General features: G+C 64.3%; 48 protein-coding genes (2 of these 48 only partly in view). 15 read left to right on the top strand and 33 right to left on the bottom strand.

The features are described from left to right. Nucleotides 1-813: the 5' portion of a cytochrome P450 gene (locus J6497_RS05390; RefSeq protein WP_225703182.1), read on the bottom strand. It extends 417 nt beyond the left edge of the window; 813 of the gene's 1,230 nt are visible here — the first part of the coding sequence; it begins with the start codon at nucleotides 811-813; the stop codon falls past the left edge of the window. Nucleotides 814-951: 138 nt separating this feature from the next. Between J6497_RS05390 and J6497_RS05385 the strand changes: the two genes are divergently transcribed. Further along, on the top strand, nucleotides 952-1,584 hold the full coding sequence (locus J6497_RS05385; protein ID WP_225703181.1) for a TetR family transcriptional regulator: 633 nt from the start codon (nucleotides 952-954) through the stop codon (nucleotides 1,582-1,584). A 74-nt stretch (nucleotides 1,585-1,658) separates the two neighbouring features. Here J6497_RS05385 and J6497_RS05380 read toward each other — a convergent pair whose 3' ends face one another. From J6497_RS05380 to J6497_RS05360, 5 genes are read right to left on the bottom strand one after another with little or no spacing between them, the layout of a single operon-like run. After that, nucleotides 1,659-2,957 carry an MFS transporter gene (locus J6497_RS05380; RefSeq protein ID WP_225703180.1) on the bottom strand — a complete coding sequence of 433 codons (1,299 nt, stop codon included), beginning with the start codon at nucleotides 2,955-2,957 and terminating at the stop codon, nucleotides 1,659-1,661. Beyond that, nucleotides 2,957-3,706 (bottom strand): ABC transporter ATP-binding protein, encoded by a 750-nt coding sequence (locus J6497_RS05375; protein ID WP_225703179.1) that lies wholly within the window; start codon nucleotides 3,704-3,706, stop codon nucleotides 2,957-2,959. The genes J6497_RS05380 and J6497_RS05375 overlap by 1 nt, the downstream gene beginning before the upstream one ends. Continuing rightward, a complete protein-coding gene (locus J6497_RS05370) occupies nucleotides 3,687-5,486 on the bottom strand; it encodes a branched-chain amino acid ABC transporter ATP-binding protein/permease (protein WP_225703178.1) in 1,800 nt (599 codons plus the stop codon). The genes J6497_RS05375 and J6497_RS05370 overlap by 20 nt, the downstream gene beginning before the upstream one ends. Beyond that, complete coding sequence (locus J6497_RS05365) at nucleotides 5,486-6,343, bottom strand: branched-chain amino acid ABC transporter permease (protein WP_225703177.1); 858 nt, start codon at nucleotides 6,341-6,343, stop codon at nucleotides 5,486-5,488. Before J6497_RS05365 ends, J6497_RS05370 begins: the two co-directional genes overlap by 1 nt. Nucleotides 6,344-6,366: 23 nt before the next feature. Further along, the gene (locus J6497_RS05360) at nucleotides 6,367-7,563 is read right to left on the bottom strand and encodes an ABC transporter substrate-binding protein (protein WP_225703176.1); all 1,197 of its coding nucleotides are present in this window, start codon (nucleotides 7,561-7,563) and stop codon (nucleotides 6,367-6,369) included. A 298-nt stretch (nucleotides 7,564-7,861) separates the two neighbouring features. Between J6497_RS05360 and J6497_RS05355 the strand changes: the two genes are divergently transcribed. Next, nucleotides 7,862-8,593 (top strand): cytochrome c biogenesis CcdA family protein, encoded by a 732-nt coding sequence (locus J6497_RS05355; protein WP_225703175.1) that lies wholly within the window; start codon nucleotides 7,862-7,864, stop codon nucleotides 8,591-8,593. A gap of 9 nt (nucleotides 8,594-8,602) precedes the next feature. Here J6497_RS05355 and J6497_RS05350 read toward each other — a convergent pair whose 3' ends face one another. Beyond that, a complete protein-coding gene (locus J6497_RS05350; RefSeq protein ID WP_225703174.1) occupies nucleotides 8,603-10,021 on the bottom strand; it encodes an FAD-binding oxidoreductase in 1,419 nt (472 codons plus the stop codon). 83 nt (nucleotides 10,022-10,104) lie between these two features. Here J6497_RS05350 and J6497_RS05345 point away from each other — a divergent pair, with 83 nt between their 5' ends. Next, entirely contained in the window at nucleotides 10,105-10,620 is a 516-nt protein-coding gene (locus J6497_RS05345; RefSeq protein ID WP_225703173.1) for a thioesterase family protein, read from the top strand. Nucleotides 10,621-10,629: 9 nt separating this feature from the next. Here the strand turns inward: J6497_RS05345 and J6497_RS05340 are convergent, their stop codons facing one another. Continuing rightward, nucleotides 10,630-10,803: a DUF1328 domain-containing protein gene (locus J6497_RS05340; protein WP_225703235.1), complete on the bottom strand. Its 174-nt coding sequence runs from the start codon at nucleotides 10,801-10,803 to the stop codon at nucleotides 10,630-10,632. A 281-nt stretch (nucleotides 10,804-11,084) separates the two neighbouring features. Here J6497_RS05340 and J6497_RS05335 point away from each other — a divergent pair, with 281 nt between their 5' ends. The 5 genes from J6497_RS05335 (at nucleotide 11,085) to J6497_RS05315 (ending at nucleotide 16,169) form a co-directional block, all read left to right on the top strand. Then, entirely contained in the window at nucleotides 11,085-13,625 is a 2,541-nt protein-coding gene (locus J6497_RS05335) for an ATP-dependent helicase (RefSeq protein ID WP_225703172.1), read from the top strand. A gap of 75 nt (nucleotides 13,626-13,700) precedes the next feature. Then, complete coding sequence (locus J6497_RS05330; protein WP_225703171.1) at nucleotides 13,701-13,895, top strand: type II toxin-antitoxin system HicA family toxin; 195 nt, start codon at nucleotides 13,701-13,703, stop codon at nucleotides 13,893-13,895. An 8-nt stretch (nucleotides 13,896-13,903) separates the two neighbouring features. Next, nucleotides 13,904-14,194, top strand: a complete 291-nt coding sequence (locus tag J6497_RS05325; protein ID WP_225703170.1) for a type II toxin-antitoxin system HicB family antitoxin — start codon at nucleotides 13,904-13,906, stop codon at nucleotides 14,192-14,194. A 130-nt stretch (nucleotides 14,195-14,324) separates the two neighbouring features. Continuing rightward, nucleotides 14,325-15,248: an ABC transporter ATP-binding protein gene (locus J6497_RS05320; RefSeq protein WP_225703169.1), complete on the top strand. Its 924-nt coding sequence runs from the start codon at nucleotides 14,325-14,327 to the stop codon at nucleotides 15,246-15,248. 159 nt (nucleotides 15,249-15,407) lie between these two features. After that, the gene (locus J6497_RS05315; protein WP_225703168.1) at nucleotides 15,408-16,169 is read left to right on the top strand and encodes an ABC transporter permease; all 762 of its coding nucleotides are present in this window, start codon (nucleotides 15,408-15,410) and stop codon (nucleotides 16,167-16,169) included. Nucleotides 16,170-16,279: 110 nt separating this feature from the next. On the opposite strand, the gene J6497_RS05310 is transcribed toward J6497_RS05315, so the two are convergent. Then, nucleotides 16,280-16,612, bottom strand: coding sequence for a hypothetical protein (locus tag J6497_RS05310; protein ID WP_225703167.1), 333 nt, complete (start codon nucleotides 16,610-16,612; stop codon nucleotides 16,280-16,282). Nucleotides 16,613-16,899: 287 nt separating this feature from the next. Here J6497_RS05310 and J6497_RS05305 point away from each other — a divergent pair, with 287 nt between their 5' ends. The 3 genes from J6497_RS05305 (at nucleotide 16,900) to J6497_RS05295 (ending at nucleotide 19,933) form a co-directional block, all read left to right on the top strand. Further along, nucleotides 16,900-17,670: a L,D-transpeptidase gene (locus J6497_RS05305; RefSeq protein WP_225703166.1), complete on the top strand. Its 771-nt coding sequence runs from the start codon at nucleotides 16,900-16,902 to the stop codon at nucleotides 17,668-17,670. Between the two features lie 255 nt (nucleotides 17,671-17,925). Further along, on the top strand, nucleotides 17,926-18,180 hold the full coding sequence (locus J6497_RS05300; RefSeq protein WP_225703165.1) for an acyl carrier protein: 255 nt from the start codon (nucleotides 17,926-17,928) through the stop codon (nucleotides 18,178-18,180). Between the two features lie 31 nt (nucleotides 18,181-18,211). After that, nucleotides 18,212-19,933, top strand: a complete 1,722-nt coding sequence (locus J6497_RS05295) for a fatty acyl-AMP ligase (protein WP_225703234.1) — start codon at nucleotides 18,212-18,214, stop codon at nucleotides 19,931-19,933. On the opposite strand, the gene J6497_RS05290 is transcribed toward J6497_RS05295, so the two are convergent. From J6497_RS05290 to J6497_RS05275, 4 genes are all read right to left on the bottom strand, one after another. Then, the gene (locus tag J6497_RS05290; RefSeq protein ID WP_225703164.1) at nucleotides 19,934-20,944 is read right to left on the bottom strand and encodes a hypothetical protein; all 1,011 of its coding nucleotides are present in this window, start codon (nucleotides 20,942-20,944) and stop codon (nucleotides 19,934-19,936) included. Then, nucleotides 20,919-22,301 carry an MBOAT family O-acyltransferase gene (locus J6497_RS05285; protein ID WP_225703163.1) on the bottom strand — a complete coding sequence of 461 codons (1,383 nt, stop codon included), beginning with the start codon at nucleotides 22,299-22,301 and terminating at the stop codon, nucleotides 20,919-20,921. The genes J6497_RS05290 and J6497_RS05285 overlap by 26 nt, the downstream gene beginning before the upstream one ends. Nucleotides 22,302-22,362: 61 nt before the next feature. Further along, a complete protein-coding gene (locus J6497_RS05280) occupies nucleotides 22,363-23,268 on the bottom strand; it encodes an acyl-CoA desaturase (protein WP_225703162.1) in 906 nt (301 codons plus the stop codon). Between the two features lie 171 nt (nucleotides 23,269-23,439). Then, the gene (locus tag J6497_RS05275) at nucleotides 23,440-25,701 is read right to left on the bottom strand and encodes a spermidine synthase (protein WP_225703161.1); all 2,262 of its coding nucleotides are present in this window, start codon (nucleotides 25,699-25,701) and stop codon (nucleotides 23,440-23,442) included. A gap of 1,087 nt (nucleotides 25,702-26,788) precedes the next feature. Here J6497_RS05275 and J6497_RS05270 point away from each other — a divergent pair. Further along, nucleotides 26,789-28,414 carry a phytoene desaturase family protein gene (locus tag J6497_RS05270; protein ID WP_283844390.1) on the top strand — a complete coding sequence of 542 codons (1,626 nt, stop codon included), beginning with the start codon at nucleotides 26,789-26,791 and terminating at the stop codon, nucleotides 28,412-28,414. A 55-nt stretch (nucleotides 28,415-28,469) separates the two neighbouring features. On the opposite strand, the gene J6497_RS05265 is transcribed toward J6497_RS05270, so the two are convergent. Beyond that, the gene (locus J6497_RS05265) at nucleotides 28,470-28,733 is read right to left on the bottom strand and encodes a hypothetical protein (protein ID WP_225703159.1); all 264 of its coding nucleotides are present in this window, start codon (nucleotides 28,731-28,733) and stop codon (nucleotides 28,470-28,472) included. A 384-nt stretch (nucleotides 28,734-29,117) separates the two neighbouring features. Further along, nucleotides 29,118-29,423 (bottom strand): H-NS histone family protein, encoded by a 306-nt coding sequence (locus tag J6497_RS05260; protein WP_312010221.1) that lies wholly within the window; start codon nucleotides 29,421-29,423, stop codon nucleotides 29,118-29,120. Between the two features lie 584 nt (nucleotides 29,424-30,007). Between J6497_RS05260 and J6497_RS05255 the strand changes: the two genes are divergently transcribed. Further along, entirely contained in the window at nucleotides 30,008-30,895 is an 888-nt protein-coding gene (locus J6497_RS05255; protein ID WP_225703157.1) for a 50S ribosomal protein L11 methyltransferase, read from the top strand. An 18-nt stretch (nucleotides 30,896-30,913) separates the two neighbouring features. On the opposite strand, the gene J6497_RS05250 is transcribed toward J6497_RS05255, so the two are convergent. Further along, a complete protein-coding gene (locus J6497_RS05250) occupies nucleotides 30,914-31,096 on the bottom strand; it encodes a hypothetical protein (RefSeq protein WP_225703156.1) in 183 nt (60 codons plus the stop codon). A 194-nt stretch (nucleotides 31,097-31,290) separates the two neighbouring features. Here J6497_RS05250 and J6497_RS05245 point away from each other — a divergent pair, with 194 nt between their 5' ends. Both J6497_RS05245 and J6497_RS05240 read left to right on the top strand, forming a co-directional pair. Then, entirely contained in the window at nucleotides 31,291-33,120 is a 1,830-nt protein-coding gene (locus J6497_RS05245) for an aminopeptidase P family protein (RefSeq protein WP_225703155.1), read from the top strand. 293 nt (nucleotides 33,121-33,413) lie between these two features. Next, nucleotides 33,414-34,691 (top strand): multidrug effflux MFS transporter, encoded by a 1,278-nt coding sequence (locus J6497_RS05240; RefSeq protein WP_225703154.1) that lies wholly within the window; start codon nucleotides 33,414-33,416, stop codon nucleotides 34,689-34,691. A gap of 8 nt (nucleotides 34,692-34,699) precedes the next feature. Here the strand turns inward: J6497_RS05240 and ligA are convergent, their stop codons facing one another. From ligA to J6497_RS05155, 17 genes are all read right to left on the bottom strand, one after another. Continuing rightward, a complete protein-coding gene (gene ligA, locus J6497_RS05235; protein WP_225703153.1) occupies nucleotides 34,700-36,850 on the bottom strand; it encodes an NAD-dependent DNA ligase LigA in 2,151 nt (716 codons plus the stop codon). A gap of 9 nt (nucleotides 36,851-36,859) precedes the next feature. Then, the gene (gene recN / locus J6497_RS05230; protein ID WP_225703152.1) at nucleotides 36,860-38,533 is read right to left on the bottom strand and encodes a DNA repair protein RecN; all 1,674 of its coding nucleotides are present in this window, start codon (nucleotides 38,531-38,533) and stop codon (nucleotides 36,860-36,862) included. A gap of 13 nt (nucleotides 38,534-38,546) precedes the next feature. Next, entirely contained in the window at nucleotides 38,547-39,368 is an 822-nt protein-coding gene (locus J6497_RS05225; RefSeq protein ID WP_225703233.1) for an outer membrane protein assembly factor BamD, read from the bottom strand. Between the two features lie 310 nt (nucleotides 39,369-39,678). After that, nucleotides 39,679-40,638, bottom strand: coding sequence for a UDP-3-O-acyl-N-acetylglucosamine deacetylase (lpxC, locus tag J6497_RS05220; protein WP_225703151.1), 960 nt, complete (start codon nucleotides 40,636-40,638; stop codon nucleotides 39,679-39,681). Nucleotides 40,639-40,987: 349 nt separating this feature from the next. Then, nucleotides 40,988-42,784, bottom strand: coding sequence for a cell division protein FtsZ (gene ftsZ, locus J6497_RS05215; RefSeq protein WP_225703150.1), 1,797 nt, complete (start codon nucleotides 42,782-42,784; stop codon nucleotides 40,988-40,990). A 90-nt stretch (nucleotides 42,785-42,874) separates the two neighbouring features. After that, nucleotides 42,875-44,194 (bottom strand): cell division protein FtsA, encoded by a 1,320-nt coding sequence (ftsA, locus tag J6497_RS05210; RefSeq protein ID WP_225703149.1) that lies wholly within the window; start codon nucleotides 44,192-44,194, stop codon nucleotides 42,875-42,877. Continuing rightward, complete coding sequence (locus tag J6497_RS05205; RefSeq protein ID WP_225703148.1) at nucleotides 44,191-45,192, bottom strand: cell division protein FtsQ/DivIB; 1,002 nt, start codon at nucleotides 45,190-45,192, stop codon at nucleotides 44,191-44,193. Before J6497_RS05205 ends, ftsA begins: the two co-directional genes overlap by 4 nt. 343 nt (nucleotides 45,193-45,535) lie before the next feature. Continuing rightward, nucleotides 45,536-46,522, bottom strand: a complete 987-nt coding sequence (locus J6497_RS05200; protein WP_225703147.1) for a D-alanine--D-alanine ligase family protein — start codon at nucleotides 46,520-46,522, stop codon at nucleotides 45,536-45,538. After that, a complete protein-coding gene (gene murB / locus J6497_RS05195) occupies nucleotides 46,522-47,406 on the bottom strand; it encodes a UDP-N-acetylmuramate dehydrogenase (protein WP_225703232.1) in 885 nt (294 codons plus the stop codon). Before murB ends, J6497_RS05200 begins: the two co-directional genes overlap by 1 nt. Before the next feature lie 43 nt (nucleotides 47,407-47,449). Next, nucleotides 47,450-48,853 (bottom strand): UDP-N-acetylmuramate--L-alanine ligase, encoded by a 1,404-nt coding sequence (gene murC / locus J6497_RS05190; protein WP_225703146.1) that lies wholly within the window; start codon nucleotides 48,851-48,853, stop codon nucleotides 47,450-47,452. A gap of 131 nt (nucleotides 48,854-48,984) precedes the next feature. Beyond that, nucleotides 48,985-50,085, bottom strand: a complete 1,101-nt coding sequence (gene murG, locus J6497_RS05185; RefSeq protein WP_225703145.1) for an undecaprenyldiphospho-muramoylpentapeptide beta-N-acetylglucosaminyltransferase — start codon at nucleotides 50,083-50,085, stop codon at nucleotides 48,985-48,987. 25 nt (nucleotides 50,086-50,110) lie between these two features. Then, on the bottom strand, nucleotides 50,111-51,262 hold the full coding sequence (ftsW, locus tag J6497_RS05180; RefSeq protein WP_225703144.1) for a putative lipid II flippase FtsW: 1,152 nt from the start codon (nucleotides 51,260-51,262) through the stop codon (nucleotides 50,111-50,113). A gap of 86 nt (nucleotides 51,263-51,348) precedes the next feature. Continuing rightward, nucleotides 51,349-52,749, bottom strand: a complete 1,401-nt coding sequence (gene murD, locus J6497_RS05175) for a UDP-N-acetylmuramoyl-L-alanine--D-glutamate ligase (RefSeq protein WP_225703143.1) — start codon at nucleotides 52,747-52,749, stop codon at nucleotides 51,349-51,351. Then, nucleotides 52,746-53,852: a phospho-N-acetylmuramoyl-pentapeptide-transferase gene (gene mraY / locus J6497_RS05170; RefSeq protein ID WP_225703142.1), complete on the bottom strand. Its 1,107-nt coding sequence runs from the start codon at nucleotides 53,850-53,852 to the stop codon at nucleotides 52,746-52,748. Before mraY ends, murD begins: the two co-directional genes overlap by 4 nt. 9 nt (nucleotides 53,853-53,861) lie before the next feature. Then, a complete protein-coding gene (locus tag J6497_RS05165) occupies nucleotides 53,862-55,295 on the bottom strand; it encodes a UDP-N-acetylmuramoylalanyl-D-glutamyl-2,6-diaminopimelate--D-alanyl-D-alanine ligase (RefSeq protein WP_225703141.1) in 1,434 nt (477 codons plus the stop codon). After that, a complete protein-coding gene (locus J6497_RS05160; protein ID WP_225703140.1) occupies nucleotides 55,292-56,746 on the bottom strand; it encodes a UDP-N-acetylmuramoyl-L-alanyl-D-glutamate--2,6-diaminopimelate ligase in 1,455 nt (484 codons plus the stop codon). Before J6497_RS05160 ends, J6497_RS05165 begins: the two co-directional genes overlap by 4 nt. 141 nt (nucleotides 56,747-56,887) lie before the next feature. Further along, nucleotides 56,888-57,671 carry the end of a peptidoglycan D,D-transpeptidase FtsI family protein gene (locus tag J6497_RS05155; protein ID WP_225703139.1) on the bottom strand. 962 nt of this gene lie beyond the right edge of the window, so only the last 784 of its 1,746 coding nucleotides appear in the window; its start codon lies beyond the right edge, outside the window; the stop codon is at nucleotides 56,888-56,890.

The raw sequence follows: 57,671 nt of genomic DNA, 5'->3' as shown, positions 1-57,671 counted from the left end.
GAGCTGGTCGGGGTTGCGGTGGAGCGCCAACAGGCCGTTGCCGATCAGGTTGACCGTCGTCTCGTGACCGGCCCCGAACAGAAGGATGATGTTGGCGGTCAGCTCCTCGTTGCTGAGCTTATGGCCGTCCTCCTCTGCCTGCACGAGCTGCGTCGTCAGGTCATCGCCGGGTTGCCTCCGCCGCAGCTCGAACAGCTGCTGGAAGTACATCTCCGACATCCTGGTTCTGGCGTTGCTCTGGTTGATCTCCTCCGGCGATAGCGGCACCGGTTCGAGGATACGGCCGCTCTCGCGCGAGCCGGTATGAAAGGTCTCGCGATGTTCCTCGGGGATCCCGAGCATGTCGCAGATCACCGTCACCGGCAGACGGAACGCAAAGTCCTCGATCAGATCCATCTTCCCCTGAGGGATGATGCGGTCGAGCGTCTCGTCAACGATCTCTTGAATCCGCGGCCGCATATCCTCGATCCGCCGCGCCGTGAACGCCTTCACCACCAGGCCTCGCAGACGGGTGTGGTCGGGTGGATCCTGCTGCAGCATCATTTGGCTCATGCTGCGGAAGATCGGGTCCTCCATGCTATTGGGCCCGTATCGGCGGACGGTGCGGCCGGCATAGTCCTTGCCGAAACGTTTGTCGCGCAGCACGAGGCTCGCCTCCGCGTGACGGCTCGCGACGAAAGCGCCGAACGGCGTGACATGCAAAGGATCATCGGTGCGCAGTCGCTCATAATATGGATAGGGGTTGCGGATGAATTCGGGCGCCAGGGGATTGAACAGCGGATCGTTGTTCGACGGCCGAACTTGCTCGTTCATGGTGACCTCAATCGGTTGCCGTGTTGAGACGAATTCACATTGAACGCTACCGGTCGCCGCTTTGTGCGGGCCGGACGTTTCCACCCTGAAATTCGATACACTCTTGTATCGAGTTGCATTGTGGCCTAAACAGGGCCGGTGTCAAGAGTCCGGACCAGACCGACCAGGGACGACACCTGCGAAAAGCTGTTCGAGGCGGCGGCGCGCGTGTTCGAGGAACAGGGGATCGGCGGCGCCAGCATCGAGGCGATCGCGGCTGCCGCCGGGTTCACGCGCGGCGCGTTCTATTCGAACTTCAACAGCAAGGAAGAACTCATCATCGCAATGCTCGAGGACCATGTCGAGCAATCGATCCGGCGCAACCTCGATCTGCTCGCACAGCATACCAATCTCGCCGATTTCATCGACGCGTTGAAGCACATGGACCGCACCAGGCAGGATCCGCTCGGCCGCTCACCGCTGCTGCACATGGAGATGATCCTGTTCGTCGCACGCGCGGAGAAGCGCCGGCCCGAACTTGCAAAGCGTCTGCGGGCCCGGCGAAAGCTGGTCACCGACATCATCGAGACCGCGCGAAAGAACAGCGGCAGGAGCGGCAAGCTGGACTCAGCATGGACCGCCGCGATCGTGCTGGCACTCGAGGACGGCTTTCGCCTGCACCGCCTGATCGATCCGGAGACCACGCCGGCCGACAGCTTCCTGCGCGCGATCGGCGACCTGCAGCGCACGATCGGCAGCGCCGACCGTGCTGTAGCCCGGGTGGAGCGCTAAAGCAGTCGACGATCAGGTTGAAACGCAGGCCTGGCGAAGCTGCGCTCCCGCTCCCGCAAGCGGGAGAGGTGAAGCTACCCGCCGGCACTCGCCCGCAATTGCGGCAAACGCCCCGCCACCGCGCGGACTTTTCCGGGCGAGGCCTGCCAGATCGCGAAGGCAGACAAGGCGCTCACGGCAATACTGATCGCAAAGGCCACCGTGTAGCTGCCTGTGAAGTCATATAACAGCCCAGTCGCCCAGGGGCCCGCGGCACCACCCCCGAGCGCGGCCAGCATGATGGTGCCGAAGATGCTGCCGTAATGCCTGCCCTGGAAGATCTCGACCACGACCGGCCCCATCACCGAGGTCAGGCCGTAGCCGAGCGCGCCCTGCGTGAACACCATCATATAGACCAGCGGCAACAGTGGCGCATATTTCAGCGCCATCAGGCACGCAAAACAGATCGCAAAGCCCGCGCAACTGATCGCCCACACCGCTTCGCGTCCGATCCGGTCGGAGAGATGGCCGAGCCAGATCTGGCCGGGAATGCCGAGCAGGCTGACGACGCCGAGCGACCACACCGCGACATTCGGGCTGAAGCCGATGTCGAGCAGAAACTTGGTCTGGTGCACCTGCACGGCGTACCAGATGTAGAGACCGCAGAAATAGCCGAGCGCGATCCACCAGAATCGCGCGGTGCGGAGCGCGAGCGGCAGCGTCCAGTCGGTGCCGGCCCAGACGGGATCGACGATGTTCGACACCGGCTTTGCCGAGGCGGCGGTCGGCGCGGCATCGCCGTCCGGCAGCAGGCCGATATCTTCGGGGCGTTTTCGCAACAACAGATTGATCGGCGCGAGCACAACCAGCACCAGGATCCCGATCGCGGTGCAGGCGGTGCGCCAGCCGGTCTGCTCGATCATGTGCTGCACCCACGGCAGCAAGGTCACCGAGCCGATGCCGACGCCGGCGAAGGCAATGCCGATCGCGAGACCGCGACGACGGATGAACCAGTTCGGCAAGAAAAACGATTGACCGGAATAGCCGAGGCAGACACTGCCCGCGCCAACGAGCACGCCGATGCTGAGATAGAGATGCCAGGGCTGCGTCGTCAGCGGCGCCAGCAGGAATCCTGCGCCCATCAGCACGACGCCGAGTTCCATCACCGCGCGCGGGCCGGAGCGGTCCATCAGGCGGCCGATCAGCGGACTGGCGACGCCTGAGGCCACGAAGCCGAATGAAAACGCGCCCGCGGTCACCCCGCGGTCCCAGCCGAACTCACTGAGGATCGGCGGATAGAATAGCGAAAACGCGGTGCGCGCATTGACGCCGATCGCCATGGTGACGAAGGTCACCGCGATGATGATCCATCCGTAGAAGAAGGGAAGCCGCATCAAGGCGTCACCAGCGCGTGGCTCTCATGGCCGAAATAGGCGCGCTCCAGCCGCTGCGCCAGATTGCTTTCCTCGGTCGAGGCTTCCAGCACGATATTCCCCTGCACCAGGGCGTAGACGCGGTCAGCCGTGGCCAGCGCCTTCTCCAGCAATTGCTCGACCAGCAATACGGCGGTGCCTTGCGCGCGCAAGCGGCCGATGACGTTGAGGACGCGATCGACGAGCACCGGCGACAGGCCCGCCGACGGCTCATCGAGCATGAGCAGCCGCGGGCGACGCACGAGGCCTTGCGCGACGGTGAGCATCTGCTGCTGCCCACCCGACAGCGCGCCGCCGCGCTCGTGACGCTTTTCGGCGATTTCAGGAAAATACGCCAGCGCTTCCTCAATGCGCTGCGCGCGCTCGGCGCGCGGCACGTCATAGCCGGCAAGCAAGAGATTGTCGGTGACGGAGATCTGCGTGAACACGCGATGTCCCTCGATGACATGGACGAGGCCGGCCCGCGCGGCATCCCGCGGCGTCGCGTTGGTCATGCCGCGGCCGTCGAAGCGCACCTGTCCCGCAGTCACCGGCAGCAATCCGGATAACGCGCGCAGCATCGTGGTCTTGCCGGCGCCGTTGGGCCCGAGCAGCGCCACCACCTCGCCGGCGGCGACCTGGAAATCGATGCCATGAAGGACGCGGATCTTGCCGTAGCCGGACTCCAGCGCGCGCACGGAGAGCAGAGGTTCAGCCGCCGAGGTACGCACTGACCACCTCCTTGTGAACGCGGATCTCGGCCGGCGTGCCCGCCGCCAGCGTGCGGCCGAGATTGAGCACGGTGACCTGATGGCAGATGTCGAAGATGAGATCGGCGTGGTGCTCCACCAGGAGCACACCGGTGCCGCGGGCGCTGATCGCCTTGATCAGGGAGGCCAGCCGCTCGATCTCGTCATTGGAGAGGCCGGCCGCAGGCTCGTCCAGCAGCAGGACATCGGGATCGAGCATCAGCGCACGCGCGATCTCGATGAAGCGGAGTTCGCTGTGCTGCAGGCGGTCGGCGCGCACATCTGCCAGTTGCTCCAGTCCGACCACGCCGAGCAGCGCCCGCGCCTTCGCAGCGAGCATCCGCTCATCCTGGCGATTGCGCGGCGCCGACAGCATCGCTTCGACGAACGTCGCCCTGCCCTCCACCGCGCCGCCGATCATCACGTTCTGCAGCACCGAGGCCTCGCCGATCACGCGCGGGGTCTGGAAGGTGCGCGCGATGCCGCAAGCGGCGCGCAATGGCGGCTGGCCCGGCGGCAGCACGTCGTCGCCCAGGGTCATCGTGCCGGCCTTGGCCGCGTAATAGCCGGAGATGACGTTGAGCGTCGTGGTCTTGCCACTGCCGTTCGGGCCGATCAGGCCGTGGATTTCGCCGGGCGCCACGTCGAGGTCGAGGCCGTCGATCGCCTTCACATTGCCGAAGCTCAACGCGATGCCGCGCAGCTTCAAGTGCTTGCCGCCACTGCGTCGGCGCACAATGTCGGCGAGAACAGCCGGGCGCGGCACGATGGCGCGGTTGCTGGCAAGCGGACGGCGGTTGCGGAAATCGAGCAGTGCGGCGATGCCGCCGGGCATCACCAGCACGATCACCAGGAGCAGCACGGCGTAGAGGAAAGTCGACCAGGCCGCCAGCGGCGCGGCGATCTCTGGCAGGATGGTCAGGATGATGGTGCCGAGCATCGGCCCCAGGATCGAGCCGCGGCCGCCGATCAGAATGGCGATGAAGAACAAGACCGACAGGTCGAAGGTGAAGGCGTCGGGCGTGATGTAGGTCTGCAGCGTCGCGAACAATCCGCCGGCGATCGCGGCCAGCGCGCCGGCGAACAGGAAGATCGCGATCAGCATCCTTGGCTTGGAGATGCCGGTCGCTTCCGCCGCCACCTCGGCGTCCCGCACCGCGATCAGCGCGCGGCCGAACCGGCTGCGGGCGATGTTGGCGCTCATCCAGGTGGCGACCGCCGCGAAGCCGACGCAGAGTGCGTAAAAGCCCCACGGCGTATCGAACGGCGGTGGGAATTCCGGACCGGCGATCCCGATGCCGCCTCCGGTCACGCTCTGCCAGGCCAGCGCGATCTGCGTCACGATGGTGGCAAAGCCCAGCGTCGACATCGCGAAATAGAAGGTGCGCAGGCGCAGCGCCGGCAATCCGACGATCACGCCAAACAGCGCACCCACACAGCCGGCAACTGGCAGCGCGAGCAACACCGGCACGGCTGGCATGACATTGCCGGCGACCAGCACGCTCGTCGTGTAGGCGCCGAGCGTCAATAGCGCGACATAGCCGATCGCAAGATGGCCGGCGAAGCCGACGACGAGATTGAGGCCGGAAACCAGCACCCAGTAGATCGCCATGCGCGTGCCGATCAGCACCCAGTAATCGTTGCTGACGAACGGCAAGAGTATCGCGAGCGCGAGGATGCCGATGAACGGCGCGATATGCGGCAAGGCGGCGCGCCATGCGCCGCTTTCGCCCTGAGCAGACGTCGCGGTGACAGCCGTCATCACACCCTCCGCGCCGTGGTTCCGCCGAACAGACCTTGCGGCGCCGCCAGCAGGACCACGATGAACAGCGTGAAGACCGCAACCGACGAGAAGATGCCCCCGACCAGGAAGTTCGCGGCCTGCTGGAACAGGCCGAGCGCCAGCCCGCCGACGATCGCGCCGCGGTTGTTACCGAGGCCGCCGAGCGCCACCGGCACGAAGCCGTAGAAGTTCAAGAGCGCGCCATTGGCAAAGAACGCCAGCAGGAGCTGGCCACCGGAGAAACCGGCGATGCCGCCGATCACGCCGGCTAGCGCATAGCTTGCGATCCTCAGATTGCGCTCGGGAAGACCGAGCGCACGTGCTGCGAAATTATCCTCCGCGATCGCAACGAAGGCGCGGCCGACCAGCGTGCGGCGGTAGAGATACTCCAGGCCCACGATCGTCACCGCGCAGGCAACCACCGGCAGCCAGAACTTTTCGTCCCAGACGCCACTGCCGAGCCCGATCACGCGCGGGAACGGCTGCGGCTCGGTACCCCATTTGATCGCCGCCACCTGCTGGATCATCAAGGCCAGTGCCAGCGTCGAGAGCACGTAGAGATGCTGATCGAGGCTCTTCAGGACCGGCCGCACCGCAACGAATTCGGTGATGATGCCGACGATCGCGCACGCCGCCAGCGTCAGGACGAAGCCGACGATGATGGGCAGGCCCAACTTGAGCGTGAACATCGAGCCGAGCACGCCGCCGAGCATGGCAAGCTGGCCTGCGGTGAAGCTCATCACCCGCGAGGTCGAGAACATCGTGTTATAGGTGACGCCGACGAGCGCGTAGATCGCGCCAGCCGCGAGACCGGAAGCGAGGATCGAGGTGAGCATCGGATGCACCCTCTGCCGGCGGCCTATGTATAGCCCGGCGCGAGCGCGAACGTGCCGTTCTTGGCGGTAGAGGCCTCCGACATCACGATCTCTTCGGTCGGATAGCCGTTATGCTGCGTCGGCGTGAACGTGTAGGTGCCGAAATAGCCGGGATATTTCGACAGCGTGTTCCAGTATTTGACGATACCTGCGCTCTCGGTCGAGCCGCTCTCGGCAACCGCCTTGGCGATCAATTCGATCGCATCGATGCCGCCTGCGACCCACCACAACAGCGTGTCGTTGAGCGAGACGTTCGCCTTGGCCAGCCGCGCGACCAGCTCCTCGCTCTTCGGCGGCAGCTTGCCGGAAGCATCGTAGCTGCAGCTCTTGTAACCGATCGCATAGACCTTCTTCCAGTTCTCGGGCTTCTCGACGAGACCTGCGAGTTCTCCCGAGGCCAGCGATGGATGGCCGACGAACGGCACGTCCCAGCCCATAGCGGCGCGGGTGTTGAACATCCGCGCCTCCATGCCGGTCGTGACGCTCCAGACCACGATGGCCTCGGAGCCGACATTCTTGGCGCGCAGCATGTCGGGCGTCATGTCGGGCTGGGTCGCATCGATATTGGCCTGGTAGACGACGTCGGCGCCATCTTTCTTGAACGCCGCCACCGAGGCACCGACGGCGGTGACGCCATAGCCCGTGGTATCGCCGATGACCGCGACCTTCTTCACCTTGAGAACGTTGAGGCAGTAGTTGCGCACCGCATCATCCCACTGGCTGTTCGAAGGCGCCATGCGGAAAGCGTTCGGATATTTCTTGGTGTCGATCAGGCTTTCGACCACGCAAGGATGGATGTCCGGGATCTTGGCGCGGCCCATGATCGGCGTGGTGGCGAGCGCTTCGCCCGAATTGAACGGCCCCCAGATGGCATGAACCTTGGCCTGGCTGATCAATTCCTGCGTCGCGTTGACCGCCTTGGTCGGATCGCCCTGGGTGTCGCGCATGACAAGCTCGATCTTGCGGCCCTTGACGCCGCCGGCCGCGTTGAGGTTCTCCACCGCAAAGTTGATGCCACGGTTGAAACCGACGGTCGGCGCGGAACTCGGGCCGGTGATCGCCGCGAGGCATCCGATCTTGATCGGCTCAGACTGGGCAATGGCGGGCTTTGGGAATGAAAATGATGCGGCGCCCAAGGCGCCGGCGCTTCCCAACAGCACGTTGCGGCGTGAAATAGCCATGTGATGCTCCCGATCGTTTCCTTTTGCGGCGCCCGTCTTTAGACTGCAGGCGTCCGCATGTTTTTTGTTTTTCCCGGCTCGCAGCCGAGGCTTGTGGCGGGAATTAAGTTTGAGCCAGAGGGGACCGGCTTGTCCAGCGTTTATCCCGCAGTGCTGAATGCGCGGAGACGATTGGCGAACACTGCCCGGACACGGGCCTGTGACCGACCTCGCGGGCTTTGAGGCATGAAACCTCTGGAAACTTGTCGCCGTCCACGCCAATAGGTTGCCACCAGATGCCGTTCTCGAAGGTCAGTTGATGCACGATGTCTCCATCCCGGCAGCCTTGATCGCCGGCCTCGTCAGTTTCCTGTCGCCCTGCGTGCTGCCGCTGGTGCCGCCCTATCTGGTGTATCTGACCGGCGCGACGATTGAGCATGTCGCCCATGACGAGAGCGCACAGGCATCCAAGCGCGCGGTGATGGCGGCAGCCTTGATGTTCGTGCTCGGCTTCTCCACCGTGTTCGTGGCGCTCGGCGCCAGCGCGTCCCTGATCGGCGGGCTGATTCGCGCCTGGTCGGCGCAGCTTTCCATCGTCGCCGGCATCGTCATCATCGTGATGGGGCTGCACTTCCTCGGGCTGACGCGGATCGGACTATTGATGCGCGAGGGCCGGATGAGCATGCCCAAGCCTGTCGGATTGTGGGGCGCCTATGCGATGGGGCTCGCCTTTGCCTTCGGCTGGACGCCCTGCATCGGCCCGATCCTCGCCGCGATCCTTTCGATCGCAGCGGCAGAAGCGACGGTAACCAAAGGCGCGGCGCTGCTTGCGATCTATTCCGCCGGGCTCGGCATCCCCTTCCTGCTCGCAGCATTCGCGGTCGAGCAGTTCTCGTCACTGTTCCTGCGGATGAAGCGGCATCTTCGAACGGTCGAGCATGTCATGGGCGCGCTGATGGTGATCACCGGCATCGGCTTTCTGACCGGTGCCGTCACCAGTGTCAGCATATGGCTGCTGGAGACGTTTCCGGCGCTGCAGAATATCGGCTGAGCAATATTCCTACGCGGCCGGAATGATCTTTCCGGGATTGAAGATGTTCTGCGGATCGAACGCCTTCTTCAGTGCCCGCATGGCGTCGAGCGCCTCCGGCCCAAGCTCGGCTTCGAGGTATTTCTGCTTGCCCTGGCCGATACCGTGCTCGCCGGTGCAGGTGCCGCCCATCGCCTGCGCGCGCTCCACGAGGCGATGCATGAACTCCTCGCCGCGCGCCATCTCCTCGGCGTCGTCGACGTCGCAGACCAGCGAGCAATGGAAATTGCCGTCGCCGACATGGCCGACGATCGGCGAGAGCAGGTTGAGCCGCTTCAGATCCTGTTCGGTTTCGGTGACGCAATCGGCGAGCCGCGAGATCGGCACACAGACGTCAGTCGCGACCACGCCGGAGCCGGGCCGCAGCGCTTTCACCGACCAATAGGCGTCATGCCGCGCCTGCCAGAGTTTCGTGCGGTCCTCAGGCCTGGTGGTCCAGGTGAAACCGAGCCCGCCGCATTCGGAGGCGATCTCCTTGAAGTTCTTCGACTGCTCGGCGACCTCGGCCTCGCTGCCGTGGAACTCGAGCAGCAACAGCGGCGTCTCTGGCAGCGACAATTTTGAATAGGAATTGCAGGCCTTCACCTGCGCCGCATTCAGCAGTTCGATGCGGGCGACGGGAATGCCCATCTGGATCGCCAGGATCGTCGCCTGGCAGGCGCCCAGCACGGTCTCGAAGGAACATGCGGCTGCCGCGATCGTCTCGGGGATGCCGCGCAATTTGATCGTGAGCTCGGAGATGATGCCGAGCGTGCCCTCGGCACCGACGAACAGATGCGTCAGGTCGTAGCCGGCCGAGGATTTCTTCGCCCGCGTGCCTGTCGTGATGATCTCGCCGTCGCCGCGCACGACCTTCAGCGCCAGCACGTTCTCACGCATGGTGCCGTAGCGCACCGCGTTGGTGCCGGAAGCGCGCGTCGCGGTCATGCCGCCGAGCGAGGCATCGGCGCCGGGATCGATCGGGAAGAACAGGCCCTGGTCGCGCAGATGCTCGTTGAGCGCCTTCCGCGTGACGCCAGGCTCGATCACGCAGTCGAGGTCCTCGGCATGCACGGCGAGCACCCGGTTCATGTCGCGCAGATCAATGCAGATGCCCCCGGCCGGCGCGTTCACCTGCCCCTCCAGCGAGGTGCCGGTGCCGAAGGCGATCACGGGAACGCGGTGTTTGGCGCAAATCCGCACCACATCCTGGATGTCGGCGGTCTCCTGCGCCATCACCACCGCGTCCGGCGGCTGTGGCGGCAGCCAGGTCGTGGTGTGGGCATGCTGCTCGCGCACCGCCTGCGAGGTGATCAGGCGGTTGCCGAAGCGCGCCGCCAACGCGTCGATCGCGCCCTTGAGGGCCTGCGGCTCCGGACGCGTCAAATTGCTCGAAATCGTAGTCGCCACGTGAAATTTCCTCCCGGCTTCAGCCGACCGTGGCAAACGTTATATAACGGGTCAAGTGAGCTAATCGAACTAGCAGGGATGGAATGATGACGACTGTTAATGCCGCCAGGAACGCAAAACTGCCCTCAGCCCCGTTCCTGTCCTCGGTGATGCAGATCGAACCGCAATGGATAGATTATAACGGCCACCTCAACATGGCCTATTACAACGTGATGTTCGACCGCGCCATCGACGAGATCTGGCTGCAGCTCGGCATCGGTCCCGCCTACAAGAAAGAGCGCCACGGCTCGACCTTTACTGCCGAGTGCCACGTGCGGTACTTGCGCGAGGTCCACCTCGGCGATCCCCTGCAGGTGACGGTCTATCTGCTCGGCGCCGACGAGAAGCGACTGCACACCTTCGAAGAGTTGCGCCACGCGACGGAAGGCTGGATCTCAGCCACCTCCGAAAACATGTCACTGCATATCGACATGAACTCGCGCAAGGTCGCTCCATTTCCATCCGATATCCGCGCCCGCATCAAGGCGATCGCGGATATCCACGCATCTGTCCCGCGCCCTGAGGGCATCGGCCGCAACGTGGCGATGCCCTCGAGATAACGCGGGTGCCTAGACCCTTGAGCGGCCGCGCACCAAGCCCACGACTGCCGAGATCAGGAACAGGATGATGGCGATGAAGAAGATCGTCTTGGCGATTTCAATGGAGACGCCGGCGATGCCGCCGAAGCCCAGAATGCCCGCGATCAACGCGATGATCAAAAACGTCACGACCCAGCCTAACATGGCCAAACCCTTTGCTTTCCGTTTCCACTGGCACGATTGATCATCGCGCCGGACTTGAGAAAACAATCCGCCCCCAAAACGAAGGTTCCGGGCCTGAAAATCGCGAAATTTGCGGTTTTCGAAGGAACAAATCGCACGCTGGCCATGGCAGGCAGCGCGGCACGAGAGGCGGATAAAGCCTGTCAAAACACAGGAAGAGGCCCTATATGGCCCTAATCCCTGCTAAGAAGGCTTCCCCTTCACCGCACCACGGTGCCATCGTGGGGGCCAAACGATTCGCAATGACTGAGCCGAGCAAGCTGTCCCATCAGGCCGTTCCCGAGCACCAGCCGCAGGCTGGCGGCATCGCCGCGCGCGCCCGCGCCGCCGCCGGCCCGCAATACCTCGCAGGGCTCAATCCCGAGCAGCGCGAGGCGGTGGAGACGCTCGACGGTCCGGTGCTGGTTCTGGCCGGCGCCGGCACCGGCAAGACGCGGGTGCTCACCACCCGCATCGCCCATATCCTGAGCCAGGGCCGCGCGCGCCCGCACGAGATCCTGTCGGTGACCTTCACCAACAAGGCGGCGCGCGAGATGAAGCTGCGGCTCGGCCAGATGCTCGGCCAGGCCGTCGAAGGCATGCCGTGGCTCGGCACCTTCCATTCGATCGCCGGCCGCATTCTGCGCATCCACGCCGAGCTGGTGCAGCTCAAGTCGAACTTCACCGTGCTCGACGTCGACGACCAGGTGCGGCTGCTGAAGCAACTGCTGCAGGCGGAGAACATCGACGACAAGCGTTGGCCGGCGCGGATGCTGGCCGGATTGATCGATAGCTGGAAGAACCGCGGCCTGACGCCGTCGCAGGTGCCGGCCGGCGAGGCCGCAAGCTTCGCCAACGGCAAAGGCGGCAAGCTCTACGCGAGCTATCAGGAACGGCTGAAGATCCTCAACGCCGCCGATTTCGGCGATCTCCTGCTCGAGAACATCCGCCTGTTCCGCGAGAACCCGGATGTGCTCAGGCAATATCAGAACCGCTTCAAGTTCATCCTGGTCGACGAATATCAGGACACCAATGTCGCGCAGTACTTGTGGCTACGGCTGCTCGCGCAGGCGCCGTCGCATACTTCGACCTCTCCCCGCCTGCGGGGAGAGGTCGGATTGCACAGCAATCCGGGTGAGGGGCTCTCTCCGCCAGGGTTGCTCGCAGAGGCAGCCCCTCTCCCCGCAAGCGGGGAGAGGGAGAAGGTTCCTTCGAAGAACATCTGCTGCGTCGGCGACGACGATCAGTCGATCTATGGCTGGCGCGGCGCCGAGGTCGACAACATCCTGCGCTTCGAGCACGATTTTCCCGGCGCGAAAGTTATTCGCCTCGAGCGCAACTACCGCTCGACCGGCCATATCCTTGCCGCCGCCTCGCATCTGATCGCGCACAATGAAGACCGGCTTGGCAAGACCTTGCGCACTGAGGACGAGGACGGCGAGAAGGTCACCGTCACCGGCTCCTGGGATTCGGAAGAGGAGGCGCGCGGGATCGGCGAGGAGATCGAGGATCTGCAGCGCGCCGGCGAGAACTTGAACGAGATCGCGATTCTGGTGCGAGCCTCGTTCCAGATGCGTGAGTTTGAAGACCGCTTCGTCACGCTTGGCCTGCCCTATCGCGTGATCGGCGGTCCGCGCTTCTATGAGCGCGCCGAAATCCGCGACGCGCTGGCTTACCTCCGCACGATCAATTCGCCGGCCGACGATCTCGCCTTCGAGCGCATCATCAACGTGCCGAAGCGCGGGCTCGGCGACGCCACCGTGCAGTTGTTGCACGATCACGCCCGCAAGCGCCGCATTCCCCTGTTCGAGGCGGCGCGCGCCGTGGTCGAGACCGACGAATTGAAGCCGAAGGCGCGCGGGAGCTTGCGCGATCTCGTGCTGCAGTTCGACCGCTGGCGGGCGCAGCGCGACGTCACCGCGCATACGGAGCTGGCCGAGATCGTGCTCGATGAGAGCGGCTACACCGAGATGTGGCAGAAGGACCGCTCGGCGGACGCCGCCGGCCGGCTCGACAACCTCAAAGAGCTCATTCGCTCGATGGAGGAGTTCGAGAACCTGCAAGGCTTTCTTGAGCATATCTCGCTGGTGATGGACCGTGACGGCGAAGCGGGCGAGGAAGCGGTGTCGCTGATGACGCTGCATTCCGCCAAAGGATTGGAGTTCGATAACGTCTTCCTGCCCGGCTGGGAGGAAGGCCTGTTTCCAAGCCAGCGCACGCTCGACGAGCAGGGCCGCGCCGGGCTGGAGGAAGAGCGCCGTCTCGCCCATGTCGGGCTGACCCGCGCCCGGCGCCGGGCAAAAATCTATTTCGCCACCAACCGCCGTATCCACGGCACCTGGTCGACAACGATCCCCTCGCGCTTCCTCGACGAACTGCCCGCGCATAATGTCGAGATCACGGAATCCAAGGGCGGCTCCGGCTGGGGCGGCGCCGGCGGCTACGGCCCCTCGCGCTTCGACAATGTCGAAGCCTTCGGCTCGAGCTACACGACACCCGGCTGGCAGCGCGCCCAGGCCAACCGCGCCCGCAACCAGAACCGCGGCGGCTCACGCGGCGGATTCGATGAGCAGCAATCGCCCTTCGGCGGCTTCGGACGGAACAAGCGCGCACCCGTTGTGATCGAGGGCGAACTGGTGGCGAAATCAACCGGGACCGTTTCTGAATTCTCGCTTGATGACCGCGTGTTCCACCAGAAGTTCGGCTACGGCCATGTGGTGAAGATCGACGGCAACAAACTCACCATCGCCTTCGAGAAGGCCGGCGAGAAAAAGGTGGTCGATAGTTTCGTGGAGCGGGTGTAGGAGAGGGCCCGCGGGGTCGCTCACTTAACGCTGGCGGACAGGCTTTAAGGTCTACATGATCCAGGGAGAGGTTTCATGTTGACCAACAGGCGCGAGATTATACGCCGCTTGGAGCGAGAAGGATGGATACTTGTTCGCGTTACCGGTTCTCACCACGTGTTCAAGAATCCCATATCCAGCGAAACGCTGGTCATTCCGCACCCGAAGAAAGATTTGGGAAAAGGTTTGGTGCGCGCTATCTATAAAGGTGCAGGCTGGAAGCCCGATTGAGGTTAGCCATGGCTCACTACGTCGCGATTATTGAAGATGCCGGACCTGAACACAGCATTGGTGTCTGGTTTCCGGACCTGCCCGGCTGCACTTCCGGCGGCGATGATATCGATGAGGCCTTGCGCAATGCGCCGGAGGCCTTGCAGCTATATGCGGAAGGTCTTGAAAGCGACGGCAAGCCATTGCCGCGTCCGCGAACATTAACCGAGCTGAAGGCCGATCCGGAGGTCGCGAGCGACATCAGGACCTATATGGTTGCTCTGATTGAATTGCCCGCGCGCGCTCACGCGGCGGAGTGAACCGATCGTCGTTTCGACGGATTGCAGAACCCGCCAAGCGTACCTATGTAGTGGCCGCCCCTCCTCTCGCGCGGCCAAGCGTCGCGTCACCCCTTGCCACATTTCCTGCTCAGTCCGTCACCATCAGCCCATGTCGCCGATCATTTCCGTTTCCAATCTTTCAAAGATCTATGGCTCCGGCTTCAAGGCGCTGAAGAACATCAACCTTGATATCCGGCGCGGCGAGATTTTTGCGCTGCTCGGGCCGAACGGCGCCGGCAAGACGACGCTGATCAGCATCATCTGCGGCATTGCCAATCCGAGTGAAGGCAGCGTCTCGGTCGACGGCTATGACATCATCAAGTCCTACCGCCCCGCACGTTCGCTGATCGGCCTCGTGCCGCAGGAACTGCATACCGATGCCTTCGAGACGGTGTGGGCGACCGTGAGCTTCAGCCGCGGCCTGTTCGGCAAACCGAAAAACCCCGCTCATATCGAGAAGGTGCTGAAGGATCTCTCACTGTGGGAGAAGAAGGATTCCAAGATCATCACGCTGTCGGGCGGCATGAAGCGGCGTGTGATGATTGCGAAAGCGCTGTCGCACGAGCCGCAGATACTGTTCCTGGACGAGCCAACCGCTGGCGTCGATGTCGAGCTACGCAAGGGCATGTGGGAGGTGGTTCGGACGCTGCGGGATGCCGGCGTCACCATCATCCTGACCACGCATTACATCGAAGAGGCCGAGGAGATGGCCGACCGCATCGGCGTCATCAACAAGGGCGAGATCATCCTGGTCGAGGACAAGGCCAAGCTGATGTCAAAGCTCGGCAGGAAGCAGCTCAAGCTGCATCTGGCACATCAGATCGACGCCATCCCACCGGCGCTTGCGCCCTATCATCTCATGCTGTCCGAAGGCGGCACCGAGCTGATCTATGATTACAGCACCGCGGGCGAACGCACCGGCATCACCAGCCTGCTCGGCGATCTCCGCAATGCCGGAATTCGTTTCTCCGACCTCGAGACCAGCCAGTCTTCGCTCGAAGATATCTTCGTCAGCCTGGTGCGGCAAGTTTGAAGTTCCTATCAGAGTTTGCCGCACCCTCGTCATAGGAACTTCAAACTTAATGCCGTACCAGAATCATAGATTTGCTACCGCTCCTCTGATTTCGAAGTTCGCATCGGAGGCTCCGCGAACGCGTGCGAACTTCGAAATCAGAGCGCTAGTGAGGGCGCCATGAACTATCGAGCGATCCGCGCAATCTATTTGTTCGAAATGGCGCGCACCTGGCGCACTCTGTTGCAGAGCATCGTCTCGCCTGTCGTGTCGACCTCGCTTTACTTCGTGGTGTTCGGGGCTGCGATCGGCTCGCGCATCACGGAAGTCGAGGGCGTCAGCTACGGCACCTTCATCGTGCCGGGGCTGGTGATGCTGTCGGTGCTCACGCAAAGCATCACCAATGCATCCTTCGGCATCTATTTCCCGAAATTCGTCGGCACGATCTATGAAATCCTGTCGGCGCCGCTCTCCTATTTCGAGATCGTTATCGGCTATGTCGGGGCGGCCGCGACCAAATCGATAATCTTGGGGCTCATCATCCTGGCGACGGCTGGATTGTTCGTGCCGCTGCACATCAATCATCCGATCTGGATGCTGACCTTCCTGGTGCTGACTGCCGTCACCTTCAGCCTGTTCGGCTTCATCATCGGCATCTGGGCCGATGGATTCGAGAAGCTGCAGATGATCCCGATGCTGGTGGTGACGCCGCTGACGTTCCTCGGCGGCAGCTTCTATTCCGTAAACATGCTGCCCCCGGCCTGGCACACCATCGCCCTGCTCAACCCGGTGGTCTACCTGATCTCCGGCTTCCGCTGGAGTTTCTCCGAGATCGCCGACGTCAGCGTCGGCCTGAGCCTCGGTACGACCCTGGGCTTCCTCGCCATCTGCATGGCGATCGTCTGGTGGATCTTCAGGACAGGTTATCGGCTCAAGCATTGATTGCCTGGCCGTCATTCCGGGGCATGCGAAGCATGAACCCGGAATCCAGAGATCGCGGCGCGAGGTACCCGGCTCGCGCTCACGCGCGCCCTACGACTCTCCTCACGGCGTCAGCGATAGCAGCGGAAACGACCTGAGCGCGTGTAGTAGCCGCGGCAGCGATGGCCACGATGCCAGCCGCGATTGGGCAGGCCGAGCACGCCATTGACCGCACCCACGGCGCCGCCGACGCCGGCGCCGACGGCACCACCGACCACGCCGCCGACCGGACCGGCGATCCGATTGCCCTCATGGGACCCCTGCTGCGCGCCGCGCACGATGCCTTGAGCGTGTCCGAGATGGGGCATTGCAAGCAATGCGAGGATGATGGCGGCGGCCGCAAGCACGAGCCGCGCCGGAGTGGCGCGAAGCACCGCCGCCGTCTTGACGTTGGTCTTCTTCATGGCAAATCCTAAAATGCACGGCAAATCGTACCGTCTGGCGGGAGTGTGAAACGCCCTTGCGGCCAAATGGTTGCGCGTCTGTGACGAATTCGAGTCACGCGTTCACAACTCGCGAAAAAGTCAGCAACCTGGCACCCGATTCCTTCGATCGCGCCTTGCTTGCGCCGTTCGTTGTATTAACGATGCATAGGCGGGCTACTGGAACCTGAGCCGGATTCCAGGCATATTGGATGTCGGGGACGGAGAGCCACGGCGCTGCAATGTAAGGCCTGGAGGGCCCAAGTAAGATGCGTACGTTCCTCGTTGCTTTCACCGCCCTGACGCTGGCATTTGCCGGCGCCGCACAAGCCAAAGTCGCCATCACCGTCGACAAGGACAATCAGCAGATGACCGTCGCGGTCGACGGCGTCGAGCGGTATCATTGGCCGGTCTCGACCGGCATCCCCTCCTACGAGACGCCAAGCGGCAGTTTCCGCACCTTCCGCATGGAGGAAGACCACTTCTCCAAGGAATTTGACGACGCGCCGATGCCACACTCGATCTTCTTCACCAAGATCGGGCATGCGATCCACGGCACGGACTCGGTCAACCGCCTCGGCAGCCCCGCTTCCCATGGCTGCGTGCGATTGTCGCGCGAACATGCGGCCACCCTCTACGCGCTGGTGCAGGAGCAAGGCGTGCTCAACGCCACGGTGACGCTGACTGGCTCCTCGCAGGTGGCGCTCGCGCGCAATCCGAAGCGCGGCAACACTGCAGTCGCCCGCCGCGCCCCGCAGCAGTACGATCGGCAATATGACGCCGCCGCCGCTGGCGATCCTGTCGTGATCACGCCGCAACAGCAGCAGCAACTGCCGCAGGTCCGCGCCGACGACGGCTACATCTATCCGGCTGACGGCAGCTCCACCTCGCAGATGTATCCGGCGCCGCGCAGCCGCCGCGTCTACGATACACAGACTTACTATCGCCAGCCGCAGCAAAATTCCGACCGCTACGCGCCGGCGCCGCAAGGCTATTACTATCAGCAGCGCCCGCGCGGGTTCTTCACGTACCAGGACTGACGAGCGCAGAACTGGTCGACATCTCAGAGCGGGATGACTTCGTCATCGCGCTCTGTTTCTTTCTGCACCTGATTTCTTTCGGTGCCTGCGCCCGATCTCCGCGCAAACCTCTCGCTTTCTCCTGAAAGTCCGCTCTAAGCCACGCCGTCCTTCACGTCCGGAACGTGGACGATCGTCATCGACACGCTTACGTGAGCCTAAATTGACAACGGCCGCTGCAGCCGTATTGTGTCTAATTGTTTCGCTGGATTTCCCATGACACAGGAAGAAATATCCGGTTTTTGCGTGAATTCGCTCGCGAAGGTGCTGCGGATCACCAAGGACCGGATCAAAACCGACACGAAATTCAACCGGCTCGGGCTCGATTCGGCAATGGTTGTCTATGTCATGATGGAACTCGAGGAGAAGCTCGACCTCGAGCTTTCGACCGACGACTTCTACGACTATCCCACGGTCGACGCGCTGTCGCGTTACCTCGCCGAAAAGCTCGCGGCCCGCTCCGCCGCCTGATCCCTATCGTCGCCGGATATCATTGACCAAGATGGAGACGTTTTCCTCGCTGGTGGCGCTGCTGGCAAAGCGGGCGGAAACGCAGCCCGACGCGCGCGCCTACATCTTTCTCTCCGACCGCGGCGCGGAGGAAGCGGTCCTCAGCTTTCGCGAGTTGCATGACGCGGCCCGCACGCTGGCGGTGCGGCTCGGCGAAGTCACCCGGCCCGGCGATCGCGCGATGCTGGTGTTTCCGCCCGGCCTCGAATTCGTCGTCGCCTTCTTCGGCTGTCTGATCGCGCGCGTGATCGCGGTGCCGATGATGATGCCGCGCCGGCAGAGTGCGCGCGACTCCAGCGCCGCGATCATGGCCAATTGCGAACCTGCGATCGCGCTCACCAGTTCCGCCTTCGCCATCCGCGGCGATCTGCAGGAGCGGTTTTCGCGCGAAGGCCTGCAGTGGCTGGCAGTCGATCTCGATCCGGCGCGAGCGCCAGCTGCGGCCGATCTGCCGCTTCCCGCCCGAGAGGATATCGCCTTCCTGCAATATACGTCGGGATCGACGTCCGAGCCCAAGGGCGTCGCGGTGAGCCATGGCAACCTGCTCGCCAATCTCGAGATGATCCGCATCTCGCTCGGCAACACCGAGCGATCGACCTATGTCAATTGGGTGCCGCTCTATCACGACATGGGGCTGATCCTGAACACGCTGGAGGCGCTCTATGTCGGTGCGCTCTGCGTGCTGATGGCGCCGAACGCCTTCACCCAGCGCCCGCTCAACTGGTTGCGCGCGATCAGCGATTATCGCGCCGAGGTCGCGTGCTGCCCGAATTTCGGCTATGACCTCTGCGTCAGCCGCTATCGCGCCGAGCAGATGCAGGGCGTCGATCTCACGTCCTGGAAGATCGCGCTCAACGGCGCCGAGCCGGTGCACGCCGAAACGATCGAGCATTTCATCAAGACCTTCGCCGATTACGGCTTTGATCCCCGCGCCACATTCCCGGCCTATGGCATGGCGGAAGCGACGCTTTTGATCTCCGGCGGCAGTCGTGGCGCCGGCCATGTGACGCGCGATGTCAGCCGCGCGGCGCTGCAGGCGCACCGGGTCGAAGCCCCGGCTGATGCGGCGGACAGCCAGACGCTGGTCGGCTGCGGCCGCGCGCTTGAAGGCGAACGGATCGCGATCGTCGATCCCGACACCTGCGCGCGGCTGCCCATCGACCAGGTCGGCGAGGTCTGGGTCAACGGTGCCAATGTCGCGGGCGCCTATTGGAAGAATCCGGAGGCGACCAAGGTCGGCCTGCACGCGCGCATCGCGGGCGATGACGAGGGCGCGAACTGGCTGCGCACCGGCGACCTCGGCTTTCTCGATTCCGCGGGCGAACTCTTCATCACCGGACGGATCAAGGACCTCATCATCGTCCGCGGCATCAACCACTATCCGCAGGATATCGAACGCGCGGTGCAGGCGGCACACACCGCGCTGCGCGCCAATTGCGGCGCGGCGTTCTCCGTCAGCGACGAGCATGGCGACGAAACGCTGGTCGTCGTGCAGGAGGTCGAGCGCACCGAGCGCAACCGCATCGACGGCGCCGAGATGAAGGGGCTGATCCGCGAGCATGTCACCGGCCAGCACGAATTGTTCGCCCGCCATATTGTGCTGATCCGGCCGGGAACGCTGCCGAAGACCACCAGCGGCAAGATCCAGCGCAGACTGGCGCGCCGGCTGTGGTCCGAAGGTGGGTTCGAGGATCTCGCCGCGGACGCGGATTGATCAGAAATCGATCTTCGCCGCCTCGCCGTCGCGGATGCTGGCGGCGATGCCTTCCATGATCTTGGTCGCGATGCTCGGGCGGTAGTGGATGAAATCCGCGAAATTCGCGCGGTCCCGGGTCAGCGCATTGTCGACGCGGTAGTTGATGAAATTGCTGTTCGGCCGGCCGGCCACGATCCGTTTCAAGGCCGCATTGCACGCCTCGCGGTCCGCGGCGGCCGGCATGCCGGGCTGCGGCATCTTGCTTTGGAGGGTCGGCGGCACGATGATGACGACGCTGGTCTCGGGCGGGAGCTTCTTGACCGCCGCATCAAGCCGCGCGACGTCCGGAAGCGTCTCGCGCTCCGCGACACTGGCCGCAGGCGGCGGATCGCGCGGGGCACTGATTTCGCGGAAGGTGCCGGGCAGCCAGATGTCCTCGTAGCTGAAGAAGCCGGTGGGGTCCTTGCGCTGATGCCAGCCGAGGCCGATCGAGAGCCGTTGGAACGTGCGCTCGATCGTCGTCCAGGACAGCAGGCGCATCGCGTAAGGGAGCGAGCTCTCGCCATAGAGCCAATCGGGGAAGGTGCCCGGCGGCGACTGCACCGGCACATGGGCGCACCACCAGGGATCGACAACGAATACCAGCGCCCCCACCCGCTTGTGATGACGCAGGAAGAAATCCAGCAGCATGAGCTGCTCATGGGGATTACCGCCGGTCATATAGAGCTGCACGAAACGCAGGCCGGTCGCCTTCGACAGTTCCGTCGGTTCAAGCATCTGCGCGGTCGAATTGCCGATGATGGCGGAATCGAAATCCGGATCGCGCGCGCGGCTGGCCGCCGACGTCAGCGTGTTCCGATCGTCGACGCCGTCGATCCCGAGCAAGCCGAACTTGCCGGTGTCGTAGGGATCGACCAGGATCATCAGCGCGTAGAGCAGCAGCAGACCGCCAACGAGCGTGCCGACACAGTTGGCTAGGCAGCGTCCCCATTCGGGGGACGTGTCAGAACTGGTAGTAAGCGAAGCCACGAACGTTCCCTTCTCCGAGCAAGATCAGGATGGTCAGCAGGCCGAGGCCGGCCACCACACCAAGCCAGGGGCGCGGCCGCTGCATCACGCGTTCGACGATGTCCTGGGTCGCCGGCAGCAGGAAGGCCATCAGCGGGACGACCACGAGCGGCCACAAATGCTTGCCCTCCGACAGATTGGGCGCAACAGTGAGGCCGTGGAAGATGTTCAACGCCGCATCCAGAGTACCGGCGCGGAAGAACACGCCGGTCAGCAGCACGAAGATCACCGTCAGCGCCCATCCGGCGAGCGCGGGCAGCCGCGGGCCATAGCGGCGCCACAACGAGCAGACGACCAGCGCCAGGCCATGCAGCGTGCCCCACAGCACGAAGGTCCAGCTGGCGCCGTGCCAGAGGCCGCACAGCGCCATGGTCAGCACCATCACGGCGAAATATTGCAGCTGGTAGAAGCGCCGCGGCACCATGCGCTTGTTGGCGAGCGGAAAGAACAGGTATTCGCGCAGGAACGTCATCAAGGTGATGTGCCAGCGCTGCCAGAAGTCCTGGATGCTGGTGGAGCGGAACGGCGCATCGAAGTTGTACGGCAGCTTCACGCCGAACAAGAGGCCGAGCCCGACCGCGATGTCGGAATAGCCGGCGAAGTCGTAGAGGATCTGGATGCCGAAAGCGAGCGCCAGCCATGCGTCGCCATTGCTCACGGGACCTTCGAGCGCCCGCGCATAGATGGGATCGATCAGCCGCGCAATGCGGTCGCCAAGCAGGATCTTTTCGACGAGCCCGATCAGGATGAAGGCAATGCCGACGCAGAATTCGCGCTGCCAGCCCGGCACATAGACCTTCTTGCCGAACTGCTCCATCACCTGCGACCAGCGCACCAGCGGCCCGGCCAGCGCCTGCGGGAAAAAGGAAATGTAGAGCGCATAGCGCTGCAGCGCATAGGTCGGCGCCTTTCCCTTGCGCAGATCGACCAGATACATGATGTGGTGGAAAGTGAAGAACGAGATGCCGAGCGGCAGCACGATGTCGAGCACGGGCATCGGCCGGCCCAGCACAAGGCCGATATTGTAGGCGAGGAAGTTGGCGTATTTGAACCAGCCGAGGACGCCGAGATTGGCGATGATGGCCGCGGTGATGATCCACGGCATCTTGGTTCTGGCAAAGGCCATCGCCGCGAACCAGTTGACCGCGATCGAGAAGATCAGGAGCAGGACGAAGGGCGGATTGCCGTAGGCGTAGAACACCAGCGACATCAGGACCAGCGTCCAGATCCGCCACTGCGGATGCAAATCGACCAATCGATAGATCAGGATTGCCGCCGGCAGGAAGCCCAGCAGGAAGGGATAGTCGTTGAACAGCATCAGCCGGCGATCTCAGGCATGACCGAGGTTACTCACCTTATCCGCCGGAAGCCGACGACTATCAGTGCTCGAGTTCGGCAACCCCTGGCGCCGGCTCGTGCAGCCGGCGCAGCGCGATCTTCTCCGCGCTCGGCACCTTGACGTTCCAGGCCAGTCCCAGCGCGGCAAGCAATCGGATGAAGAGATAGCCCGGATCGAATTCGAACCATCGCAACCCGAACGCCGCCGAATAAGGGAAGGCATGGTGATTGTTATGCCACCCCTCACCCCACGCCAACCATGCCATTACGCCGAGATTGCGGCTATTGTCATCCCTCGTGCGGTAAGGACGTGCACCGAAGCTATGCATGACCGAGTTGATCGCCGACATCGCCTGTTCGACCGCGAACATGCGCGCCGCGCCACCCCAGAGGAACCCGGCCACCGCCCCCCACAGGCTGCCGGCGATCAGCCCGCCGATGGCGGTCGGGATCAACAGCCCCAGCAGCACCCAGACGTAATAGTAGCGGTTGACCCGGACCAGCGTCGGCTGCGCCATCAGGTCCGCAACGTAATGGGCGACGTTCGGATAATCATGCTCGATCATCCAGGTCAGATGTGCATGCAGGAAGCCGCGCAGGCGCCCGAGGAAGCTCTCGCCATGCAGATTGGGTGAATGCAGATCGCCCTCGTGATCGCTGAGCTCGTGATGGCGACGATGCATCGCGGCCCATGATACCATCGGCCCTCTTCCCGCCATCGAGCCCATGATGATCAGCATCGCGCTCACCACTGTCCCGGTTGCGAAGGCGCGGTGCGTGAACAGCCGGTGATAGCCGACGGTGAGGCCGAGCCCCGTGACCAGCCACATCGCGAAGAACAGGCTAACCTCGAGCGCCCCGATCGGGCGATAGAACAAGGAGCCAAGCGCGATCCATGTCCCGATGAATGGCAATACATCAAACAGGATGAAATGCTGCCGCTGCAATCGATGAAAGTGCCGGCTCCGGATAATCCGATGGTCGCGCATGATGAATGGAACAATTGGGAAACAAGTTCCATCAGTATAGAGTCCACCCACGACCCGCAACCGTTGCGGCGGATTGTCCGGCCAAATCGCGAACGCGGGCTGCCGGTGTTGCAAAAATATCGAGTTCACCTATTCGCCGTCGCGCAATCGCCGGTAAACGGCGCCCAGAATATTGGAGTAATCGTCGGTCCAGACCCGCTGCTTCTCATCGGCCTCGCTCTCGGTCCACTGGTCCGACGAGGCGAGTTTGCCGACATCGGCGTCCTCGCGCGCGGAGATCACGACCGAAGTTGAGAAAATATACTCGCTGTCGCGGCCGGAATCCTCACTGTAGACCCAGCTCTTGAGGTCGTTGGCCTCGGCGATGCCGACCACCACGCTGGAAAGCTCGAGGTGACGGTTCGAAACGTGCATCACGACCGCGCCCTGCGGCGCCAGCTTTGACTTGTAGATCGCCATCGCCTCATGCGTCGCCAGATGGATCGGGATCGCATCGGATGAATAGGCGTCGACGATGATGAGGTCGTAGATGCCGTCAGGTTCGCGGGCGAAGGTGAGCCTGGCATCGCCGATCACCGGCTTCAGATCGGGCGCGCAATTCTGGATGTAAGTAAAATATTTCGGGTCGCGCGCGGTATCCACCATGGTCTGGTCGATCTCGAAGAACTTCCATTGTTCACCCGGCTCCGCGGCGCAAGCGAGCGTGCCAGAGCCGAGTCCGATCACGGCGACCTTAAGCGGCGCGCCCTTGCGCTCGCGCAATGCCGTGATCGCCTGCCCGATGCCGCCGTCCTTGTAGTAATAGGAGATGGGTTCGGGCCGCCCGGTTGCCGGCGTGCCGTCGTCATTCTTGAATCGCTCGGCGCCGTGAATGGTGGTGCCATGCATCAGCACGTGATACTGGCCGTTCGGCGTCACCACGATCTTGTGCACGCCGAAGAAGCTGCGCACCGTGTCGACCCGACCTTCGTCGGAAGGGTAAGTGCGCAACAGCACCAGCGCGACCACGACGGTCGCGAAGATCTTCCAGCGGCCGGCGTTGACCGTGAGCGCAAGCAGCGCCGACAGCACGCCGACCGTGCCGATCACCCACGCCCGCCGCTCATCGAACCAGTTGAACAGCGTCCCGGTTGAATAGGACGGCGCGATCAGCGCCACTGCGAGCACGGCAAGAAATGGCCAGTACCAGGCGCTCCAGCGCGGCAACCGCTCCTGCCCGCCGGATGGCCGACACAGCGCAGCGAGCGCCAGCAGGATCGGGTATTCCGCCACCCAGGAGAAGGTGAACGGCGCGATCAGGCCAGCGAACAGGCCGCCAACCATGCCGCCGAACGACAGCGCCACATAGAAACCGGTCAGGTATTTCGCCGCCGGCCGGGTCCGCGCCAATTCACCATGGCAGGCCATGGCGATGATGAAGAAGCAGATCTGGTGGCCGCCGAGCGTCAGCAGCAGACTTTGCTCACCGCCGACCGCAAGCAGGATGATGACGCACGCGATTGCGATTGGCTGCGCCTGCAGCATGAATTTGTGCGAAAAAAGCGGGCGCGACTGGAACACCAGCACCCAGGTCAAAAGGTAAAGCGACAGCGGCAACACCCAGAGCAGCGGGGCCGCCGCAACGTCGGTCGAGATATGCACGGTTACCGCGATCAGAAGTCCAGAGGGCACCGCGGCGAGGAAGATCCAGCGCAAACGCAGCAGCCAAGAGGGCGCGGGCGCATCGGAATCATCGGCCGGCAAATTCAGCGCCGCCGCGCTCGCAGGCGAGCGCAACAGCAGCACGCCGCAGCCCGCGATCAAGAGGATCAACAGCCCATAGCCGCCAGTCCAGATCAGGTTCTGCGTGCGCAGCGCGAACATCGGCTCCAGCAGCACCGGATAGGATAACAATGCGAGAAAGCTGCCGATGTTCGAGGACGCGTAGAGGAAGTACGGATCGGGACCGTTCGGATGGCCGGTGCGCACGAACCAAGCCTGCAGCAGGGGGTTGTTGGCGGCAAGCGCGAAAAACGGGAGGCCGATCGAGACCGCGAACAGGCCGAGCAGCCAGAACGCGTAACCGGAGCTCGGCGGATCGCCCCAGCCGCTCCGGATCGCGAGCGGCAATGTCAGCATGGCCGCGACCAAAACCAACAGATGCACCGCGACCGGAGCCGCGCGATTGCTCAGCTTCATCAGGTAATGCGCGTAGGCGTAGCCGGCCAGCAGCAGCGACTGGAAGAACACCATCGCCACGGACCACACCGCCGGTGAGCCGCCGAGCCGCGGCAGCACCATCTTGGTGAACAACGGCTGCACCGAGAACAAGAGGAGCGCGCTGACGAAGATCGCGGAGGTGTAGACGATCAATACCAGCCGGTTTCGCGCGGCGGATGGCTTGGAAGTCATGAAAACTCCGGCTTGGGCCCGGCGGACGCCGACGGCGGGATTTCCGGCGGAGGCACGCCAGAGGTTTCTAGTTGAGCATATGGCAGCATGGCGGGCAATGAAACCCGGTAACGTGGACGTGAGGGCGTGGCGCTGCGGTTGCAGCGGAGCACGCCACAAGCGCCTGTGGCTGGGTCCCGGGTCAAGCCCGGGACGACGTGGGGTAAGTGTTGATCCAAATATCAAACAGCAATTCCGTAGGATGGGTAGAGCGCAGCGAAACCCATCGCGATGGAGCGAGCCTCGCGAATGATGGGTTTCGCTTCGCTCTACCCATCCTACGATTCCAAAACAGCGGAGAGGATATGAGTCCGCATTCTCGCGGCGCGATGCGTCCGAGCTTTGCGTCACTTTCCACCCTCTCATCGGATAGAGGGCGCAGGGAAAGCCGGGTGCCGGTTGCACCCGTGGGCCCCGTGCAACAAAAAGCACGGGGGTAGGACCACAGGTCAACCGGAGCAACACCGGCTTTCCCTGCGCGGTGGTTTACGGCTTACTTCGTGCTCTTCCCGGTGACCGGGCTTTCTTGCCACCGTCATCTCTCGCGCAAACTTGTTTGCGCAAAAAACTTAGCGCCAGCGTCGGGGCGCCAGAACCACACGACTTCGCCGTCCACGGATAGTCACGCTCGTCAGTCGCAACACCCGCGTCCACCGCATCCCACCGCAACGTTCGTGACGATCGCGATCCGCCCCTCATCTGGGTGAGACGGGCGGAGTTAAATCACTGATTTGCCCGACGGCGAAAGTGGAATATTTTTCGCTGCAAGGCTGGACAGTTCAAGGTTGCAGGGAGTGGAAATGATTTGCCCGTCGGGTTGTTTTGTCGCAGCTCGTGCCTCAACACACGCTGTCATTCCGGGGCGATGCGACAGCATCGAGCCCGGAATCCATTTCTCCGCTGGTGCCTGCGGCGCGATGGATTCCGGGCTCGCGCTACGCACGCCCCGGAATGACGGAGCGGACGAAGGGCGCCTCGGAATGACGACCGGGGCGAGTGGCGAAATAACTAGCGGCTTGCGCGCAACGATGAGCTACTGGCAAGCTGCCTGAGAAAAGAAGCTGACATGAGCGAAACGGACGTCGTCATCATCGGCGCGGGCCATAACGGCCTCACCTGCGCGGCCTATCTCGCGATGGCGGGCCTGCGCGTGACAGTGGTCGAGCGCCGCAAGGTTGTTGGCGGCGCGGCGGTGACGGAGGAATTCCATCCCGGGTTCCGCAACTCGGTCGCGGCCTATACGGTGAGCCTGCTCAACCCCAAGGTCATTGCGGATCTCAGGCTCGCGGAGCACGGCTTGCGGATCGTCGAGCGCCGCGCGCAAAACTTTCTGCCGTCCCCCGATGGCAGCCATCTCCTCACCGGCGAGGGGCGCACCGCGGAATCCGTCGCAAGGCTCAGCGCGCACGATGCCGAAGAGATTGGCATCTTCTCGCGCCAGCTGGAGGCGATCGCAGACGTGCTGCGCCAGTTCGTGCTGCGCGCACCGCCGAACATCGTCGAAGGATTTGGCGCAAACGCCTTGCGCGAAGCCTTCAACGCGCTCGGCTCCGCCAACCTCTTGCGCAAGCTGTCGCTGGAACGGCAGCGCGACCTGCTCGATCTCTTCACCCGTTCGGCCGGCGAAATGCTGGACGAGCGGTTCGAGAGCGACCTGGTGAAAGCGCTGTTCGGCTTCGACGCCGTCGTCGGCAATTATGCGAGCCCCTATGCGACGGGTTCGGCTTACGTGATGCTGCACCACGCCTTCGGCGAAGTGAACGGCAAGAAGGGCGTCTGGGGCCACGCCATCGGCGGCATGGGCGCGATCACCCAGGCGATGGCGGCCGCGGCGCGCGCGCATGGCGCCGCGATCGAAGTGGATAGCGGCGTGCGCGAGGTGATTGTCGAGAGCGGCCGCGCCGCCGGCGTCGAGCTCGACAATGGCACGACCATCCGCGCCAGATATGTCTCCGCGTCAGTCAATCCAAAACTGCTCTACACCCGGCTGATGCCAGCGGGCGCGCTGGCGGTGGAATTCCTGCAGCGCATGTCGCGCTGGCGCAACGCCTCCGGCACCTTTCGCATGAATGTCGCGTTGAGCGAGTTGCCTTCCTTCACCGCGCTGCCGGGCAGAGGCGACCACCTCACCGCCGGCATCATCATCGCGCCGAGCCTGACCTATATGGACCGCGCCTGGCTCGATGCGCGCAGCTTTGGCTGGAGCCGCGAGCCCATCGTCGAAATGCTGATCCCATCGACGCTTGACGACTCGCTGGCGCCGGCGGGACAGCATGTCGCGAGCCTGTTCTGCCAGCATGTCGCGCCGGAACTGCCCGACGGCAAATCCTGGGACGATCATCGCGATGAGGTCGCCGACCTCATGATCTCCACGGTGGACCGATACGCGCCCGGCTTCGCCGCAAGCGTGCTCGGCCGGCAGCTGCTGTCCCCGCTCGATCTGGAGCGGGAATTCGGTCTATTGGGCGGAGACATCTTCCACGGCGCGCTGACGCTGAACCAGCTCTTCTCGGCCCGCCCGATGCTCGGCCATGCCGACTACCGCGGCCCCGTGAGGGGGCTCTATCACTGCGGCTCCGGCGCCCATCCCGGCGGCGGCGTCACCGGCGCGCCGGGCCACAACGCCGCGCAGGCGATCCTGAACGACCATCGCTCCCTGTTCGCAAGACGTTGAAAAGCCTGTGGACAGCCTGTGGATATCAGGTGGAAGCGAATGTGCATCCAGCCAGTCAGGCCGCCGCGGGCCGCGACACGTCGGCAAACAGCGTTTCGAGCAGCGTCATAAGCTGCTCCCGCGCCTCGCTCGGCTGTTTCAGGAATTCCGCGAGCTTGATCTCGTCGGTCTCAACGGCGTATCCGGTGCCGCGGAAGTCGCCCCGCTTCTTTTCGTGCTCGACGAAGAGCCGGCTGGTTTCGGTATCGAATGCCAGGCGCCAACGGTCCTCGTCGGCACCTTCCGAGCGCTGATAGAGCGGCCGTCTTAACAGGGACATGGGACCCTCCTTGTTTTGTGGCAGCCTATCACGGCTCGCGTGCGAGGCCCGCGTCCGAAGGAGAGGAACACATCGGGCGTACCCGATCGAAGTTGTGGTCAAGCCTTGGTGCATCAGGGGGATAACCCTGTTGAAAACCCCGGCACTCCCGGCTGGCCAAGTGAGATGTCGCCGCTTGCGCCGACGTGCTCCTTCCCCCTGGAAGGGGGGAAGGTCGGGATGGGGGTCTGGCCCCGGGCGCAGGTGCTCGTGAGAGCGGATTCGTGGAAGCAGGATGCCCCCATCCAGTTTGCGCGTTGCGCAAACCGACCTCCCCTTTCCAAGGCTGTCAGGAGGCGAAGCCAATCCACTGGCGATTCAACCTGATCGGATCACGCCTTAGAGCTAGCGTCGCTTGCGGCCAGGGCGAGCGATGAGGAAATCGTTCAGCTTGGAGCCGGCAACAAGTCGCTTTGCCAGCCATCGAGGCCGCTTGCCTCGACCTGACCACGTCTCTCCAGGGTTTTTCGGGTTCCGGTATTTGGGCAGAACCTTTGGATAAGGGCGACGGCTACGATCTGGTTTCGCAGCCTGGCCGGGGGCCTGGAGCTGACGCAGCCGGTCCTCAAGCGTGGCCTTCTCGCTGACTATTCGTTGTGTCAGTTCGGCCGCTACTCGTTCATGGAACGCCCACAGTTGATCTGTGGACATGGATCGGAAGCCATCACGTTTCATCGAGTCGCGCCCAGGAATAAAAACAGAGCGGGCTTACCAAGCACGCCGGACGCAAACAAGCGGTCGCGCGGCGCCGATCGGCGCATCTGTTAGAGAGAGCACTTCCTGTTCAGGTCTTCAATGCACCGGACTCGTGCATTCAAGCGGCTGCGATAAAGTCCTGTCCTTTGTCTTCGCGACCGTCTGGACGACATTTCCCGCCGTCCGGCAAGCGCCCTGGCTTCGGCCTCTCGCACTTGTCTTCGAAGGTCGTGAAGTTCAGCAATGCGCCTAGCCATCAGCTTCACACTCTTGCGAAGAATTCCAGCCCACGACCGTTTGCAACTACTCATTACTACTCCTGAACAAAACTACTATAAATTTAATTAAAGCAACGGGTTACCATCATGCATTGTTCGTATGAACTTTCAATTATGGGAAAACTACGGGGTTTGAGGCAGCGGCTGAGCCTGAGCAAAGTTCCCCAAAGCTTCGGCTCCCTGCTGACTCGCCGGAATCCAACATGATAATGCGATCGCAGTACGCTGAAATTCCGGACAAGGTCGAAACGGTTAAGCTAAATGCTGCCCAAACCCACCCATCGCGCCAGCCTCGCGCTTTCCGACGAGCAGACCGCCCGGCGGCTGGCTGACGCGCTGACCGATATCTTCTTCGAAGGCGAGACGGCGATTGCCGCATTCGAGCGGCCGGACGGGCGCTGGGAGGTCACTGCGCATTTTGCCGATGCGCCCGATCAGACGCTGATGCGCGAGGTCGTCACCAATGCGGCCGGCGAGGAGATGGCAACGACCATTGCCTTCGACACGGTCGAGGCCAAGGACTGGGTCAAGGCCAGCCTCGAGGACCTCGTCCCCGTCCCGGCCGGGCGCTTCGTCGTGCGCGGCCAGCACGACCGCGAACGCGTGCCACCGAACAAGCTCGGCATCGAGATCGAGGCGGCGCTGGCGTTCGGCACCGGCCATCATGGCACTACGCGCGGCTGCCTGCTGCTGCTCGATCATGTGCTGAAGGCGCATCAGCCGCGCCGCGTGCTCGACCTCGGCACCGGCACCGGCGTGCTGGCGATCGCCGCGGCGAAGGCGCTGCACGGCGCGGTGCTGGCGAGCGACATCGATCCGCCATCGGTCAAGGTCGCGCGCGAGAACGCCGCGCTGAACGAGACCGCAAACCTCGTGACGACGATCCGCGCCACCGGCTTCTCGGCGCCGCAATTTTCCGCGCGCGGCCCGTTCGACCTCGTGCTTGCGAACATCCTCGCCAATCCGCTGCGGCAATTGGCGGGACCAATGGCACGCCATCTCGCGCCTTCAGCGCTCGTGATCCTGTCGGGACTCTTGACGCATCAGGCGCCAGGCGTGATCGCCGCCTACCGTGCGCGCGGCCTGGTGCCGTTACGGCATCTGAAAATCGAGGGATGGAGCAGCCTGCTGCTGCGCTCCACGCGCTAGACCTAGCGAGAGAGTTGGCTAGTCATTTTTCGGCTGGCGGGCAGCCGTTTCACTCTTCTCCGCCCTCAGCCGGCGCTTGATGCGCCGCTCAACGAAGCGATCCAGGATCTGGACGATGACGCCGCGCTGCTTCTGTTCGATCGGGGCAATCGGGCCGCGGCGAACCGGCGGCGAAATCTTCTCAAAGCTGAAAGCAGGCATTGTGTATCCCCTCGCCATTGAGTTGAAACACTCCTGGAGCTTCCCCGGGGCATCGTTGTCGAACGGCTTGCCTTGAAAACCGTTCCGTCTTTTCTAAACCTACATGACGCTATTGTAGCATAACTTATGCCAAATTGTGGCGGTAGCGCTTACATTGCGGACTTGTCCACGCAACCATCATAAAGTGACCGGCGATGTTCGAGGCCCATTTCCAGACGTTCGAAGAACCCGAAGGCGGCGTGGCGCTGACGGCGCGGCTCGCCGCGTTGCGCGAGGAATTGGCGCGGCGGAAGCTGACCGGCTTTGTCATTCCCCGCGCCGATCAGCAGCAGAATGAATATGTCGCGCCGTCCGAGGAGCGGCTGGCGTGGCTGAGCGGTTTTACCGGGTCGGCGGGGCTTGCAATCGTGCTGATGCAGGAGGCCTCCCTGTTCGTTGACGGGCGCTACACGCTGCAGGCGGGCAAGCAGGTTGACCCGAAGGCCTGGCAAATCCAGCCGCTGGCCGATCCACCGCCGGAACACTGGCTGACAAGACATCTTTCCGCCGGCGACCGCCTCGGATTCGATCCGTGGCTGCACACGTCTGCGGCAGTCGAGCGTCTCGCGGCGGCGTGCGCCAAGGCCGGCGCCGAGCTGGTCGCGGTCGACAGCAACCCCATCGATGCGATCTGGACGGAGCGCCCGCACCCGCCGCTCGGGCCAGTCTCCATCCATGGCCCGCGATTCGCCGGCGAGGCAGAGGCTGCGAAGCTGGAGCGGATCAGAGATGAGATCAACAAGCTTGGCGTGGACGCGCTGATGCTGTCGGACAGCCACGCAGTGGCCTGGGCCTTCAACATCCGCGGCGCCGACGTCTCGCATACGCCGCTGCCGCTCTCTTACGCGCTGGTGCCGAGAGAAGGCCGGCCGATCGTGTTCATCGATCACCGGAAGCTTTCGAACCTCGCGCGCGACCATCTCGAGCAATCCGCCGATGTCGAGGAGCCGGACCGGCTGACATTGAAGCTGACGGAACTCGCGCAGCGCGGCGCCTCGATCGCGCTCGACGGTGCAACCGCGGCCGACGCGCTGACCCGCCTGATCACCGCCGCCGGTGGCAAGCCGGTACGCGGCAACGATCCGGTGAGCCTGTTGAAAGCCGTGAAGAACGCCGCGGAGATCCAGGGCACGCGAACCGCGCATCAGCGCGACGCGGTGGCGCTGGCGCGCTTCCTTGCCTGGATCGATCGCGAGGCGCCCGCCGGCGGGCTCACCGAGATCGACGCCGTCGAGGCGCTAGAGACCTTCCGTCGCGAGACCGGGGCGCTGAAGGATGTCTCATTCCCGACCATCGCCGGCACCGGGCCGAACGGCGCCATCGTGCATTACCGCGTCACCCGCAAGAGCAACCGGCGGATCGCACCAGGCGATCTTCTGCTGATCGATTCCGGCGCGCAATACGAGGACGGCACCACTGATGTCACCCGCACCATCGCGATCGGTCAGCCCACCGCGGAGATGCGCGACCGCTTCACCCGAGTGGTGCGCGGCCATATTGCGATTGCGCGCGCGGTGTTCCCCGATGGCACCACCGGCGCGCAGCTCGATACGCTGGCGCGGCAATATCTCTGGCAGGCCGGCATCGATTTCGAGCACGGCACCGGCCATGGCGTCGGCAGCTATCTTTCCGTGCATGAGGGACCAGCGCGAATCTCAAAGCTCGGCACCACGCCGCTGAAACGCGGCATGATCCTCTCCAACGAGCCCGGCTACTACAAGACCGATGCCTATGGAATAAGGATCGAGAACCTCGAGCTCGTGATCGGCATCGAGATAGCAGGCGCGGAAAAGCCGATGAACGCATTCGAGACGCTGACGCTGGCGCCGATCGACCGCCGACTGATCGATGCGACGATGCTGAGCGAGGCCGAGCTCAAATGGCTCAACGACTACCATGCCCGCGTCAAGGCCGAGGTACGTTCGCACCTCGACGATGAGGCCACAAAGCTGTGGCTGGACGAGGCGACGGCGGCGCTGAAGTAAGCGAGCGCCCGCCGCACCTTCCTTTGTCATTCCCCGCGAAGGCGGGGAATCCAGTACAAGGGCAACGTCGCCGCATATAACTCCGCCCTCCGGAATACTGGATCATCCGCCGGAGCCTGTCATCGGGCGGCGCTTTGCGCCGACCCGGTGGCGGATGATGACGGCGGAGTGGCCGGCAATATCCGCCGCAAAAATCACGGCCTCCCGGAATCGGCATAGCCGCATGCCGAAACATCCGTATTCGCGTTGGCGCATCACGCTACATTTCACCTCTCGAAAGGATGCGAAGCTGAATGCATGGCGTGATGGGCAAGCGGCCCGCGGCGACGGACAAGAACATCGCGACGTCGAAGCTCATGCTGCTGTTGCTCGTCGCGATGACGGGCGTTGCGCCGATCTCGCTGTATATGCTGGTGCCGGCACTGCCGGTGCTGGCGGCGACCTTCGACCGCGACATTTCGATCGCGCAGATGACGGTGTCGCTGTTCATGGTCGGCATCGCCTGCTCGCAGCTCGTCATGGGCCCGCTGTCGGACAAGTTCGGGCGGCGGCCGGTGCTCTTGGCCGGCCTCGGCCTGATGGTGGTGGCGGGCGTCGGCAGCATCTTCGCCGAAACCCTGCCGCAGCTCATCGCGGCGCGCTTCTTCCAGGCGCTCGGCGGCGCCAGCGGCATGGTGGTGAGCCGCGCCATCATCCGCGATCTCTATAGCCGCGACCGCGTCGGCGCCATGATCAGCCTGGTGATCGCCGTGATGATGATCGCGCAGATGCTGAGCCCGCTGACCGGCGGCCTGCTCGAGACCGCATTCGGCTGGCGCGCAATCTTCTATGCCATCACCGCGGGCTCCCTTGCCGTCACGCTTGGAATCGCGCTGGCGCTGCCGGAGACGCGTCGCGTCCGCAGCGAAGCCAGCAACTTCCGCCGCGATGTCGGCAGCCTGGTCAAGAGCCGCGCCTTCATCGGCTATGTGCTGTGCCAGGTGCTGGCCTCGCAGATCATCTTCACCTTCGCCGGCGGCGGACCCTATATCGTGGTGACCCAGATGGGACGCAGCAGCGCCGAATATGGCGCCTGGTTCGCGACGACGGGCTTTGCCTATCTGGTCGGCAATCTTCTGTGCGTGCGCTTCGCGCCGCGCCATTCGCTGGAACAACTGATCTGGTTCGGGCTCGCGCTGCAGCTCGGCGGCAGCCTGTTGAACCTCGCCTGGAGCATCACAGGCCTCAACCAGGCCCCGCTCTGGCTGTTCGGCACCCAGATGATCGTGATGGCCGGCAACGCCTTCGTGATGGCGAACTCGGCAGCCGGCGCGATCAGCGTCCGGCCCGAAGCCGCCGGCACCGCCTCCGGCGCGATGGGCTTCCTGCAGCAGGGCATCGGCTCGCTGGTGTCGCAGTTCGGCGCCTATCTCGGCGGCCATTCCACGACGACACTGCCGCTCACGACCGCGATCCTCATCATCTCGATCGCATGCGCCTCGATCATGATTTTTCTCGTGCCGCGGCGGAAGGCGGTGGTGACCGAGCAAGCGATTGAGGAAGCGGAAGAGGATGAGGCTGGGGTGATGTGAGCGCGCGCTCACTCCCCAATCAACTTCAGCCACTCGTCCTCGGTGAGCACGGCCACACCGTGCTTTTGGGCTTCCGCGAGCTTCGATCCGGCGCCGGGACCGGCGACCACATAGTCCGTCTTCTTCGACACCGAACTTGCGGCCTTCGCACCCAATCGCTCGGCGGTCGCCTTGGCCTCGTCGCGCGTCATCTTCTCCAGCGAGCCGGTGAACACGACGGTCTTGCCGGCGATCGCCGAACTGCTCTTCGGCTTTTCGGTGTCGACGATCTCGTCGAGTTCCTTGACCAGACGTTCGACGATGCCGCGGTTGTGGCTCTCGCCGAAATAGGCGGCGACGCTTTTGATCACGGTGTCGCCGATCTGGTCGAGCGCATCCATCTCCGCGATCGCTTCCTCGTCGCCCTTGGCAACGCGCAGGCAGGCATCGTGGAACGCCTCCCAAGAGCCATAGCCGCGCGCCAGCGCCAGCGCCGTGGTCTCGCCGACATGGCGCATGCCGAGCGCGTAGATGAAGCGCTCAAGCGCGATCCGGCGCCGGTTTTCGATCGCGCCAAACAGGTTGCGCACCGAGGTCTCGCCGTAGCCCTCGATCTCCTCGAGCTTGAGCTTCTGATTGCGCTTCGGCAGCGTGAAGATATCGGCCGGCTCGCGCACCCATTCCTTCTCAAAGAAGAATGCGAGCTGCTTCTCGCCGAGGCCGTCTATGTCGAAGGCGCGGCGCGAGACGAACAGCTTCAGGTGCTCGATCTTCTGGAACGGACAGGCGAACTCGCCGGTGCAGCGGGCGCGCGCGCCCTCCTCGCCGGTCGCGGTCTCCTCGCGCACCACGTCGGTATGCAGCGGGCACGGACACTTCTTCGGGAAATGGAACTCCTTCGCGTTCTTCGGCCGCTTGTCGATGACGACGTCGACCACTTGCGGGATCACGTCACCGGCGCGCTGGATCACCACGGTATCGCCGATCCTGATATCGCGCCCCTCACGAAGCTGCTCGCCGTGACCGCCAATCCCCTTGATGTAATCCTCGTTGTGCAGCGTGACGTTCTGCACGATGACGCCGCCGACGCCGACCGGCTCGAGCTTGCCGACCGGGGTGAACGAGCCAGTGCGCCCGACCTGGATCTCGATGTCGCGCAGCACGGTCATCGCCCGCTCGGCCGGAAACTTGTGCGCGATCGCCCAGCGCGGCGTGCGCGACACGAAACCGAGCCGTTCCTGCCAGTCGATCCGGTCGACCTTGTAGACGACGCCGTCGATATCGTAGTCGAGCTCGGCGCGCTGCTCCTCGATCTTGTGATGGAAGGCCAGCAGCTCATCGACGGAGTGGCAGAGCTTGGTCAGCGGATTGGTCTTGAAGCCGCAGCGCTCGAACCAGTGGATCATGCCGCTCTGCGTGTCTTCCGGCATCGCGCTCATCTGGCCCCAGGCATAGGCGAAGAAGCCGAGCGGCCGCGAGGCGGTGATGCCAGGGTCCTTCTGACGCAGCGAGCCCGCGGCCGAATTGCGCGGATTGGCGAAGACGGTGTCGCCGGCGGCCTTCTGCCGTTCGTTGAGCGCCAGGAAAGCGTGCTTGGTCATGTAGACCTCGCCGCGCACCTCGCAGATATCAGGCACGTTGCGGCCCCTTAGCTTCTGCGGAACGTCCTCGAGGGTCCGGATATTGGCGGTGACATCCTCGCCCACGGCGCCATCGCCGCGCGTCGCAGCGGTGACGAGCTCGCCGCCCTCGTAGCGCAGCGACATCGACAATCCGTCGATCTTCGGCTCGGCGGAAAAATCGATCTTGTCGTCCGGCAATTTCAGGAACCGCGTGATGCGGCCGACGAAGTCGAGCACATCCGGTTCGGCAAACGCATTGTCGAGCGAGAGCATCGGCAGCGCGTGACGCACCTTCTTGAACCGTCCCGACGGTGCCGCACCCACTTTTTGCGACGGCGACTCCGCGGTGACGAATTCGGGGAAACGCTTCTCGATCGCGTTGAACCGCTGGCGCAGCGCGTCATATTCGGCGTCGCTGATCGTGGGCGCGTCTTCCTGGTAATAGCGTCTGTCGTGCGCCTCGAGTTCGAGCGCAAGCCGCGTATGTTCGATCTTGGCCTGCGCCTTGGTGAGCTTGTCAACGTCGGGAAGCGCACGCGCTTTTACTGCCTTGGCCATGGCGCAAGATCAAGCGGTTGCCGCGCGCAACAGCCGCTCCGCGGCCGCGCGCGCTTCGGCGGTGATCTCGGCGCCGGCGAGCATGCGGGCGATTTCCTCGCGACGGTGGTCGGCGGCGAGCGCGTTCACGCGGGTGGCGACGCGCTTGCCCTTGTCGAGCGCGTCCTTGGAAATAAGCAGATGCTGGCCGGCGCGGGCAGCGACCTGCGGCGCATGCGTCACCGCCATCACCTGGACCTTGTCGGCCAGCCGCGACAGCCGCGCGCCGATCGCGTCCGCCACCGCACCACCGACGCCGGTATCGATCTCGTCGAACACCAGCGTCGGCGCGGAGCCGCGGTCGGACAATACGACCTTCAGCGCCAGCAGGAAGCGCGACAGCTCGCCGCCGGAAGCGACCTTCATCAACGGTCCCGGCTTGGTGCCCGGATTGGTCTGCACCCAGAACTCGACGCGGTCGATGCCCTGGGGCCCCGGCGAGGCCGCATCGCTCTCGACCTGCGTCATGAACTTCGCACGCTCGAGCTTCAGCGGCGCCAGTTCGGCGTTGACGGCCTTGTTGAGCTTTTCGGCGGATTTGGTCCGCGCCGCCGACAGCCTCATTGCCGCCGCGCCGTAGCGCTTGTCCGCCTCCTCCGCGGCAGCTTCGAACTTCTTCAACTGGTCGGCGCCGGCATCGATCAGCGCAACGTCAGCGGCATATTTGCTGGCGAGTGCGGCCAGTCCATCGACCGGCGTTGCGTATTTGCGCGAGGCGGCGCGCAACGCGAACAGGCGCTCCTCGATGCGCTCAAGCTCGGCAGGATCGAAGTCGGCCGCCGCAAGCGCGGCGTTGAGATGCTGGTCGGCCTCTTCAAGCGCGTTGATGGCGGCATCGATCGCCTTCACCGCAGGCTCCACCAAAGCGGGTGAACTGGCGGCGCGGCGCTCCAAGCGGCGCACGGCGGCCGACAGTGCAGTCACCGGCGAATGCGGGCCCGAGATCGCCTCCTGCGCCTCGCGCAGATCGGTCGCGATCTTTTCGCCCTGCATCATCGTGGTGCGGCGTTCGGCGAGTTCGGTCTCCTCGCCGTCCTTCGGCGCCAGCGTCTTCAATTCCTGCGAGGCGTGGCGCAGATAGTCGGCCTCGCGCGCAGCGCGTTCCATGCCGGCGCGATGCTGCTCCAGCGCCGCGTTGGCGCTGCGCCGTGCCTCCCACAGCGTTTCCAGTGCCGCCACGTCCTTCTCGAGCCCGGCAAAGGCGTCGAGCAGCCGCCGGTGGGTCGAGGCGTCGACCAACGCGCGCTCGTCATGTTGGCCGTGGATCTCGACCAGCGCAGCGCCCACCGCCTTCAGGGTCTGCACGCTGATCGCCTGGTCATTGATGAAGGCGCGGGTGCGGCCGTCGGCGAGCTGAACGCGGCGCAATATCATTTCACCGGTGTCGTCGAGCCCGTTGTCGGCCAGCAGTTTGGCGGCGGGATGATTCTTCGGCACGTCGAAGGTGGCCGTCACCTGCCCCTGTTCGGCGCCGTGCCGCACCAGGCCGGCATCGCCGCGGCCGCCGAGCGCGAGCGCGAACGCATCGAGCAGAATCGATTTGCCTGCGCCGGTTTCGCCGGTGAGGACCGCAAGGCCACGCGAGAATTCGATATCAAGTCGTTCGATCAGGACGATGTCTCGGATCGACAGACGCGCCAGCATACGAGGACTATTCCTAGCCGAGACCCATCTTCTTGAAGGTCCTGCTGATCCAGGAACCCTGATTCTCGCTCGGCTCGAGACCGCCGGACTTTACTAAATTATAGGCGTCCTTGTACCAGCGGCTGTCAGGAAAATTGTGCCCGAGCACGGCAGCGGCAGTCTGCGCCTCGCTTGGGATGCCGATCGCCATATAGGCCTCGGTGAGCCGGAACAAGGCCTCCTCGACATGGCGCGTGGTCTGATACTGCGTAACCACGGTCTTGAAGCGGTTGATCGCGGCGGTGTAGTCACGCCGGTCCATGTAGTAGCGGCCGACATTCATCTCGCGGCCGGCGAGCTGGTCGCGTGCGCCTTCGAGTTTGGCCTTGGCGGAGGTCGCATATTCCGAGGTCGGATATTTGCGGATCACCTCCTCGAGCGCCGCGATCGCTTTCTCGGTGCGGGTCTGGTCGCGGGTGATGTCCGGGATCTGGTCGTAGTGCGAGGCCGCGATCAGGTATTGCGCGTAAGCCGCGTCCGGACTGCCGGGATGCAAGGTGACGTAACGTGTCGCCGACCCGATGCAGGTATCGTAGTCGCCCTGCTGGTAGGAGGAATAAGCCGACATCAGGAGCGATTTGCGTGCCCAATCCGAATAGGGGTGCTGACGGTCAACCTCCTCGAACTTCTTCGAGGCCGCGCGAGGGTCCTTGCGCTGGTTCATCAGGTACAAGCCCTCGTTGTAGAGCTTCTCCGCAGGCTCCTCGACGAAGGTGTCATCCTTGGCCAGGAACTTGTCCCACAGCGAACCCGTGCCGCAGCCGCCCAACGGCAGCGCCAGCACGATCAGGCCCATGGCCAGCCGCAACAACGACGCCCATCCGGCGCGGCCGGCCGGTGGGGTGCATGATTCGTGCGTACTACGCGGTACCGGCATGAATGTGAGAACCTGGCGCCTTGAAAGCGGTTGATGGCGATCTGTCCACGAACGAGGCCATGGACGGAAATTTTCCCCGTGCCTGTGCTGCCCCGTGCAACCGCAGGCCTGTCTAGCCGAAAAACGACCCTGGACCAATCGAATACGGAGCCATTTCGCCCGGATTAAGGCGGCCCGGAGACGGTCGTTACGCCTGTGGTCACCGCGCAAAACGCTATTGGACAGCGCGTCAGGACACGTCCGGTCCGTATGCCGGGGCGATCAGACCGCCGACAGTGGCGCTCCCGGCCTCTGCAACGGTGCGGGAGCGGCGCGCGGTTTCCGATTCGACCACGCGCCAAGCGCTGCGATCGGAAAGCAGCGCGGTCAGCGCGGCGTGGTTCAGCTTGTGGCCGCCGCGAATCGACCGATAGGCGCCGATGATCGGCAGGCCGGCCAGCGCGAGATCGCCGACCACGTCCAGCACCTTGTGGCGGACGCACTCATCGCGGAAGCGCAGGCCTTCGGCGTTGAGCAGGCGGGTCTCGTCGAACACCACCGAGTTCTCGAACGAGGCGCCAAGCGCAAAACCCGCGCTCCACAACCGCGCGACGTCGTTCATGCAACCGAAAGTGCGGGCGCGGGAAATCTCGCGGCGGAACCTCTCGGCGGAGAGATCGAAGCAGTAGCTCTGGCGGCCGATCAAGGGATTGGCGAAGTCGATCTCGACTTCGGCGCGGAAGCCACCTGCAAAGGGACGGAACTCGCCGGAGCAGTCGCCGATCGCGACCTGCACCGGCTTCAACACCTGGATGAAGCGGCGGGCGGCGGATTGGGTGGCGATGCCCGCCTGATCGACGGCAGCAACGAAGGCAGCGGCGCTGCCATCCATGATCGGCACTTCCGGACCGTCGATCTCGATGATCGCATTGTCGACGCCCATGCCGCGCAGTGCAGCGAGCGCATGCTCGGCGGTCGATACCAGCGGCCCCTCGCGGTCGCCCAGAACGGTCGCAAACTCCGTCGCGATCACGGCACCTGCGGTGGCCCGAACTTCGCGATCGGCGCCGTCGAGGCCGGAACGGATAAAAATGTAGCCTGCGTCAACGGGAGCAGGTCCAATGGTAAGGCTGACCGGTAAACCGGAGTGAACGCCGACGCCTGTCACAGTGGCTTGCGACCGTAGCGTTGTTTGACGGCTCAATTTCATCCGATATGCGCCCAATACCCGACGTGACCTAGACGAGGCGGCCTTACTTCCCCAACCGACTCGCTTAGGCATCCCCAAAGTTGGACAGACCATAGTCACTGCCCCTGAGCGTACAATTCACGCTTCTTTACCGATTGTTACCCCATCTCCGCCGCAATCGCGCCAAGGCTTAACCAAATTGCGGATCGGCCGGACACCCTTTCGGCACCATGACCAAGCCATGGAATACCAGATTAATCATTTAATTTCAGTTACTTATTTACCAAGCTGCCACTGCGGACGAGGTTAAGGGAAAGAGCCCCGGCGGGTTTCGCCGGGGCTCTTTCCATGGTCAGAATTGTAACAAAGCTCAGTTTGCCTGCCGGCGCAGGAAGGCCGGGATATCAAGATGATCGTCTCCCTGTGGCATCGGCGCAACAGGTGCCGGCCGGCCATGGGCATCCAAACCTTGCGGTGCGGGACGCTTCGCATACTCCGACACGGGCTCGTTCGCCGCGATCTGCTGCGCCACGCTGCGCTGCGGCTTGCGCTCCGGCAGCGGCGGCATGGCCGGACCGGAGGAGCGGGCCGCGACCGGCGGCTCGCTCTCCTCGTCCCGGCGACCTAGGCCGACATTGGCCAGCCGCTGCAGCAGCGACAGCCGGGTCTTCTGCGGATGTTCCTCCTCGGCGTCGCCGCGTGCCCGGCGAATCTCGGCCTGGGCCGGCATCGGCAGGTCCTCGAACTTCGGCATCCGCGGCGTGCGCACCGGCGGCCGCTCGGCGGTCGGCGGGATGAAGGTTTCCGGCGTCGCCGGCTCGTGGTGCTCGACCTTGGTGGTTTCGGGATCGGGGAACAAGGTCGGCTTCTGGGCGATCGGGCGGACGGTGACGTCGCCATAGGACGCCGGCTGCATCGGCGCGGCCTGCTGTTCCGGCGACACGGCGGCGGCGATGGCAGCGAGCGCGGCGCGCTCGACGCTCCCGGCCTGGCGCAGTGGCGGCGGCGCGGCAGGCGCAGGCGCGGCCGGCGGAGCCGTCGGGGCGCCACCGGCGGCTTCCAGCTTATGGGCACGCTCGGCCAGGCGCTGGTTGTCGGCGCGCAGCCGCGCCGTCAGATCGGCGAGCCGGCTCTCGGGCGAACCGTTGCCGGCTGGCGCCGCGGGCGCGGCGGGAGCCGCAGCGGCGTTGCGCGCGATCACGGCCTGCTCGATGCCGGTGGCAACCACCGAGACGCGAATGACGCCGTCGAGCGTCTCGTCGAAGGTGGCGCCGACGATGATGTTGGCTTCGGGGTCGACCTCCTCGCGGATGCGGGTCGCGGCCTCGTCGACTTCGAACAGCGTCAGGTCCTTGCCGCCGGTGATCGAGATCAGGAGGCCCCTGGCACCCTTCATCGAAGAATCGTCGATCAGCGGATTGGCGATCGCGGCCTCGGCGGCGGTGAGCGCGCGCTTCTCACCGGTCGCCTCGCCCGTGCCCATCATCGCCTTGCCCATCTCGCGCATCACGGCGCGAACATCGGCGAAGTCGAGATTGATCAGGCCTTCCTTGACCATCAGGTCGGTGATGCAGGCAACGCCCGAATAGAGCACCTGGTCGGCCATCGCAAAAGCGTCGGCGAAGGTGGTCTTCTCGTTGGCGACCCGGAACAGGTTCTGGTTCGGGATGATCAGCAGCGTGTCGACCACCTTGTGCAGCTCGGCGATGCCGTTCTCGGCGGTGCGCATGCGGCGCTGACCTTCGAAGTGGAACGGCTTGGTCACCACCCCGACGGTGAGGATGCCCATATCGCGTGCGGTCTTGGCGATCACGGGAGCCGCGCCGGTGCCGGTGCCGCCGCCCATGCCGGCGGTGACGAACACCATGTTGGCGCCGGAGAGGTGATCACGGAGCTCGTCAATGACCTCCTGCGCGGCGGCTGCGCCGACATCCGGCTGCGAGCCGGCGCCGAGGCCCTGGGTCACCTGCGTGCCCATCTGGACGATGCGCTGCGCCTTCGACATGGTCAGCGCCTGCGCGTCGGTATTGGCGACGACGAAATCGACGCCCTGCAGCCCGGCGGTGATCATGTTGTTGACGGCATTGCCGCCAGCGCCACCGACGCCGAAGACAGTGATCCGCGGTTTCAGCTCGCTGATGTCAGGAGGGGTCAGATTGAGTGTCATGGTTGCCTCTCGATTACGCGCGCGCGTAGGTTGGCCCCGGCCAGCGGCCGCGGGAGCTGGTGAAAATCCTGTGGGCCTTAAGAGTAGTCATCAGAAGCCCTCGCGAAGCCATCGTCCGACCTTTCCGAAATAACCGTCAGTCCCTGTCTTGAGCTGCCGCGTGTGCCGCGGTTCGACATGTTCAAGGTGAGCGTATTGCGGATAGACCAGAAGTCCGGTGGGCACCGCGAATGACGGACCCTTGGCCTCGTTGGGCAGACGGCCGAAGCCGAGCGGACGGCCGACCCGCACCGGCCGGTTGAGAATGCGGGTGGCGAGTTCGACCATGCCGGTGAGTTGCGAGGCACCGCCGCTCAACACGACCCGCGCCCTCGGCTCTGCCGCAAACGGGGAAGCCTTGAGCCGGTCCCGGACCATCTCAAAAATCTCCTCGGCGCGATGCCGGACGATGTTCGCAATCGTGGCGCGGGAGACGATCTGCGGCGTATCGCGTTCGTCGCCGGCGGTCGGGACCGACATCAGCTCGCGCGCATCCGAGCCGCCGGTCAGCACCGTGCCGTATAAAGTCTTGATTCGCTCGGCATCCGCAATGCATGCGCCGATGCCGCGCGCAAGATCCATCGTGATGTGTTGCCCGCCGAGCGCAAATCCCGACGCATGCACGAAACGTCCGCCCGAGTAGGTCGCGATGGTGGTCGAACCGGCGCCCATCTCGACCAAAGCGGCGCCGAGATCGGCTTCGTCGTCGGTCAACACGGAGAGGCCGGCGACATAGGAGCTCGCCGCCATCGCCTCGACGTTGAGATGGCAACGCTCAACCACCAGCATCAGGTTCTTGGCGACGGTGGCGTCCGCCGTGACGACGTTCATGTCGACGCCGAACTGGCGCGCCACCATGCCGCGCGGATCGCGGATACCTTTGACGCCGTCGAGCGCATAGCCGACCGGCAGCGCATGCAACACCGTCCGCCCGTGCGCAGTCGCGTGGATCATGCCGGCCGTGGTGACACGGCTGATATCGGCTTCCGTCACCGAGCCGCCGCGAATGTCAGCGGCGGCCTCGACGAGCTGGCCCTCGGGCCGGCCGCCGGCGACCGGCAGCAGCACGGATTCGACGCGGACCTTGGCCATGCGCTCGGCAAGCGCCACCGCATGGCGCACCGCCTTTTCGCATTCGGCGAGATCGACCACCGCGCCGGCCTTCACGCCGCGCGACTGGATCTGGCTGTAGCCGATCAATTCCACCGCATGGGTGCGGCCGCGCAGAGCCTCGCTCGGCGGCGACGGCTTCAGCCGCGCGATCATGCAGGCGATCTTGCTGGTGCCGATATCGAGTGACGCCACCAGCGCGGTGCGCTTGTGGGCCATCGGGCGCGTCTTCGGCGTCAGATTGCGATCAAGGACGGTCATGCGTCACCGCCCTTCTTCTTGGACTTCTTGTCCTTGAACAGCTCTTCGCGCGCCTTTGCCGCCTCCTCGGACAGTTGCACCGTGAGCCTGTCAGGCAGGCGCATGTCGACGGCGACGATGTCGCGCGAGAACAGCCGGTCTTCCCTATCGAGCTTGGAGAGTGCGGCGAGCGCATTGCCGACGTCGTTCTCGGGCAGGCGGATGTCGAGCCCATCCTTCAGCCGCAGATTCCAGCGCCGTTGGCCGACGAAGACCGCGGCCTTGGTCACCGAGCGCACCTGCGGATAACGGTCGAGCAGCGCCAGGAAGTCCCTGGCCCTCGTCTCGGCACCCTTGCCGACCACGAACGGCAATGTGAGGAAGCGGCGCGACACATAAGGCTCGAGCACCGCGCCATCTTCCGCGATCACGGACAGGCGCCCATCCTGCTGCCACAGCGCAAAGGCCTTCCGCTCGACAATGTCGATCTGGAGCTGGCCCGGATAAAGCTTCAGGATCGTCGCATCGGCGATCCAGGGGTTGGCCTTCAGGCGATCGCGCACGGTCACGGCATCCAGGAACAGCAGCGAGGAGCGGCCGTTGACGCCGCCGATCGCCAGCACCTCGTCCTGGCTCAACTGCTTGCGGCCATTGATGACCACGGTGGTGATTCGGAAGCCTGCCCAGTTGGCGAGCGCATTGCGCGCATCCGAAAGCCCGGTGACGAATTCGTCGACATGGCCGCCCTTGACGATGCCAAGGCCGGCGCTGCCGAGCAGGATGAAGACGGTGGCCGCAAGACCGATGCGGTGCGGCAGATAGCGCTCCAGCAGGAGGATGAAGCGGCTGGGCGGCTCGCGGTCGATCACTACCGGCGGAGCGCGGCGGGCACGACGGCGCGCACGCCACTCGGCAAAATACTCGCGCAGCAGCACCGCCGCTCCAATAGCGGCTGCCTTCAGGTCAGCTTCGGGCCTCAGCGATCGCAGTGATCGGGCGAGGCGGCCTGCACCATCCATTGCACGAGCTCGTCAAACCTTGTGCCCGCAACACGCTTGCGGGTCCTGGCGCACGCGACGTCTCGGTGATGCCGGCCTGGGTGTCGAAGCCAGTAAGAAAGGCCCCCTGTCCCTCGTTACGCGTGTCGAAGTGAAAGTTCCCGCGACCGCTCACGCCCGGCAGCCAAGCGCTACATGCGCCGCCAGCGTTAACCTTCGGGCTTCCTGGTAAACAAAAGGTAAAATTGGTTAACGCAGGACACGTTTTGATGAGCAATGTGCGTAGTTTGCGACGCATTCCTTACGATTTTAGCAATCCCGGGGGTTCCCAATCCGGTGTGGAACCCTCACTTGGCCGCCGGAACTACCTATGGGCGCGTCGCGTCGCCAACTCGATCTGGTCGTGCAGGAAATCGACAAACTCGATACCCTGCACCTTGAGCGCCTTCGGATAGAGCGAGGCCTTGGTCAGCCCCGGCAGCGTGTTGGTCTCCAGATAGATCGGCCCGTTCGCCGATACGATGAAGTCGGTGCGGGAATAGCCGGTGCAGGATAACGCCCGGTGAGCGCGAAGCGCGAGATCCATGATCGCGGCGCTGATTTCGGACGAAAACCGTCCGGGGCAGATCTCCTGGGTCGACTTCAGCAAATATTTTGCCGTGTAGTCGAAGGTGCCCTCCCCTGGCACGATCTCGATCGGCAGCAATGAAATGATGGAGCCGTCGGACCGCTCCAATACCCCGCACGTTGCCTCCACACCCGAAATGAACGGCTCGATCAGATATTCCTCGGTCTTGGCCGCGTTGCGGACCGCGATCAGATCCTGCTTGGCGTTGACGAAGATCAGTCCGTAGCTCGATCCGTCGCGCGCAGGCTTGGCGATCAGCTTGCCGTATTCGGCGAAGGCAGCGTCGATATCGTCCAAGGCGATACCGCCCGGCGCCGGCACGCCGGCAATCGCCGCAAAGCGTTTTGCAGCGACCTTGTCGAAGGCGAGATGTGATGAGGCCGAGCTGGAGCCGGTGAAGGGAACGCCGCGCATCTCGCACATCGCCTGCAATTCGCCGTTCTCCGCGCGCCCACCGTGTAGGCCAAGCACCAGCACGCGATCCTCGCGGGCAGCCTGGTCGAGCGCCTGCGCGAGCGGGAGGCCGCGCGTGCTCGGCATGAACTCATCCTCAAACGGCCTGGTATGTTCAAGAAGCTGCTCGGACTGCACGACGTGGACATTGTCAGCTACGTCCCAGAACCAGAGATCGGCCTCCGGCAGCGCCTGGTGCAATGCTTGCGCGCTTGCCACCGAGACGAGGCGTTCCTTGTTGCTGCCGCCGAAGAGAATGGTCGTTCGCATCAGCTTCGCTCGACCCCGATTCGCTTGATTTCCCAGTGTAACTCGATTCCCGACGTCTGTTTCACCCGCTGCCGCACGGTTTCGCCGAGCGTCTCGATATCGTGCCCGGTGGCGTTACCGGTGTTGATCAGGAAATTGCAATGCATCTCCGACACCTGGGCGCCGCCGACGCGCAGGCCGCGGCAGCCGGCGGCATCGATCAATTTCCAGGCGCTGTTGCCCGGCGGATTCTTGAACGTCGAGCCGCCCGTCTTCTCGCGGATCGGCTGCGCGGTCTCGCGGTGGGTCTGCACCTCATTCATGCGCGCGCGGATTACCTCGGGCGCGGTGATCTTGCCGCGAAAGCGCGCGGAGGTGAAAATGATCGAGGGATCAACGCCGCTGTTCCGGTAGACGAATTTCATGTCGGCGTTGGTGAAGACATGCCTCGTGCCGTCGCGTCCGATGCCGGCGGCATCCAGCAGCACATCCTTGGTCTCGCCGCCGTTGGCGCCCGCATTCATGCGCAGCGCACCGCCGACGGTGCCGGGGATGCCGAAGAAAAACTCCAGGCCGCTGATGTCAGCGCCCGCCGCGGTCTCGGCGACCCGCTTGTCGAGCGCGGCGGCACCGGCGGTGACGATGTCGCCTTCGGCCCTGGTCTCGCCAAATGCGCGCGGGGCGAGGCGAATCACGACGCCCGGCATGCCGCCATCGCGCACGATCAGGTTCGAGCCGACGCCGACGACATAGACCGGCAACTCCTTCGGCAGGCGCGCCAGGAAATAAGCGAGATCGTCCTCATCGGCCGGCGTGAACAGCACCTGCGCCGGTCCGCCGACGCGAAACCACGTCAGTTCCGCCAGCGACTGATTCGCCAAGAGCCGCCCGCGCAAGTCCGGCATCGCGGCTTTCAGATCGGGCGTGATGTCGGGGAAATCAGCCACGCTAGTCCAGTGCCTTCAATTCGCCGGGCAACGCGTAAGCCCATTGCGTGATGTTGCCGGCGCCGAGGCACACGACGAGATCGCCAGGCTTGGCAAGGCCGTGGATGATCTTTGCAAGCTCGCCGGCATTCGGCAGCGGGACCACCTCGCGATGGCCATGCGCGCGCAGGCCGAGCACGAAATGATCGCGGTCAATGCCCGGGATCGGTGCCTCGCCCGCCGGATAGACCTCGGCGACGACGACCGCATCGGCATCGTTGAAGCAGGTGCAGAACTCCTCGAACAGCGACTGCAGGCGGGTGAAACGGTGCGGCTGCACCACGGCGATGATCTTGCCGCTGTAGGACTCGCGCGCCGCCTTCAAGACTGCCGCGATCTCGACGGGATGGTGGCCGTAATCGTCGATCACGGTGACGCCGTTCCACTCGCCGGTCCTGGTGAAACGCCGCTTCACGCCGCCGAAGCCCGCGATGGCCTTGCGGATCGCTTCGTCGGAAATGCCGAGCTCATGTGCAACCGCAATCGCCGCTGTCGCGTTCGACGCGTTGTGGCGGCCCGGCATCGGCAGCACGATGTCGGATATTTCGTGCGTCGCATCGGTCTTGCGGTTGCGGAAGCCGACCTTGAACTTCGAGCCGCCGGGAATCGGCTGCAGATCGACCAGCCGCGCATCGGCCTGTGGGTTCTGGCCATAGGTGATGATGCGTCTGTCCTCGATGCGACCGACGATCGTCTGCACCACGGGATGATCGATGCACATCACCGCGAAGCCATAGAACGGCACGTTCTCGACGAAGGCGCGGAACGCATCCTGCACGGCCTCGAAGGTCTTGAAGTGATCGAGATGCTCGGGGTCGACATTGGTGACGATGGCGACATCCGTCGGCAGCTTCAGGAACGTGCCGTCGCTTTCATCGGCTTCCACCACCATCCAGTCGCCCGCGCCGAGCCGCGCATTGGTGCCGTAGGCATTGATGATGCCGCCATTGATCACGGTCGGATCGAGATCGCCGGCATCGAGCAGGGCTGCGACCATGGAGGTAGTCGTGGTCTTGCCATGGGTGCCGGCGATCGCGACGCAGCTCTTCAGCCGCATCAGTTCGGCGAGCATCTCGGCGCGGCGCACCACCGGAATGCGCTGCGCGCGCGCCGCCATCAGTTCCGGATTGTCGCGCTTGATCGCGGTCGAGACCACGACGACGTCGGCGCCGTCGATGTTCTCGGCCTTGTGGCCGATCGAAACCGTGGTGCCCTTCTCGCGCAGCCGGACGACATTGCCGCTCTCGGAAGCGTCAGACCCCTGCACGGTGTAGCCGAGATTGCAGAGCACCTCGGCAATGCCGCTCATGCCGATGCCGCCGATCCCGATGAAGTGGATAGGTCCGATCTCGCGCGGCAGTCTCATGATGCGTTTTCCTTCGTCATGCCTGGGGCTTGCCCGAACATCCGCGAATCTCCGCCCCTTCATGCAAGACGTGGATGGCTGGGACAAGCCCGGCCATGACGCCAAACAGGCGAAAAATTCGCTGTTCCGGCCTAAATTCCAGCCACTTTCACCACCAGATCGGCCAGCCGTTCGGCGGCGTCCAAACGCCCGACGCCGCGTGCGGCCGCGGCCATCGCGGTCAATTTCGCGGGTTCAGCAGCGAAAGCAGAGATTTCGGCCGCCAACCGATCCTGGGTGAATTCCGCTTGCGGGATCCGCAAGGCGCCGCCGGCCTGCGACAGCACGCCGGCATTGGCGAACTGGTCCTGATCAATCGCGCCGGGCAGCGGCACCAGGATCGAGGGCCGGCCGATCGCGGCGAGCTCGGCGACAGTGCCGGCACCGGAGCGTGAGATCACGAGATGGCTGGCGGCGAGCTTTGCCGGCAGGTCTGTGAAGAACGGCGCGAGCTCGACATTGATCTTGAGCCGGCCATAGACCGCGCGCACCCGCGCCATGTCCTCCTCCCGCACCTGCTGCGTGAGGATCAGGCGGTTCCACAGCGCGGGCTCGAGCTTTTCGATTGCGCCGGGCACGATATCGCTCATCACTCGCGCGCCCTGGCTGCCGCCGACCACGAGCAGGCGCAGCGGCCCGTTTGGTTCCAGCGTGGCAAACGGCACCGCGGCGGCCGCGAGGATCGCGGGCCGCATCGGCGTGCCGACGGTGGTGGTCTTGCCGGACAGTGCCGGATCGCGATCGAGCACGCCGGGCAGCGAGGTCGCGATCGCATTGACGCGGCCGGAGAGGAAGCGATTGGCGCGGCCGAGCACCGCGTTGGCGTCATGGATGATGCCGGGCACCCCGAGCAGGCGCGCAGCCAGCAGCGGCGGCACTGTTGGATAGCCGCCGAAGCCAACCACCGCAGCCGGCTTCAGTCGGCGCACCAGATTGACGGCAACCACGAGACCATGACCGAGCATGACCGCGGTGCGGGCGAGCGAGATCGGGTTGCGCCCGCGCACCGTCTCGCTCGGCACCACGTCGATGTTGTCCTTGGAGAACAGACCGCTGTAGCGCAGCGCGCGGGCATCGGTCGCGAGCCGCACGCGCAAGCCGCGCTTGATCAGTTCCACGCCGAGCGCTTCGGCCGGGAACAGATGGCCGCCGGTGCCGCCGGCCGCAAGCAGAATAAGTGGCGCGTTGTCCATGGCCTCAAATAGCCGACGACGCTAGTCAGGCATAGCCCTGCACGGCGCCGGCCGCGTTCACGGATTCGATCTCGGTACGCGGGCGCTGCCGGGTCAGCGCCAGCATCATGCCGACGCCGTAGGCCAGCGAGACGATCGACGAGCCGCCATAGGAGATGAACGGCAGCGTCATGCCCTTGGCCGGAATCAATTGCAGATTGACCGCCATGTTGATGGCGGCCTGCACGCCGAACAGGATCGCAAGCCCCGACGCCGCAAAGCGCGCGAACATATCTTCGCTCGCATAGGCGCGCGATAGCGTGCGGATCACGACGAAGGCGAACAGCGCCAGCAGCGCAAGGCAGAGGATGATGCCGAACTCTTCGGCGGCGACCGCGAAGACGAAGTCGGTGTGGCTGTCCGGCAGGCTGCGCTTTGCGATGCCCTCGCCCGGCCCGCGTCCGAACCAGCCGCCGTTCCAGAACGCTTCCATCGCCATGTCCACCTGAAAGGTGTCACCGGAAGCCGGGTTCAAGAAGCGCTTGATGCGGCCGGCGACGTGCGGAACGAACAGATAGGCGCTGAACAGGCCGAGGCCGGCCGCGCCGGCAAGTCCCGCGACCCAGATCATCCGCATCCCTGCGATGAAGAACAGCGCGCCCCACACCATCAGGATCAGCATGGTCTGGCCGAAGTCGGGTTCCATCACCAGGAGTGAGACCAGCATCAACAGCAGCACCATTGCCATCGAGGTCGCCGGCATCTCGGGGCGCCTGGTCGACTCCGCAAACAGCCAGGCCGCAACGATGACGAAGGCCGGCTTTGCCGATTCGGACGCCTGGATATTGAGGCCGACCAGCGTGATCCAGCGCCGCGAGCCCTTCACCTCCGGGCCGACCAGGAGCGTCATCACGATCAGCGCGATGCTGACGAAGAACACCACCAGCGCGGCGCGCCGGATCTGGCGCGGCGACAGGAAGGAGACTGCGATCAGCACGATGAAGGATGGCAGCAGGAACAGCACGTGCCGGCTGAAGAAATGGAAGGGATCGAGCCCGATCCGGGTTGCGACCGGCGGGCTCGCCGCCAGCGACAGGATCACACCGCCGAACATCAGCGCAATGACCGCAGCCAAGAGCGGCTTGTCGATGGTCCACCACCAGTCGGAGAACGGCGTGCGTTGGTCACGGGCGAGCATGGGCGTCCCCAGATGGCAGAGGTAACGACCATTGGTGGACGAGGGTGGTTTCTAAGGGGTTAATGGATTGCAGAAGTTTTGAAGCGTCACACCACCGGCTTGACGCCCGTCAGCGCTGTCACGAGGTCGCGGAAGGCGGCGCCGCGGATTTCGAAATTGCGGTACTGATCGAACGAGGCGCAGGCGGGCGACAGCAGGACAACCGCGTCAGCAAGGCCGGAGGCTTCCGCGTCACGTGCCGCGTTGGCAACCGCGACGTCCAGTGTCTGCGAAATCTCGTGCGGCACGGCTTCGCCGAGCGTGCCTGAAAATTCCTGCGCCGCCTCGCCGATCAGATAGGCTTTGCGGATACGCGGAAAATAGCCGGTCAGGCTGGTGATGCCGCCGGCCTTCGGCTTGCCGCCGGCGATCCAGAAAATGTCGGTGAAGGACGACAGCGCATGCGCGGCGGCATCCGCATTGGTGCCCTTGGAGTCGTTGACGAACAGCACGTTGCCGCGGCGGCCGACCTGCTCCATCCGGTGAGCGAGGCCGGGAAAGCTGCGCAGACCAATTTGCAGCACGTCCGTCGAGATGCCCATCGCCAGCGCGCAAGCGGCGGCGCAGGCCGCGTTCTGGGCATTGTGCAAGCCGCGCAGCGAGCCGATGCCACCGAATCTTGCCACCTCGCTGCGCGCGGCGCCTGACGCCAGCACGATGGTCTCGCGCTCGACATAGATGCCGTCGGGTAGCGGGTTCTTCACGGAGACGCGCACCACGCGCTTGCCCGCCTGATCGAGGCGGTCGGCGATGTTGCGGCAGAAGATGTCGTCTACGCCGACGATCGAAGTGCCCTCCGGCTGGACACCCGCGACCAGCCGCTCCTTCACCGCGGCGTAATTCGCGAGCGTGCCGTGGCGATCGATGTGGTCCTCGCTGACATTGAGCAGGATGCCGACGGATGGATCGAGCGAAGGCGTGAGGTCGATCTGGTAGGACGACATCTCGATCACGTGGACACGCCCCATGCGCGGCGGCTCGAGCGACAGGATCGCGGTGCCGATATTGCCGCCCATCTGGGTGTCGTAGCCGGCGACCTTCATCAGATGCGCGATCAGCGCTGTCGTGGTTGACTTGCCGTTGGTACCGGTGATGGCGACGAACGGCGCTTGCGGCGCGTATCGCCGCCGCTCGCGGCAGAACAGTTCGATGTCGCCAATCACCTCGACGCCGGCCTCGCGCGCCAGCAGCACGCTCCAATGCGGCGCCGGATGGGTCAGCGGCGCGCCGGGGGTCAGGATCAGCGCAGCGAATTTCGCCCAGGAGACCGAGCGCAGGTCGGCGGTGATGAAGCCGGCCTGCGTAGCCTTGGTGACGTTGTCGGCATTGTCGTCGCCGGCGATCACCTCCGCCCCACCCGCCTTCAGCGCGTGGCAGCTTGCAAGCCCCGAGCCGCCGAGGCCGAACACGGCGACGGTCTTGCCCGCGAACGAGGTGATGGGGATCATCGCAGCTTCAGCGTGGACAGGCCGGCGAGCGCCAGCATCACGGAGATGATCCAGAAGCGGATCACGATCTGCGGCTCGGTCCAGCCTTTCTGCTCGAAATGATGGTGCAGCGGCGCCATGCGGAACACGCGCTTGCCGGTGAGCTTGAAGGAGGCCACCTGCACGATCACCGAAACCGCCTCCAGCACGAACAGGCCACCGATCACCGCCAGCACGATCTCGTGCTTCACCGCGACCGCCGTCGCCCCCAACATGCCGCCGAGCGCGAGCGAGCCGGTGTCGCCCATGAAGATCGAGGCCGGCGGCGCGTTGAACCACAGGAAGCCCAGACCCGCGCCCAGCACGGCGCCGCAGAGCACCGCGAGTTCGCCGGTGCCGGCGACATAATTGATCTGCAGGTAATCGGAGAACACCGCGTTGCCGGTGAGATAGGAGATCATGCCGAAGCTGGCGGCGGCGATCATCACCGGAACGATGGCGAGACCGTCGAGCCCGTCGGTCAGGTTCACCGCATTTCCGGCGCCGACCATGACGAAGGCGCCGAAAATCACGAAGAACCAGCCGAAATTGAACACCACATCCTTAAAGAAGGGAATCGCGAGCGAGGTCGAGGACACATCGCGCCCGAGCCGCACCAGCGCGTAGCAGGCGGCGAGCGCGATGATCGCCTCGATCGCAAGGCGCAGCTTGCCGGCAAAGCCGCTGTGGCTCTGCTTGGTGACCTTCAGATAATCATCATAGAAGCCGACGAAGCCGAAGCCGAGCGTCACCGCCAGCACGATCCAGACATAGGGGTTGATCGGGTTGGCCCAGAGCAGCGTCGCCACCACCACGCCGGACAGGATCATCAGCCCGCCCATGGTCGGCGTGCCCTTCTTCGAAATCAGGTGCGATTGCGGGCCGTCGGTGCGGATCGGCTGGCCCTTGCCCTGGCGCAGCCGCAGATGATCGATGATCCAGGGCCCAAACAGGAACACGAACAGCGCGCCCGTCACCATCGCCCCGCCGGTGCGGAACGTGATGTAGCGGAACACGTTGAGCGCCCCCCGGAACACGCCGAAGCCGGGGACCGTGTTGGAAAGGTCGATCAGCCAATAAAACATTCAATATGCCTATACCGCTTCTTCATGCGCGGCTTTGCCGGGAAAACGCTTTTCCAGCGCGTTGACGATCCGCTTCATCTTCGAACCCAGCGATCCCTTGACCATGATGGCGTCGCCGGGGCGGATGGCCGCGACCGCCTGGCTCTCCAGACTCGCCGAGCTATCGGCATAGCCTCCCCGCCTTGTCGTGGAAAGAGCGTCCCAGAGATTGCGCATCAGCGGACCACAACAATAGACGAGGTCGATATTGTTGGCGTTGACAGCCTCGGCGAGGCCCCGATGCAGCTCAGGGCCGGTCGGCCCGAGCTCGAGCATGTCGCCGAGCACGGCGATGCGGCGGCCCTGCGCACCGATTTGAGTCCGCCCGAGCACGTTCAGCGCAGCCGCCATCGACGCCGGATTGGCATTATAGCTCTCATCGATCAGCGTCGCCTCGCCCGTCCCAACCTCGAGGACGCGCCGCGCACCACGGCCCGCGGGCGCCTCGAGCTGCGACAGCGACAATGCCGCCCGCGCGAGGTCCGCGCCGATCAGCGACGCGCCGGCGAGCACGGCGAGCGAGTTCATTGCCATATGACGGCCCGGCATGCTGATCTTGTAGGTGACGTCATGGCCGAGGATGTTGGCATGCACGGCGGAACAGGCCGCGTGCAGCGAGACGTCGAGGAGCCGCGCGTCGGACTGCGCGTCCGTACCGAAGGAGACGATGCGTGAAACACCGAGTTCCTTCGCGCGCGCTTCCAGCCTTGTGAATTGTGCATTGTCGCGGTTGAGCACGACGGCGCCACCAGGCTCGAGCCCCAGAAAGATCTCCGCCTTGGCGTCCGCGATCTCCTCGATGCCGGAGAAGAATTCCAGATGCACCGGCTCCACGGTGGTGATGACGGCGACATGCGGCCGCACCAGCGTCACCAGCGGCGTGATCTCGCCGACATGGTTCATGCCGATCTCGAACACGGCGAAACGCGCCGACGCCGGACAGCGCGCCAGCGATAGCGGCACGCCCCAATGATTGTTGAAGGAAGCAACGGAGGCATGCGTCTCGCCCTGCGCCGAGAGCACGTGCCGCAGCGCTTCCTTGGTCGAGGTCTTGCCGACCGAGCCGGTGACGGCGATGATCCTGGCCTTGAGCCGCGCGCGCGAGGCGTGGGCAAGATCGACGAGACTGGCGAGCACGTCGTGGACGATCAAGAGCGGCGCATCGGCCGGGAACTTTTCGCGCTGCGCCGTTTCGACCACCGCGAGCGCGGCGCCCGCCTTCAATGCGGCCTCGACAAAAGTGTGGCCGTCATGCACGTCGCCCTTGATGGCGAAATAGGCTTCGCCCGGCCGGATCGTGCGGCTGTCGATCGAAAGACCGGTGACTCCGGGGGGCAAGCGTCCCTGTGTTGCGGCGCGCATCGCATCCGCCATCGCTGCCGATGTCCATAATTGTGTGCTCATGCGACCCTCGCTTCAAGCGCAGCGGCCACGGCCTCATGATCGCTGAACGGCAGCGTCTTGTCGCCGATGATCTGTCCGATCTCATGCCCCTTGCCGGCAATCAGGAGCGCATCGCCCGGCTGCAATGCGGCGATGCCGGCCCTGATCGCTTCCGCGCGGTCGGCGATTTCGCTCGCGCCCTTTGCCGCGGCGAGGATGGCGGCACGGATCGCCGCCGGATTCTCGCTGCGCGGATTGTCGTCGGTGACGATGATGCTGTCGGCGTTGTCAGCCGCAATCGCGCCCATCAGCGGACGCTTGCCCACGTCGCGGTCGCCGCCCGCGCCAAAGACGACGATCAGCTTCCCCTTCGCATAGGGCCGCAGCGCCTGCAGCGCCTTGGCGAGCGCGTCCGGCTTGTGTGCGTAGTCGACGAAAATCGGCGCGCCGTTGCGCTCGCCGACGCGTTCGAGCCGGCCCTTGGCGCCCTCGAGCTGTTCCAGGCTTGCGAAGACGGCGTCGACGTCGCTGCCGGTTCCGATTGCAAGACCGGCGGCCACTAGCGCATTCTCAATTTGGAACTCGCCGACCAGCGGCAAATGGATGGTGTATTTCCGGCCACGATGCTCGATCACGAGCTTCTGCGCAAAACCTTCGATCGAAGCGTCGACCAGGCGAATGCCATCTCCGCCGGCCTTACGGCCAACCGCGATGATCCTGAGCTTGCGCGTGCGCGCCGCGTCGATCACCTCAGGCGAACAATCATGATCGGCCGAAATCACGGCCGCGCCGCCGGGCATCACGAGATCACGGAACAGCCGCAGCTTGGCGTTGAGATAATGCGCAACGTCGGGGTGATAATCCATGTGGTCGCGCGACAGGTTGGTGAATCCGCCGGCGGCGATGCGCACACCATCAAGCCGATACTGGTCGAGCCCGTGCGAGGATGCCTCAAATGCGAGATGCGTGACGCCGTCGCCGGCGATCTCGTCGAGCTGGCGATGCAGCGCGATGGGATCAGGCGTGGTCAGCGAGCCATAGACCGTGAGCTTCGGCGACACCAGGCCGATGGTGCCAATGCTCGCGGCATCGTGCCCCAGTCGCTGCCAGATCTGGCGCGTGAAAGCCGCCACCGACGTTTTGCCGCTGGTGCCGGTCACCGCCGCAATCGTTGCGGGCTGGTGCGGGAAGAACTTCGCCGCAGCCAACGCCAATGCGCGCCGCGGATTAGGCGTCGCGACAAAAGGCACGCGCAGACCGCGCTGCGTCCGATGGTCGCCCGCAACCGCCACTGCGCCTGCGGCAATGGCCGCATCGACGAAGCGCGCGCCGTCGGTCTTGTGGCCCGCGAGCGCGAAGAACAGATCGCCCGGCTTCACCGTGCGGCTGTCGGCCGCGAGCCCTCCGATTTCGACGGCTCCCGCCTGCGGATCGATCGTGGCATCAGCACTGAAGAGGTCGCGAAGTCTCATGATCTTCCAGTCCGGCCGGCGACTCACACGCTCGATCAAGACCCGATTAGAAATCGGATCATGATCTCATCTTTCTTGTTTGAGCATAATCTCTTCGGAAACCCCACATCTCCGCTTCCGGATCATGCCCCTCCCCACGCCTTACTGGGTTGTCCTCGATGCCGCAAGAATAAGGCGGTCGGACGGCGGCAGGTCGAACCGCGGCTCAAGCCCCAAAAGTGGAGCAATACGGGCGATCACCTTGCCGCCGGTCGGCACCGCGTTCCAGCCCGAGGTAATGAAACCATGGGTCTCCGGCAGCGCCTTCGGCTCGTCCAGCATCACCAGGAGCTGATATTGAGGATTATCGGCCGGCATGACGGCGGTGAACGAGTTCAGCACCTGTTTCTTGGAATAGCGGCCGTTGACGACTTTTTCCGCGGTCCCGGTCTTGCCGCCGATATAGTAGCCCTTCACGTCGGCCGACTTGGCGGTCCCGATCTCGGCATTGAGCCGCATCAGGTAGCGGACCTTATCCGACGTCTCAGGCTTGATCACCCGCTTGGCCATCGTCTTGGCGTCTTCCTCCGAGCGCTTGAGGAAGGTCGGCGGAATCAGATAGCCGCCATTGACCATCGCATTGATGCCCATCACAGCCTGCAGCGGCGCGACCGCGATGCCGTGGCCGAAGGCGATGGTGATTGTGTTCAATTCGCCCCAGCGCTTCGGCACGATCGGCGATGCGCTCTCCGGCAATTCTGTGCGCAGCCGGTCGAGTTGGCCGACCTTCTTCAGGAACGCCTTGTGCGCCTCCACACCCTGCGCCAGCGCGACGCGCGCTGCGCCGACGTTGGAGGAGAAGGTGAACACTTCCGACAGCGAGATCGCCCGGCCCAGCGGATGGGTGTCGTGGATCGCGAACTTGCCGTAGTGCAGCGCGCCGCGC

This window comes from Bradyrhizobium cenepequi (genome assembly GCF_020329485.1).
GTDB lineage: Bacteria > Pseudomonadota > Alphaproteobacteria > Rhizobiales > Xanthobacteraceae > Bradyrhizobium > Bradyrhizobium cenepequi.
This window is presented reverse-complemented; position numbering and strand designations above follow the sequence as displayed.

What these genes read in the sequence shown, in the direction of transcription:
- J6497_RS05380 (WP_225703180.1), bottom strand. Translation starts at nt 2,957, where the DNA reads ATGCGGCTTCCCTTCTTCTACGGATGGATCATCATCGCGGTGACCTTC.
- J6497_RS05370 (WP_225703178.1), bottom strand. Translation starts at nt 5,486, where the DNA reads ATGACGGCTGTCACCGCGACGTCTGCTCAGGGCGAAAGCGGCGCATGG.
- J6497_RS05365 (WP_225703177.1), bottom strand. Translation starts at nt 6,343, where the DNA reads ATGCTCACCTCGATCCTCGCTTCCGGTCTCGCGGCTGGCGCGATCTAC.
- J6497_RS05360 (WP_225703176.1), bottom strand. Translation starts at nt 7,563, where the DNA reads ATGGCTATTTCACGCCGCAACGTGCTGTTGGGAAGCGCCGGCGCCTTG.
- J6497_RS05355 (WP_225703175.1), top strand. Translation starts at nt 7,862, where the DNA reads ATGCACGATGTCTCCATCCCGGCAGCCTTGATCGCCGGCCTCGTCAGT.
- J6497_RS05345 (WP_225703173.1), top strand. Translation starts at nt 10,105, where the DNA reads ATGATGACGACTGTTAATGCCGCCAGGAACGCAAAACTGCCCTCAGCC.
- J6497_RS05340 (WP_225703235.1), bottom strand. Translation starts at nt 10,803, where the DNA reads ATGTTAGGCTGGGTCGTGACGTTTTTGATCATCGCGTTGATCGCGGGC.
- J6497_RS05335 (WP_225703172.1), top strand. Translation starts at nt 11,085, where the DNA reads ATGACTGAGCCGAGCAAGCTGTCCCATCAGGCCGTTCCCGAGCACCAG.
- J6497_RS05330 (WP_225703171.1), top strand. Translation starts at nt 13,701, where the DNA reads ATGTTGACCAACAGGCGCGAGATTATACGCCGCTTGGAGCGAGAAGGA.
- J6497_RS05325 (WP_225703170.1), top strand. Translation starts at nt 13,904, where the DNA reads ATGGCTCACTACGTCGCGATTATTGAAGATGCCGGACCTGAACACAGC.
- J6497_RS05320 (WP_225703169.1), top strand. Translation starts at nt 14,325, where the DNA reads ATGTCGCCGATCATTTCCGTTTCCAATCTTTCAAAGATCTATGGCTCC.
- J6497_RS05315 (WP_225703168.1), top strand. Translation starts at nt 15,408, where the DNA reads ATGAACTATCGAGCGATCCGCGCAATCTATTTGTTCGAAATGGCGCGC.
- J6497_RS05310 (WP_225703167.1), bottom strand. Translation starts at nt 16,612, where the DNA reads ATGAAGAAGACCAACGTCAAGACGGCGGCGGTGCTTCGCGCCACTCCG.
- J6497_RS05305 (WP_225703166.1), top strand. Translation starts at nt 16,900, where the DNA reads ATGCGTACGTTCCTCGTTGCTTTCACCGCCCTGACGCTGGCATTTGCC.
- J6497_RS05300 (WP_225703165.1), top strand. Translation starts at nt 17,926, where the DNA reads ATGACACAGGAAGAAATATCCGGTTTTTGCGTGAATTCGCTCGCGAAG.
- J6497_RS05295 (WP_225703234.1), top strand. Translation starts at nt 18,212, where the DNA reads ATGGAGACGTTTTCCTCGCTGGTGGCGCTGCTGGCAAAGCGGGCGGAA.
- J6497_RS05285 (WP_225703163.1), bottom strand. Translation starts at nt 22,301, where the DNA reads ATGCTGTTCAACGACTATCCCTTCCTGCTGGGCTTCCTGCCGGCGGCA.
- J6497_RS05275 (WP_225703161.1), bottom strand. Translation starts at nt 25,701, where the DNA reads ATGACTTCCAAGCCATCCGCCGCGCGAAACCGGCTGGTATTGATCGTC.
- J6497_RS05265 (WP_225703159.1), bottom strand. Translation starts at nt 28,733, where the DNA reads ATGTCCCTGTTAAGACGGCCGCTCTATCAGCGCTCGGAAGGTGCCGAC.
- J6497_RS05260 (WP_312010221.1), bottom strand. Translation starts at nt 29,423, where the DNA reads ATGTCCACAGATCAACTGTGGGCGTTCCATGAACGAGTAGCGGCCGAA.
- J6497_RS05255 (WP_225703157.1), top strand. Translation starts at nt 30,008, where the DNA reads ATGCTGCCCAAACCCACCCATCGCGCCAGCCTCGCGCTTTCCGACGAG.
- J6497_RS05250 (WP_225703156.1), bottom strand. Translation starts at nt 31,096, where the DNA reads ATGCCTGCTTTCAGCTTTGAGAAGATTTCGCCGCCGGTTCGCCGCGGC.
- J6497_RS05245 (WP_225703155.1), top strand. Translation starts at nt 31,291, where the DNA reads ATGTTCGAGGCCCATTTCCAGACGTTCGAAGAACCCGAAGGCGGCGTG.
- J6497_RS05240 (WP_225703154.1), top strand. Translation starts at nt 33,414, where the DNA reads ATGCATGGCGTGATGGGCAAGCGGCCCGCGGCGACGGACAAGAACATC.
- ligA (WP_225703153.1), bottom strand. Translation starts at nt 36,850, where the DNA reads ATGGCCAAGGCAGTAAAAGCGCGTGCGCTTCCCGACGTTGACAAGCTC.
- recN (WP_225703152.1), bottom strand. Translation starts at nt 38,533, where the DNA reads ATGCTGGCGCGTCTGTCGATCCGAGACATCGTCCTGATCGAACGACTT.
- J6497_RS05225 (WP_225703233.1), bottom strand. Translation starts at nt 39,368, where the DNA reads ATGGGCCTGATCGTGCTGGCGCTGCCGTTGGGCGGCTGCGGCACGGGT.
- lpxC (WP_225703151.1), bottom strand. Translation starts at nt 40,638, where the DNA reads ATGAAATTGAGCCGTCAAACAACGCTACGGTCGCAAGCCACTGTGACA.
- ftsZ (WP_225703150.1), bottom strand. Translation starts at nt 42,784, where the DNA reads ATGACACTCAATCTGACCCCTCCTGACATCAGCGAGCTGAAACCGCGG.
- ftsA (WP_225703149.1), bottom strand. Translation starts at nt 44,194, where the DNA reads ATGACCGTCCTTGATCGCAATCTGACGCCGAAGACGCGCCCGATGGCC.
- J6497_RS05205 (WP_225703148.1), bottom strand. Translation starts at nt 45,192, where the DNA reads ATGGATGGTGCAGGCCGCCTCGCCCGATCACTGCGATCGCTGAGGCCC.
- J6497_RS05200 (WP_225703147.1), bottom strand. Translation starts at nt 46,522, where the DNA reads ATGCGAACGACCATTCTCTTCGGCGGCAGCAACAAGGAACGCCTCGTC.
- murB (WP_225703232.1), bottom strand. Translation starts at nt 47,406, where the DNA reads ATGCCGGACTTGCGCGGGCGGCTCTTGGCGAATCAGTCGCTGGCGGAA.
- murC (WP_225703146.1), bottom strand. Translation starts at nt 48,853, where the DNA reads ATGAGACTGCCGCGCGAGATCGGACCTATCCACTTCATCGGGATCGGC.
- murG (WP_225703145.1), bottom strand. Translation starts at nt 50,085, where the DNA reads ATGGACAACGCGCCACTTATTCTGCTTGCGGCCGGCGGCACCGGCGGC.
- ftsW (WP_225703144.1), bottom strand. Translation starts at nt 51,262, where the DNA reads ATGCTCGCCCGTGACCAACGCACGCCGTTCTCCGACTGGTGGTGGACC.
- murD (WP_225703143.1), bottom strand. Translation starts at nt 52,749, where the DNA reads ATGATCCCCATCACCTCGTTCGCGGGCAAGACCGTCGCCGTGTTCGGC.
- mraY (WP_225703142.1), bottom strand. Translation starts at nt 53,852, where the DNA reads ATGTTTTATTGGCTGATCGACCTTTCCAACACGGTCCCCGGCTTCGGC.
- J6497_RS05165 (WP_225703141.1), bottom strand. Translation starts at nt 55,295, where the DNA reads ATGAGCACACAATTATGGACATCGGCAGCGATGGCGGATGCGATGCGC.
- J6497_RS05160 (WP_225703140.1), bottom strand. Translation starts at nt 56,746, where the DNA reads ATGAGACTTCGCGACCTCTTCAGTGCTGATGCCACGATCGATCCGCAG.